Consider the following 56,775-nt stretch of genomic DNA (forward strand, 5'->3'; position numbering starts at 1 on the left):
GCGGCCAGGATCAGCGTGCCCACGCAACCGGCGAAGAAGGAGCCCAGGCCGGCCGCGGCCAGCGCGGGCCCCGCCCTGCCGCGCCGCGCCATCTGGTAGCCGTCGATGACGGTCACGACCGACGACGATTCGCCAGGCAGGTTGACCAGGATGGCGGTGGTGGAGCCGCCGTACTGGGCGCCGTAGTAGATGCCCGCGAGCATGATGAGCGCGGCCACCGGCGGCAGCGCATAGGTGGCCGGCAGCAGCATCGCGATGGTCGCGACCGGGCCGATGCCGGGGAGCACGCCGATCAGCGTGCCCAGCAGGCAGCCGACGAAGGCGTAGACGAGGTTCTGCGCGGTGAAGGCGACGCCGAAGCCGATGGAAAGGTTGGTGATCAGGTCCATGACGTCGGTCTCAGCCCGCGATGAAGGTGGGCCACACAGGGAACTGCAGCTTGAGTGCGACCACGAAGGCCAGGTAGCTGCCCACCGCCAGGATGGTGGCGAGGATGCCGACCGCTTTGGCGTTGAAGTTGTCGCCGGCCAGGCTGGCGACGAAGGTGAGCACGTAGATGGCGACGATCAGCCCCATGGGCGGCAGGCCGATCGAAGGCAGCCCGCCGAGCAGGATGCCGAAGACGATATTGGCACCGATGATGAAGACCAGCGGCTTCCACGCGATGCGGCCCACCGGCTCGCCGTCGTCGGTTTCGACCGTGAGCGACTTGAAGGTGATCAGCGCGCCCATCAGCGCGATCAGCACGCCGACGATCAACGGGAAATAGCCCGGCCCCATGCGGGCGCCGGTGCCGACGGTGTAGTTGGTGGCGCCCCATGCGAAGGCGACGCCGAAGGCGCTGAAGATGGCGCCGGAAAAGAAGTCCCTCTGACTTTTGATTCTCACCCTGTGTGTCTCCTCGTGATGAAGACCGCGCAAACCGCGGCTCGCCCGGGCGCGGCGCATCCGCGACCGGGACGCCGATCGTAGGAAGGGTGGACGCGCTCGTGGATGACGAAGACATTGCCGAATGGCAATGTTCGAGGCGCAGCGAAGAAGAGCGGAAAGATTCCCTGGACGTGCCGCGGCTCAGCAGGAGGCGAAGCGCGTGCCCGCTGGCAGGCCAGGCGCACCGGCTGCCACATGCAACGCACCGTCGCGCCACGTGAGGCCAGGCCGCAACGGACCACCCACGGGCGGCGGCAACGCTGCCCCGCGCACGCGGCCCGACCATTGGTAGCGCTGGCCGCCACCTTCGAACTGCGCGCGGTAGGACTGGAACCGCTGCGTCATCTCCAGCGTGAGCGCGCCAGCGCACCAGCGGCCCTGCACCGGGGCCGGCACGTGCCACAGATGCAGGCGGCTCAGTTTCTCGCGGCCGACGGCCTTGTCGGGCACCGGCAGCGTGATCGTGCGGTCGGGTTCCCAGTCGCCCATGTCCCAGTCGTGCGACACGATGCGCGTGCCCGGCGCGAGCGCGAGCAAGCTCGGCCGCAGGCGGAGGTTGAACTCAGGCAGCAGGTACATCGTGATCACGCTCGCGGTCGAGAGGTCGGCCTCGAAGATGTCCTGCACGCGGAAACGTGCGCGGTCGGCGACGCCGGCGCGTTGCGCATTCGCGTCGCTCTGCGCCACCAGGTCGGGCACGATCTCCAAGCCGAGGCCGCTGGCGCCGAAACGCTTCGCGGCAGTGATGACGATGCGTCCATCGCCCGAGCCGAGGTCGAGGACATGGTCCTGTGCGCCGACACCGGCCAACTCCAACATCGCCAGCGTGACGTGATCGGGCGTGGTGATGAAGGGCACTTCCTCCACCAATGTGGAAGCCGTGGCTGGCGCCGACGTGGCTGCGGCCAGCAGTGCGAGCGCGGAAAGGAGGATCGAACGACGCGACATGCGCTGGTGTACCACGGGCTTGGGTCAGGAACGGTACAGCCCGGTTGCGAGGGACGTACTGGCGTAGGCCGACGCCGACACCGTGCCGACATGGAGGCAACAAAAGGTTATCGCATTGAACCAACCAAGACCCGGCGCGTCCATCGGGGTAAGCCAACTTTTCGATACAAGCCATGCGCTCCTCCCCTGCCACGACGCCTGCTTCCGCTCGACCCGCCCCGTCCGCGCAGAGTGGGAGTTGGCCGAGGCCCGACTCCACCACGCGCTACGGCAGCCTGAGCCGCACGCTGCACTGGACGATGGCGGCCTGCTTCGCAGTCGTGTTCTCCGCGGCGCTCGCGCACTACTTTCTGCCGGACACGCCCGTCGAGGCCTTTCTTTGGCCCGTGCACAAGCCGGTGGGTGCCTTGCTGATGCTGCTCGTCGTGCTGCGCCTGGCGTGGACGCTCGCGAATGCGCGGCGCCGTCCACCATCCGTCAGCGCCGCGTCGCGCTGGGGGCATCGAGCGCTCTACTTCTTGATGATCGCAGTGCCGACCATCGGCCTGCTGCGGCAATACGGTTCGGCCCGCGCCTTCTCGCCCTTCGGCGTTCCGTTGATGGACGAGCGCCCCGGCGAGCGCATCGACTGGATGACCCAGCTCGGCGGCCTGCTGCACGGTGAGCTCGGCTGGGCTTTGCTCGCGCTGGTCGCAGGGCACATCACGATGGCGCTGTGGCACCGCCGGCGTGGGCCGCAAGACGTGCTGTCGCGCATGACCGACTGATCACGGCGCTTACCGATGCGCTAGTCGAACACCGGCAGTTCGAGTTCGACGCGCAATCCCGGCGCCGCATCCTCGAAACGCACGCGCCCCCCATGCAGTGCGGCGACCGCCCGCACGCTCGCCAGCCCCAGGCCATGCCCCGGCTGGCTGCGATCGAGCCGGTGGAAGCGCGTGCCGATGCGCTGATGCTCATCGAACGGGATGCCAGGCCCGTCGTCCTGCACGCACAGCAGCACGTGCGACCCGACGCGCCGGGTGCCGACGCGCACCTCTGCACCGGCGCCCGCGTACTTGAGCGCGTTCTCGATCAGGTTGGCGATGACGCCTGCGAGCAGGTCGCGGTCGCCCGGCACGTGCGCCGGGTCGGGCGGGTCGTGCCGCAGCGTCGCGCCGTGCGCTTCGGCCACCGGCTCGTAGAGCTCGACCATGTCGCCCGCGACCTCGTCGGGTGCCACCGCCTCGAACTGGCGGCGACGCGCACCGGCCTCGGCTTCGGCGATCTGGAGCAGCTTTTCGAACACCACGGTCAGGCCTTCCAGCTCGCGGATGGCGGCGCCGATGGCTTCTTCTTTCGCCTGGGCCGGCGCGCCGGCACGCTGCGCATCGCGCAAGCCGAGCAGGATGCGCGTGAGCGGCGTGCGCAAGTTGTGGGCGATGGTGTCGGAGACGTGCCGCACACCATCCATCAGCAATTGGATGCGATCGAGCATCGCGTTGACCTCGTGGTGGAGGTGCGCGAATTCGTCGGCCTCTGCCGTGAGCGCGACGCGCTCCTGCATCTCGCCGGCCGCGATGCGCTGAACGGTGCGGCGCACGGCGCCCACGCTGCGCTCCAGCTCCTGGCGGAACACGAAGATGCCACCGATGAGCAGCAGCACCGCGACCATGCCCGCCGCCGCGCTGGCGCTCGCGACCAGCGACTCGATGGTTTCCTGGTCGCGCAGGTCGTGGCCGACCACGATGAACCCGCCGTCCGACAGCACATGGCTCACCAGGTAGGCCGACACCGGCCGCCCCGCGCGCAGCACGCGCTGCTGAGTGCCGGTGCCGGGTGCCATCTCGGGCACCGCGTCGAGGTTGCCGGCGACGATGCGGCCCATGCGGTCGACCAGCAGGTAGATTTCGTTGGCCGCGTCGTGCTCGTCGGCGAGCGCGCGCATCACGTCGACGGCCACCGCATCGGCGCCCCCCACCTCGAAGCGCGTGGCGAGTTGCTGCGCGAGCACGGTCACCTGCCGCGCGGTGCGCTGGTGCATCACGCCGACGGTCTGCATGTAGATGACGGCCAGCGCCACCAGCATGGTGATGGCGACCAGCAGCCCGTAGTTGAAGGCGAGCCGGAAACCGACCGAGCGCCACAGAAGGCGCAACGCGGCGATCATCCGGCCGCGTCGATGCCGGCCTCGGCGGCCATGCGGTAGCCGACGCCGCGCACGGTGTGGATCAGCGTCGCGCCGCCCTGTGCATCGAGCTTGGCGCGCAACCGGCTCACCTGCACGTCGACCACGTTGGTCTGCGGGTCGAACTGGTAGTCCCACACGGCTTCGAGCAGCATGGTCCGCGTCACCACCTGGCCCGGATGCATCATCAAGTAGGCCAGCAGCCTGAATTCGCGCGGCTGCAGCGCGATGGGCCGGCCGCCGCGCTCGGCCTGCCGGCGCACCAGGTCGACACGCAAGTCGGCCATCGTCAGCTCGCGGATCTCGGGGCCGGCGCGGGACCGTCGAACGAGCGCCTCGGCGCGCGCGGACAGTTCGGAGAAGGCGAAGGGCTTGGTCAGGTAGTCGTCGCCGCCGGCCTTGAGGCCGCGCACGCGCTCGTCGAGCGCGCTCAGCGCACTGAGCACGAGCACGGGCGTGCGCTTGCCGAGCGCGCGCAGCGTGGACAGGATCGACAGCCCGTCGACCTCGTTGGGCAGCATGCGGTCGAGGATGATCAGGTCCCAGGCCTCGCCGGTCGAGCGGGCCAGTGCATCGGCGCCGTCGCGGCAGACCACCGCCACGTGGCCGAGCGTACGGAAGCCCTCGGCGACGTAGCGCGCCATGTCGGCGTCGTCTTCGACGACCAGGCAGCGCCAGATGGCCGTGCCGCTCATCGGCGCCCGAGCATCACGCGCACCGCCTCCGGCAAGGAGTTGACCTGCGGCATGAAACGGTCGAGCGCCGCGCCCAGCAACACCGCGCAGAGCAAGGCCCCCAGCAAGGGCTTCCAGGTCAACCGCACTGCGGCGGTGAGCCAGCCCTCGCGCACCACGCGCACCGCGGCGGTGGCGGTCACGTAGGAAAAGGCCAGCTCGATCGCCACGGCCAGCAGCGCTTCGGAGCCGAAGTACAGCAGCACCAGCGCACCCGCGCCGAAGACGATGGCGACACAGACGAGGAAGATCGCGAGCACCGGCACCACGATGACCGCGCCTTCGTCGGCGCCGGCCGCGACGTCGAGCGCACCGCCGGCCAGGTCGCCGACGCCGTGGCCCGCAGACACGTCGGCCGCGCCGGTGCCGTGGCCACTGCTGCTGGTGACGCTTGCGCTGCTGCGCGCCGAGGGAAATTCGCCGAGGCCCAGGTCGGGCACGTCGGGGTTGAACTGCGTGTTGCGGCGGATCAGCATCAGCGCCCACCAGCGCAGGATCCACAGGTATACGAGGTAGCCGGTGCCCAGCGTCACGAAGTAGCGCAGGGCCAGCGACTCGACGCCGAAATGCATCTGCAGCCAGGACACCAGCCACATCAGCAGCATCGTGGTGGTGCCGATCAAGAGGCCATGGGTGCGCATGTCGTGCCTGCGGTGCAGGTCGCGCTCGACCTCGGTTTCCCAGAGGCGCACCGAGCGCCAGTTCGACAGGATCTTCAAGCGGCTGTGCCCTTCGTCAGTCGGTGGCCACGGGCACGCGCGGCGCCACGGCACACATGAGCTCGTAGCCGATGGTGCCCGCGGACCGCGCCACCTCATCGATGGGCAGCACGGTGCCGTTGGCGGCCCGGCCCCACAGCGTGACTTCGCTGCCGAACCTGGCCTGCGGCACCGGCGTGAGGTCGACCGTGATCATGTCCATGCTGACGCGGCCGACCATGCGCGTGCGCACCCCGTCGACCAGCACCGGCGTGCCGGTGTCGCAGTGGCGCGGGTAGCCGTCGGCATAGCCGACCGCGGCCACGCCGATGGTCATGGGGCCTTCGGCGGTGAAGCGCGAGCCGTAGCCGATGGTGTCGCCGGCCTTCAGCGTCTGCACCGTCAGCAGTCGGGTCGACAGCGTCATCGCCGGCTGCAGTTGCCAGTGCTCGGCATCGTGCTCGGGAAAGTCGGGCGCACTGCCGTACAGCAGGATGCCGGGGCGCACCCAGTCGGCACGCGTGGCGGCCGCATGGCGCAGGGTGGCGGCGCTGTTGGCGATCGAGCGCTCGCCCGGCAGGTCGCGCGTGACGCGCTCGAAGGCCTCGAGCTGATGGGCCACGCCGCGCGGGCCGTCGGCGTCGCTGAAATGGGTCATGAGCGAAATCTCGTCCACCTGCGGCAGTGCATCGAGACGGGTCCAGGCCGAGCGGAAGCGCTCGGGCGCGAAGCCCAGGCGGTTCATGCCGGTGTTCATCTTGAGGAACACGCGCTGCGGCACCTGCGTCTTGTGGGCGGCCAGCATGTCGATCTGCTCGTCGCAGTGCACGGTGTGCCACAGGTCGAGCCGCGAGCACAGCTCCAGGTCGCGCGGCTCGAAGACGCCCTCGAGCAGCAGCACCGGCCCGCGCCAACCCAGGGCGCGCACGCGCTCGGCCTCGGCCAGGTCGAGCATCGCGAAGCCGTCGGCGGCACGAAAGGGGTCGAACACGCGCTCGATGCCGTGCCCGTAGGCATTGGCCTTGACGACGGCCCAGACGCGCGAATCGACCGCGGCGCGGCGCGCGCGTTCGAGGTTGTGGGCCAGGGCAGCGGTGTGGATGGTGGCGAGGATCGGACGCGGCACGATGAAACCGGTTCAGTACATGAGGAAAAACACCCGTACGGTGTGGGCTTGTCGCGCCATTTTGACATTGCACCCCCATGCTATAACCGCGCATTCCGCCAGTACCGCGGCCAAATTCCACTATTGCCAGCAGCCCTCTCTGGCCAGCCAGCCCATCGATGAAGCGCGGTTTCTACACGATCATGTCGGCCCAGTTCTTCTCGTCGCTGGCCGACAACGCGCTTTTCGTGGCGGCGGTGGAACTGATGCGAACCGGTGGCGCACCCGAGTGGCAGCGCGCCGCGCTGGTGCCGATCTTCACCATTTTCTACGTGGCGCTGGCGCCGCTGGTGGGCGCCTTCGCCGACTCCTTGCCCAAGGGCAAGGTGATGTTCATCAGCAATGCCATCAAGGTCATCGGCTGCTTGATGATGCTGTTCGGCACGCATCCGCTGCTGGCCTACGCGGTGGTGGGCCTGGGCGCCGCGGCCTACTCGCCGGCCAAGTACGGCATCCTCACCGAACTGCTGCCGGCCTCGCAACTGGTCAAGGCCAACGGCTGGATCGAGGGCCTGACCATCGCGTCGATCATCCTGGGCATCGTGCTGGGTGGCCAGTTGGTGGGGCATGCGTTGTCGAGCCGCATGCTGGCGCTGGACTTCCCCGTCATCGACACCGGCATCGACACGCCGCCCGAAGCGGCCATCGCGGCGCTGATCTTCGTCTACGCGATCGCGGCCTGGTTCAACACCCGCATTCCCGACACCGGCGTCGAGATGCGGCCGCTGCGCTCCAATCCGCAGCACGGCATGGTGCGCAACCTGCTCGCGCTGCTGCCCGACTTCTGGCATTGCAACTCGCGCCTGTGGCGCGACAAGCTGGGCCAGATCTCGCTGGCCACCACCACGCTGTTCTGGGGCGCCGGCGGCAACCTCAAGTACATCGTGCTGGCCTGGGCTTCGCTGGCGCTGGGCTACAGCACGGCGCAGGCTTCGTCGCTGACCGGAGTGGTCGCCATCGGCACCGCGGTGGGCGCGGTGGTCGCTTCGATGAAGATGCGGCTGGACATGGCCACGCGCGTGATTCCGCTGGGCATCGGCATGGGCATCGTGGTGATCGGGATGAACTTCATCGACAACATCTGGATCGCGGTGCCCTTCCTGATCATGCTGGGTGGCCTGGGCGGCTTCCTGGTGGTGCCGATGAATGCGCTGCTGCAGCACCGCGGCCACAACCTGATGGGCGCGGGGCGGTCGATCGCGGTGCAGAACTTCAACGAGCAGGCCTGCATCCTGGTGCTGGGCGCGTTCTACAGCGCCTGCACGGGGCTCGGCCTGTCGGCCTATGCGGCGATCACCGCCTTCGGCGTGGTGGTGGCGGGCTTCATGTACGTGATCAAGCGTTGGCACGAAAACAACCTGAAGCGCTATCCCGAAGAGGTCGAGCACCTGCTCGCCATCGCCCGCAGCGATAAACATCATTGACCTCCCCCAGGCTCCCCCACTTCGTGTGGTCCGCCAACCCCCTCGCCGGGGGCGACACCAGCGGCCCGGCAAAGCAGGTTCCGCGGTGTCTCCCGAATTGGCGCGGCTTCGCCGGCCATAGGCCCCGATGCAACGCAGCCTGACGAACCATTCTTCATTTGTCCGCCATCGCGCTCGTCTTCAACGCCTTCGTATGGGGCGTTTCCTGGATTCCCTTCCGCCACATCGAGGCCCACGGGCTGCATCCGGTCTGGGCGACGGGATTGATCTACGTCGTGATCGTGCTGGGCACGACCTTGCTGCGGCGCCATGCGTGGCGTGCGTTCGCGACCTGGCCCGGGCTGGCGCTGCTGGCGCTTTTCGCGGGCCTGACCAACCTGGGGTTCAACTGGGCCGTGACCCAGGGCGACGTGGTGCGGGTGGTGCTGCTGTTCTACCTGATGCCGCTGTGGAGCGTGCTGCTGGCCTGGCTTCTGCTGGGCGAGCGGCCCACGCCCTCCGCACTGGCACGCATGGCGCTGGCGCTGGCCGGTGTCGCCGTGGTGCTGAAGACGCCCGATACCGACTGGCCGGTGCCGGCGAGCGTGCCCGACTGGCTGGGACTGGCAGCCGGCTTCAGCTTCGCGCTGACCAACATCCTGCTGCGGCGGCTGCGCGAGGCGCCCGGCGAATCGCGCGCACTCGCGATGTTCTGCGGCTGCGCAGGTGTCGCCATGGCGACGGCGTTGATCGGCACCGCCCTCGGTGCCATCACGCCGCCACCGCCGGTCGAGGCGCTTGCCGGCTGGGCCCCGTGGGCCGCGCTGCTCGGCACGGGCTTCGTGCTCGCCAACATCGCGCTTCAGTACGGCGCGGCACGGCTGGCGGCCAGCGTGACCGCGGTGATCATGTTGTCGGAAGTGCTGTTCGCGAGCGTCTCGTCGGTGGCGCTGGGCGCGGCCACGATGGACGCGCGCATCTGGGCCGGCGGCGCGCTGATCGTGCTCGCGGCGGCGTGGTCGGCGTTTGCGCGAACGCGCGGGCGCGACGATGATCGGCCTTCCCGCATCCTGGAGGACAAAGCATCATGACCAGCGTCTACGACTTCGAAGCCCGGCAGATCGACGGCACGGACGTCCCGCTGTCGCAGTTCAAGGGCCAGGTGCTCCTGATCGTCAACACGGCCAGCAAGTGCGGCTTTACACCGCAGTTCGAAGGGCTGGAAGCGCTCTACAAGAAGTACGCAGGCAAGGGCCTTGCGGTGCTCGGCTTTCCGTCCAACCAGTTCGGCAACCAGGACCCGGGCACGAACGACGAGATCGGCGCGTTCTGCGTGCAGAACTACGGCGTGAGCTTTCCGATGATGGAGAAGATCGAGGTCAACGGCTCCGGCGCCACGCCGCTGTACAAGTGGCTCACGAAGGAAGCGCCGGGCCTGCTGGGCAGCACCGCGATCAAGTGGAACTTCACCAAGTTCCTGGTGGGCAAGGACGGCAAGGTCATCAAGCGCTATGCGCCGCTGGACACGCCGGCCTCGATGACGCGGGACATCGAGGCCGCACTGGCGGCCGCCTGATGCGCGAACTCACTCACGAACCTAGGTCGCGAGCTCAGAAGCGGAAATCGGCCGTCTGCGAACCGCGGCCCACCGTGACGTTGTGGGTCTTGGTCATGCCTTCGGTGGTGGCCTCGACGGTGTAGCGGCCAGCTGGCAGATCGACCAGGCACACGGGGCCCGACGCGCGCATCGCGAGCGCGGTGTCGCCGTTGGCGCCCTTGATCCGCACGTCGACGTTGGCAAGGTATTCGCCGCCGGCGCGTGCGAACAGCAGCGCGAGCGGATGGTCCTTCATCGCAGCGCGCATGGCGGTGGATTCGTCCGAGCCGATGCCTCCGCAGGCATAGCGTGCAGCGCCTTCCACCTTCATGGCGGGCATCGCGCCGGTGCCGGGTTGCATGGTCTGGGCCTGGGTCAGCCACGGCGCGGCGGCCAGGGCACAGCCGAGGGCGAAGGATCGAAAAGAGGGCTTGCGCATGGTTTGTCTCCCGAAGTTGCGGTACTCGATGGTCGGCGGACTGGCGCCGACATCGGGTCGGACCAGCGCCTTTTCGCGTGTGCGATCAGGCCGGCGCCAGCGCCTCGTCCAGCAGCTCGACCCAATGCCGCACCGGCTGCGCGCTGCCGCTTTGCAGATGGGTGATGCAGCCGATGTTGGCCGAGACGATGATGGTGGGCCCGAGCCGGTCGAGGTGGCCCAGCTTGCGGTCGCGCAGCGCATAGGCCAGTTCGGGCTGAAGCACGGAGTAAGTGCCGGCGGAGCCGCAGCACAGGTGTGATTCGACGCGCGCGACCTGCATGTCGAAGCCGAGCGCGCGCAGATGCGTCTCGACGCCGCCGCGCAGCTTCTGCCCATGCTGCAACGTGCAGGGCGGGTGGTAGGCGACGACACCTGCAGGCGCCTTCACGCGGGGTTGCAGCAGCGGCACGAGTTCGGGCAGCAGCTCGCTCAGGTCGCGCGTGAGTGCGCTGATGCGTGCGGCCTTCTGCGCATAAGCCGGCTCGTCGCGCAGCAGGTGCCCGTACTCGCGCACGGTGACGCCGCAGCCGGAAGCGTTCATGACGATGGCCTCGACGGCGCCGGCCTCGACTTGCGGCCACCAGGCATCGACGTTGGCGCGCATCTCGGCCTTGCCGCCGTCCTGGTCGTTCAGGTGGAACTTCACCGCACCGCAGCAACCCGCGCTGGGTGCCACCACGGCTTCGATGCCGGCCGCATCGAGCACCCGAGCGGTGGCACTGTTGATGTTGGGCGCCATGGCGGGCTGCACGCAGCCGGCCAGCATCAGCATCTTGCGGGCGTGCCTGCGCTTCGGCCAGGCGCCGGCGGGCCGCGCCGCGGGAACCTTGGCTTTCAGCTTTGCGGGCAGCAAGCCGCGCACCGACTGGCCCAGCTTCATGGCGGGGCCGAAGAGCGGCGAAGGCAACGCTTCCTTGAGTGTCCAACGCAGGGCGCCTTCGAGCGCGGGGCGCGGCACCTTCTGGTCGACAATCTTCCGGCCGATGTCGACGAGGTGGCCGTATTGCACGCCGGAGGGACAGGTGCTTTCGCAATTGCGGCAGGTGAGGCAGCGGTCCAGGTGCAGCTGCGTGCTGCGCGTGGGTTGCTTGCCTTCCAGCACCTGCTTGATGAGGTAGATGCGACCGCGCGGGCCGTCGAGCTCGTCGCCCAGCAGCTGGTAGGTGGGGCAGGTGGCGGTGCAGAAGCCGCAATGCACGCACTTGCGCAGGATGGCCTCGGCCTCCTGGCCTTCGAGCGTCGTCTTGAATTCGGGGGCGAGTTCGGTTTGCATGGGTCAGGGGCTCACGCTTTGAAGGAGCCGGCCGCGGTCGAACACGGCGTCGGGGTCGAATTCGCGCATCAATGCCTCGTTGATGCGCCGCAGCGGGGTCGGCAGCGCATCGAAACGTGGCACCGACGCATCGATGTCCGCGGCCGGTGCGAAGAGCGTGGCATGGCCGCCGACGGTGCGGGCTGCAGCGCGCAAACGCTCGCCGTCGCCCGCGCCGGCGAAGTACCAGCGCTGGCCACCGTGCCATTCGACCAACGGCGCGCCGTCGAACGGCAACACCGGCGCGGTCTGCGGCACCGACACGCGCCACAGCGACCGACCTGGTTTTGCATCGAACCACGGCAGACGCATGTCGCGCAACGAGTCCCAGTCGTCGCGGGCCTCGAACTCGTCCTGCCGCTCGCCGCCAAGGCGCTTGCAGGCCGCGTCCACTGCAGCGGCGGCACCGCGCAGGCGGAGCCACAGCCGGCCAACGCCCCGCTCCTGGCACCATCGGCTGGCATTGAGCGGCAGCGGTTGGCCGCCCCACGAATTGAGCAGGCGCAGCGCATCGGCCTGGTCGCAATCGAACACGAGCGTGGCCTCCGCCGGCGCCGTCGGCAGCACCTTGAGGCTGACCTCGGTGATCACGCCCAGTGTGCCCATCGAGCCGGCCATCAGGCGCGAGACGTCGTAGCCGGCCACGTTCTTCATGACCGTGCCCCCGAACTGGAGCAGTTCGCCGCGGCCGTTGATGATCTGGACGCCCAGCACGTAGTCGCGCAGCGCGCCGACACTGGCACGCGCCGGGCCACTGAGGCCGGCAGCCACCATGCCGCCCACCGTGCTGCCGAAGCGGAGGCGCGGCGGCTCGAAGGCCAGGGTCTGGTTGACGGTCGCCATCAGGACATCGAGCTCCGTCATCTCGGTGCCGCCGCGTACGGTCACGACGAGTTCGCTGGGTTCGTAGCTGACGATGCCCTGCCAGGCCTTGGTGCTGAGTTCCTCGCCCTGCGGCGGCTGGCCGTAGAAATCCTTGGTGCCTCCGCCGCGAATGCGGAGCAAGGTACGGTCGGCGGCAGCGGCGCGAATACGTTCGCTGATCTGGCGAAGGGCTGGATCCATGCGGGCGATCGTACAGCCCGCCAGGGGCATCAATCCTTCCAGAATCTGACGGGCAGCCCTGACGTTTTGGTGGGCATCGACAAGACCTGGCCCGAGCCCGGCAGACGCTCGAGCTCGTCGGCCAGCCGCCCGCGCCGCGCCGTGGTGACGAACAGCGTGCGCAGGTCGTCACCCCCGAAGCAGGGCATGGTGGGGCACTGCGCCGGCACGGGCACGGCCTCCACCTGCTCGCCCGCCGGCGAGAAGCGCAGCAGCTGGGCGCCTTCGAACATCGCGACCCAGTAGTGGCCGTCGGCGTCGACTGTCGCGCCGTCGGGTCGGCCCTGGTACTGCGCGCCGGGCACCTTGGACTCGAACTGGGCAAACACGCGCCGGTGCGACAGGCGGTTGGTCTGCGCCTCCCAATCCCAAGCGCTCACGCGGTGCGCGGGCGTGTCGGCCCAGTAGACGGTAGCGGCATCGGGCGCGAAGGCGAGACCGTTCGCGGTGGTTACGCCATCGGCCATGCGCGTGAGCCGCGGCGTGCCGTCGCGCGCGTCGAGGCAGTACAGCGCGGCGCTGGCGCCGTCTTTGGCCTCGTTGATGGTGCCGGCCCAGAAGCGGCCGAGCGGATCGCACTTGCCGTCGTTGAAGCGCATGGTCCGCACGTCGTGGTCCACGCGGGCCAGCAGCGTCAGCGCCCCACCCCATTCAGGCGCGCGGTAGACGCCGTCGCGCAGCGCGATCACCAGGCCGCCGCCCGCCGCGGGCGCCATGCAGCCGGGCTCGGTCTGCAGTTGCCAGCGCTCCACCGCGGCATGGGCGATGTCGCCGCGGGTGCGCAGCACGGCGCGGCCCGGGATGTCGAGCCAATAGAGAGCGCGTTCCTGCGGGTGCCAGAACGGGGATTCGCCGAGCTCGCAGCCGCTGTCGTTCAAGGGGGTCCACATGGGCGCATTGTGCATAAGCGTCCGCTGCAAAGCTGCTCGAAGGAAGGCTGGCGTGCACCAAAAAAAGTGGCCCGCTGGCGCCATTGCGCTTGCGGGCCGAACATCCAAAGGAGACTTGCCTTGATGAAACTGAATCGGTTCGTTCGTTCGTTCGAAGTCGTTGGTTCGAAGTCGTTGGTTCGAAGTCGTTCGTCGTTCGCTGCGGTGCGGGCCGCGCCTGGCGACCCGCGCCGTGTTCAGCGGTTGTAGGCGGTTTCGCCGTGGGCCGAGATGTCCAGGCCCTCGCGCTCTTCTTCTTCGGTGACCCGCAGGCCGATCGTCAGGTCGACGATCTTGTACGCGATGAAGGAGACCACGCCCGACCAGACGATGGTCAGCAGCACGCCCTTGAGCTGGATCCACACTTGCGCGCCGATGCCGTTGGAGGTGACCGTGGCCGTGACCCAGTCGCCCACCAGGCCGGGGCCGCCCAGCGCCTGCGTGTTGAACACGCCGGTGAGCAGTGCACCCACGATGCCGCCCACGCCGTGCACGCCGAACACGTCGAGCGAGTCGTCCGCGCCGAGCATCTTCTTGAGGCCGTTGACGCCCCAGAGGCAGGCGAAGCCGGCGACGAAGCCGATCACGATCGCGCCCATCAGGCCGACGTTGCCGGCGGCCGGGGTGATGGCGACCAGGCCGGCGACGGCACCGGATGCCGCACCCAGCATGGAGGCCTTGCCGCGCATCAGCGCTTCACCGATGGACCAGGCCAGCACCGCGGCGGCGGTGGCCGACAGCGTGTTCATGAAGGCCAGCACGGCGCTGGTGCCGGCTTCGAGCGCGGAGCCCGCGTTGAAGCCGAACCAGCCCACCCACAGCAGCGAGGCACCGACCATCGTCAGCGTCAGCGAATGCGGCGTGAAGGCTTCCTTGCCGTAGCCGATGCGCTTGCCTACCAGGAAGGCACCGACCAGGCCCGCGACGGCGGCGTTGATGTGCACCACGGTGCCGCCGGCGAAGTCGAGCGCGCCCCATTGCCAGATCAGGCCGGCCTTGGCGTTCATCGCATCGACCACGTCCTTGCTGGCGTAGGCGTCCGGGCCCATCCAGAACCAGACCATGTGCGCGAGCGGTGCATAGCTGAAGGTGAACCACAGAACCATGAACAGCAGCACGGCCGAGAACTTGATGCGCTCGGCGAAGGCGCCCACGATCAGGCAGCAGGTGATGCCGGCGAAGGTGGCCTGGAAGGTCGCGAACAGCAGCTCGGGGATGTAGACGCCCTTGCTGAAGGTCGCGCCCGGCGCGAAGGTGCCGGCGGCGGAGTCGAACACGCCCTTCATGAACAGGCGGTCGAAGCCACCGATGAAGGCGTTGCCCTCGGTGAAGGCGAGGCTGTAGCCGTAGATGAGCCACAGCACCACGATCATCGAGAAGGTGACCATGACCTGCATCAGCACCGACAGCATGTTCTTGCTGCGCACCAGGCCGCCGTAGAACAGGGCCAGACCGGGCACGACCATCATGATGACCAGCAGCGTCGACAGCAGCATCCAGGCGGTGTCGCCCTTGTTGAACGAGGGCGCGGCAGCGGGTGCGGCGTCGGCAGCGGTGGCTGCCGCAGCAGGTGCGGCCGGTGCGGCCGCTGCGGGTGCCGCAGGCGCGGCGGCAGCGGGGGCCGAGGCGGCCGGTGCTTCGGCCGGCGCCGCGGTCTGGGCGAAGCCGGCGTTGCCGGCCATGAGCGCGCTCAGGCCGATGGCCAGAGAGACAAGCAGTTTTTTCATTGGATTTTTTCTTTCGTGCCTCTGAATCAAAGCGCCTCGCGGCCGGTTTCGCCGGTGCGGATACGCACGACCTGCTCGAGGTCGTAGACGAAGATCTTGCCGTCGCCGATCTTGCCGGTGCGCGCGGCGGCCTCGACCGCCTCGATCACGCGCTCGACCAGGTCGTCGGCCACGGCGGCCTCGATCTTGACCTTGGGCAGGAAGTCGACCACGTACTCCGCGCCGCGGTACAGCTCGGTGTGGCCCTTCTGCCGGCCGAAGCCCTTGACCTCGGTCACGGTGATGCCCTGCACGCCGATGGCGGAAAGCGCCTCGCGCACTTCGTCGAGCTTGAATGGTTTGATGATGGCCGTGACCAGTTTCATGATGGTTCCCCCGTCGATCTCATGTGTTGCTCCTCAAGGATGGATATCTGTTGGCGCTGCGTTCGAAGGCTCAGAGCGTCTTGGTCAGCGTGACAATGAAGCGGGCCTTGTTGGGCGACCAGGTGCGCGCGCCGATGGGCCCGAAGCCCAGGTCGATGCCGGGGTCGGTGACCACCGTGTAGGAGCTCTTGCGGTTGGCGCCCTGCACCGCGCCGGCCAGCGACAGGCCGTTGCCGAAGTCGTACGAGGCACCCACGTTGTAGTCCACGTAGCTCTTGTAGCCCAGGTCGCGGATGTCGCTGCTCATGTGCGTGTAGCCCACGGCGGCCTTCAGGGTGACCTTCGGCACGATTTCCTTGCTGTAGCTCAGGTTCAGATAGCCGGTGTTGCGACCCTTCAGGCCCGAGCCGTCCTTGTTGCCCGCGTAGTTGAAGTAGTCCTTCGACACGGTGTGCGAGTACTTCACGGTGAACGAGCCCACGGCCTCGTCGGCCCAGGTGGCCGCGCCGTACAGCTCGGTGGTGTTGCCGCGGGTGTTGCCCGGGTAGATGTAGGTCAGCGCGCCCACGTCCAGGTCGAAGGGGCCGGCCTTGAACTTGTAGCCGCCGTAGATGTCGCTCTCGATGCTGTTGCCGTTGAGCCAGTTGACGCTGGAGTTCCAGTTGCCGATGTAGAAGCCCGATTCGCCGAAGGCATAGTCGAAGCCGCCCTGGATGGCGGGCTTGAAGGCCTTGGTCTTGACGGTGCCGTTGTTGCCGATCACGTCCTGGTCCTGGCCGCGGAACTTGTAGTTGCTGGTCAGCGCCACGTTGCCGGTGAGCTGCGCGCTGGCGAGCATGGGCATGGCGGCCAGGGTGGCCACGGCAGCGGCGGCCAGGGCGGAGACGGTGGGGCGGTGCATCATCGAGAGACTCCTCGTCGGGTTTTGAAATGGTTGGATACCCTTTCAAAGCAGGGAGCGTGCCAAATGGTTTAATCCTCCAGCGCCGGAGCCTGAGACAGGTGCATGGCGGTGTCATGAACAAGAGATGGACGCACCATCTTGGTGAAACGGGAGCGAAATGAGTTTGTCTTTGGTGCAAAGCCGTGCGCTGATCGGCTTGGAGGCGGCCGATGTCACGGTCGAGGTGCATCTGGCCAACGGCCTGCCCAGCTTCACGCTGGTCGGGTTGGCCGATGTGGAAGTCAAGGAAGCGCGCGAACGGGTGCGCTCGGCCCTCCAGAACGCCGGCCTCGAATTCCCCAGCAACAAGCGCATCACGGTCAACCTGGCGCCGGCCGACCTGCCCAAGGATTCCGGCCGCTTCGACCTGCCGATCGCGCTGGGCATCCTGGCGGCCAGCGGCCAGATCGAGGCGGCGCGGCTCGCTGGCCACGAATTCGCGGGCGAGCTCTCGCTTTCGGGGCATCTGCGGCCCGTGCGTGGTGCACTGGCGATGGCGCTGGCCCTGCATGGCCGCGGCGTCGCCACGCGGCTGGTGCTGCCGGCCGAGAGCGCACAGGAAGCCGCGCTGGTGCCTGGCGCCGAAATCTACGGCGCAGCGCACCTGCTCGACGTGGTGCGCCAGTTCGTGCCGGGCGGCCCCGCGCCGGCCGGGGCCGACGATGGCTGGCACCGGGCCGTGCAGGCCGTCGCCGCCGAGCCGTCCGAAGCGCTGGCCGACCTGGCCGACGTCAAGGGCCATGCCGGCGCACGGCGCGTGCTCGAGATCGCCGCCGCCGGCCAGCACAGCCTGCTGATGGTCGGGCCGCCGGGCGCCGGCAAGTCGATGCTGGCCCAGCGCTTCGCCGGCCTGCTGCCGCAGATGAGCGTGGACGAAGCGTTGGAAGCCGCGGCGGTGGCCAGCCTGCAAGGCCGGTTCGCCGTCGGCCGATGGCGCCAGCGGCCGACCTGCAGCCCGCACCACAGCGCGAGCGCGGTCGCGCTGGTGGGTGGCGGCAGTCCGCCGCGGCCCGGCGAGATCTCGCTGGCGCACAACGGCGTGCTGTTCCTCGACGAGTTTCCCGAGTTCCAGCGCTCGGCCCTCGAGGCCCTGCGCGAGCCCCTGGAGACCGGCAGCATCACCATCGCGCGGGCTGCCCGGCGCGCCGAATTTCCGGCGCGTTTCCAGCTGATCGCGGCGATGAACCCCTGCCCTTGCGGCTACCTGGGCTCGACGCTCAAGGCCTGCCGCTGCTCGCCCGACCAGGTCACCCGATATCAAGGAAAGCTCAGCGGCCCGCTGCTGGACCGCATCGACCTGCAGATCGAGGTGCCGGCCGTGCCCACCACTGAGCTGCTCGACGTGCCGGCCGGCGAAGCCAGCGCCACGGTGCGCGAGCGCGTGGCCGAGGCGCGCGGCCGGGCCCTGGAGCGCCAGGGCAAGGCCAACCAGGCCTTGCAGGGCGCAGAGATCGACCGCCACGCCCGGCCCGAAGCGGCTGCCTTGCAGCTGCTGCACGGCGCCGCAGCGCGGCTGGGCTGGTCGGCGCGCGGCATCCACCGGGCGCTGAAGGTCGCGCGAACCATTGCGGACCTGGCCGCCACCGACACGGTGCAGGCGGCGCACGTGGCGGAGGCGGTGCAGTACCGCCGGGCACTGCGCGCAGCAGCCTGACCGCGACGCGCGGATGCGGCCTCAGCGGGCCGGCGCCACCGCGCTGCGTCGATCGATCTTGCGGCTCAACACCATCGACGTATGCGTCTGGTGGATGCCATCGATCTGACCCAACCGGTCCAGCAGCGCATCGAGCTGCTCGGGGGTGTCGCAGCGCAAGAGCGCCATGTAGTCGAACTGGCCGCTCACGGCCCAGACCTCTTCGACTTCCGGCAGTCGCTCCAAGGCCTTGATCACGGCCGCCGCACGCTTGGCATCGACGCCGAGGCCGCAGAAGGCGCGCACGCCCGCGTGCTCCAGCCGGTTGCCGAGACGCACGCCGTAGCCCGACACGACGCCCTCGCGTTCGAGGCGCGCGATGCGCGCCACCACCGTGGTCCGCGCGATGCCGAGCTTGCGCGCCAGGTTGGCCACCGACTCGCGCGCATCGGCTTGCAGAAGGGTCAGCAGATGGCGATCGAGGTCGTCGAGTCGGAAGTCCATGAACGGCAGGCGCAGCAGGTGGAAGGCCATTGTGGCCCGTCATGCCTGCGCCGCGGTCAGAGGAAGCTGATGCCCTGCGCCAGCGGCAGCTCGGTCGAGAAGTTGATGGTGTTGGTCGTCCTGCGCATGTACTGCTTCCACGCGTTCGAGCCGCTCTCCCGGTCGCCGCCGGTTTCCTTCTCGCCACCGAAGGCTCCACCGATCTCCGCCCCGCTGGGACCGATGTTGACGTTGGCCATGCCGCAATCGGAGCCGGCGGCCGAGATGAAGGTTTCGACCTCGCGCATGTCGTTCGAGAAGATGGAAGACGACAGGCCTTGCGGCACGTCGTTGTGAAGCGCGATGGCCTGCTGGAAATCGTCGTAGTCCAACACATAAAGCAAGGGCGCGAAAGTCTCGCGGCGCACCACCGCGCTTTGCTGAGGCATGTCGACGATCGCGGGCTCGACGTAGAAGGCTTCCGGGAACTCCTTCTCCAACACCCGCCCGCCACCGGCCAGCAGACGACCGCCCTGGTTCCTGGCTTCGGCGATCGCTTCCTGCATCGCGCCGAAGGCCTGCGCGTCGATCAACGGGCCGACCAGCGTGCCGGGCACGCGGGAATCGCCGATACGCAGCCCTTCATAGGCCTTGACCAGCTTCTGCAGCAATGCATCTTTGACCGCGCGGTGAACGATCAGGCGACGCAGCGTGGTGCAGCGCTGGCCTGCCGTGCCGACCGCGCTGAACACGATCGCGCGCAGGGCCATCTCCAGGTCGGCGGCCGGCGTCACGATCATCGCGTTGTTGCCGCCCAGTTCGAGGATGCGCTTGCCGAAGCGGCTCGCCACCCGGGGGCCGACGGCGCGGCCCATGCGCGTGGAGCCCGTGGCCGACACCAGCGCGATCGCCGGATGATCCACCAGCGCCTCGGCCAGCGGCGTCTTTCCGATGACGATCTGGGCCAGGCCCGCCGGCGCCCGGTCGCCGAAGCGCACGATGGCGCGTTCCAGGGCGCGAAAGGTGGCCAGGCCCGACAGCGGCGCCTTCTCGGAAGGCTTGAAGATCACCGGGTCGCCGCAGACCAGCGCCAGCGCGGCGTTCCACGCGAACACCGCGCTCGGGAAGTTGAAGGCCGTGATCACCGCCACCGGCCCGAGCGGGTGGTACTGCTCCATGATGCGATGGCCCGGCCGCTCCGACACGATGGTCCTGCCGCACAGCTGGCGCGACAGGCCCAGGGCGAACTCGCAGATGTCGACGGCCTCTTGCACCTCACCCAGGCCTTCTTCGACGATCTTGCCGACCTCGACCGACACGACGTGGCCGATGTCGCGCTTCGCCTGACGCAGCTCTTCGCCCCACAGGCGAACCAGCTCGCCGCGCGCCGGGGCGGGGACCATGCGCCATCGCAGGAAGGCTGCATGCGATGTCTCGATGCGCTCGGCCATCGCGGATGCCGGTGTCTCGTGCAGGTGCGCGATCTCGGCGCCGTCGATCGGCGATCGCACCGCGAGCGAGCCACCTCGCACCTCGGCCGGTGCGATGCCGCAGCGCTCGAAACAGGACAGCAGGTCGCTCATGTCGTCTCCTTCGACGGTCACAGGATGGCGCAATCTTCCATGGCCGGCGCCGACGCGGGTTCGCACGCATCGCCCTGCACGGCAGGCGCGATGCCGAGCTTGCCGTAGTAGTGGCCGACCCGGGTCGCCAGAAAGCGCTGCAGCGGCACCTGCTCCTGCCCGACGAAGCCGGCCTGCGGCAAGCGGCCTGCCTGCAGCAGTTCGAAGACGCCGACCACGCCGGCCGCCGTCGTCAGCTCGATGGCCGTGCGCTGCCGGCCGCGCAAGGTGCCGCCGAAGATCCGGGCCACGCGTGTCTCCTGTTCGAAGCGGCCGCCACGCAAGCCGGAGGCGGACGCGAACAGGATCACCACGTCTTCACGGCTGTGCGGCACCGCATGTTCGAGCACCTGGCGCAGCAGGTCGCGCCGCTCGATGAGCCGCAAGTCGTGCAGCAGGAAGTCCATGGCGTCGCGATGGCCCGGGTAGCGGATGGTCTTGTAGTCGAGGTTGCGGACCCGGCCCTGCAGCGTTTCGCACAGCGTGCCCAACCCGCCCGAGGTGTTGAAAGCCTCGAAGGCCTCGGCGTCGAGCGTGAAGGTCTCGTGCCCTTCGAGAGGCTGCACCGGCACCCGCAGCCCGTTGACGATCGCCTCGCAAGGATTGCAGTACTCGTTGATGACCCCGTCGATGCTCCACGTGAAGTTGTAGCGCAGGCTGTTGGTCGCGTTGCGGGTCAGCGCACCGACACGCAGGCGCAGGTCGTACAGCTCGTCGAATCGTCCGGCCAGGTGTCCGCCGAGCATGCCGATCACGCCCGGGGCCAGGCCGCACTGCGGCATCAGCACCGCCGCCGCGCCGATGGCCCGCTCGCGAATCGCGCGGGTCGCGGCTACGTCTTCGGTCAAGTCGCAGTAGTGCACGCCAAGCTGCGCGGCCTGGGCGGCGACGCGCTGCGCCAGGTAGAAAGGCAAGGCATTGATCACGACCGGATGCGCGGCCAGCGCGGCGCCAAGATCGGTGTCGCTGTCGACGTTCAGTGCGACCCTGCGCACCAGACCATCACCCTCGTCGCCTCGACCCGGCTTCATGTCGGCCAGCGTGACCGGCAGGCCATGAAACTCCGCCAGCATGTCGGCCACGGTACTGCCGACCTTGCCGGCACCCAGGACCAAGACCTTGTCGAACTGCAGCTTGGGCATGACGTTCTCCTTCGGGCTGGGCCCTCGAAGGAAATGTAGGCTTGCGCTGCGACGGAATCCAGAGAGCAATTCGTCGATGGCGGGAAGAGATTCGACGAAACGACGCCCGGCTTCGCCGGACCGCATCAACGCTTGAACCGCCCCCCGCTGATGATCGACAGGTCCACGTAGTCGATGCCCGTGTGATCCTGCGACGAATAGCTCACCTCCAGCCCGCCGCCGGTGTCGTAGCGGAAGTCGTTGAGCACCGCCAGCAGCCTTGCGCGCGTGGGCTTGGGCCCCGTACGGCGCAGGGCCTCGACCAGCACCTTGGTGGCGACGAAGCCTTCGAGCAAGGCTGGCGACAGCTCGATGTCTCCCTTGCTCCGGGCCGCCATGTCCGACGCCTCCTTGATGAGCGGATGCGCCATGGCGCGCTCCGACGGCAGCACTTGCGTGACGATCACGCCGCCGCTGGCCTGACCCAGTTCCTTGATGAAGCCCGAGGCCGCGTTGTTCGACAGCGTGATGACCTGCGCCGCCGAGCCCGCCGCGCGCAGCGCCTTGATGCCCTCGGTGACAGCAGTGCCCGAGCCGATCCACAGCACGGCTTGCGCGTTGGACGCCGTGATCTTGGGAACGATGCTCGCATAGTCGGGCTTGCTGCGATCGGCCAGCGCGAGCGCGGCCGGCTTCTGCCCCGCCTTGTCGAAGGCCTTCATCGCGCCTTCCATCACGTCCTTGCCGAACGAATCGTCGGCCTGGACCACCGCGATGCGCTGCATGCCCACGGTGTAGAGATGCTGGATGGCCTTTTCGGCCTCCCGCTGGTAGGTGGAGCGCACGTTGAACACGTGCTTCTGCACTGGCCTGTGCAGCGACATCGCACCGGTGGACGGCGCGATCAACGGCGTGCCGCTCTTGTCGAGCAGCGGGATCACGGCGAGCGCATTGGGCGTGCCGCGGTTGAGCAGCAGCGCCAGCACCTTCCGGTCCTCGATCAGGACACGCGAGTTCTCGGCCGAGCGCTTGGGGTCGAGCCCGTCGTCGAGACGGATGACCTCGATCTTCTCGCCGTGGATGCCGCCCTGCGCATTGACGTGGTCGATGAGCAGCTGCGAGCCGGCGATGGTTTCCTTGACGCTGGCCGCCACCGGGCCCGACATGTCGGCCGACTGGCCGATCAGGATCTGCGCGGCCGCGCTTCCCATGCCCAGCACGAGCACGGCGGCGCAGCAAAGAATTCGCACGGTCTTCATCGGGTCGCTCCTCCAGAAGGCCGCGCCTGGATGCGTCGCGCCATTTGTGTGGAATTGTTTCCGAACGAAGCTTTTGGTCCGCGAGAACAAACCCTTGAGGAAATCGTTCTAGTTTTCGGCCGCCCGCTGAAGGCCGCAAACGCTACTGCGCCTCGATGCCGAAGGCGCGGATTCGCTGCGTGATGACCTCGAATTCACGCCGGTAGCCGGAAGCGAACTCCTCGGGCGTAGTGTTCATCAGCTCGAAGCCACGGTCCACCAGCACCGTACGCACGTCTTCCGCCGCGACGATGGCACGGATCTCCTCGGCCAGCCGCTGCACCGTCGCTGGCGGCGTGCGCGCCGGGGCCAGCACACCCAGCCAGACATTGGTGTCGTAGAGCGGATCGGTGAAGCCCAGCTCGCGCAGCGTGGGCACCTGCGGCAGCGCGGTCGAGCGCTCGCGGCCCATCACCGCCAGCGGCACCAGCTTGCCGGCCTGCACGTGCTGCTTCGCGCTCGCGACGGACGACAGGCCGATGCTGACCGTCTTCGACAGCAGGTCGGTGACCACCGGCCCCTCGCCCTTCTGCGGCACGTGCACCATGCCGGCCTTGAGTTCGCGGTTGAGCGACTCGCCGGCCAGGTGACCGAGGCCGCCCACGCCCCAGGACGCATAGCTGAGGCTGGCAGGCTTCTGCGCGGCAAGTCGGCGCAGCTCGTCGATGCTCTTCGCCGGCAGGTCGACATTGGCGGAGATGATGGCGGGGCTGCGCACGATCTGGGTGACGAAGGCGAAGTCCTTCTGCGGGTCGTAGGGCAAGGTCTTGAACAGCGCCGTGTTGTTTATCTGCGAGTCGGTGATGGTCAGCAGCAGCACGCTGCCGTCGGCCGGAGCGCGCGCCACGTCGGCCGCGCCCAAGGCACCGGCAGCGCCGGGCTTGTTGTCGACCAGCACCGGCTGGCCCAGGCGCTTCGCAAGCCGCTCGCCGATCAGGCGGGCCACGAAATCGGTCGCGCCGCCGGCGGGATAGGGAACGACCAGGCGCACTTGCTTGGCGGGCGCAACGGGCATGACGGGTGAAGCCGTCTGCGCGAAGGCGCACAGCGGCAGGGCGGCCAGGCAGCAGGCCGCCATCCAGGTCTTGAACATCGTGTTGTCTCCGGTGGTGGGTGGGGTGCGGCGCCTCAGGCGCGCGAGCTGCGCTCGGCCTCGACGGCCTGCGCCAGCAAACGGCGGAACTGGACCAGCGCCGCGTCCATGGCCAGCGGCAGCATCGGCGCCTCGGGCCCGAGCTCGATGTTGCGGGCCTGCGCGGTGATCATGTCGCGGTCTTCCTCGAAGGCGACGAGCAGGCCGTCGTGGATCATCTGCGTGAGCCACTCGCCACCCAGCGATGCGCGGTGCGACTGCTGGAAGAAGTAATGCGTGCTGCCCTCGGTCTCCGGCGTCAGCGTCTGGCAGCTGTGCAGTTCGACCGCGCGGCGCATGTCGCCTTCGGCGTCGCCCGCGGGCCGTCCGCCCGAATGCATGAGCAGCGTGCCGGGCAGCAGGAAGTCGTAGATGAACCACCGGTCCACCAGGCCGCCGCCGAAATCGCGCGCACGCGCCCAGTACGCCGGCGGCGGCACGTTGCGCACCCTGCGCGTGACGCGCAGGCCGTGCGGCACCTTCTCGATCTCGGGCCGCACCTGCGCGATGGCGGTGGAGTTGCCGAGCGTCTTCTCGTGCACGTAGCTCAGGTGCGAGAAGTCCAGCAGGTTGTCGCAGATCAGCAGCTGCGGCGTGTCGTAGTGCAGGTAGCCGGGGATGTTGCGCCAGTCCGGGTGCTCGCAGGAGAAGTTGTCGGGCAAGAGCGCGGTGTCGGCGCGCGACGGATCGCCCATCCACACGAAGACCCACTTGTGATGAAGCGCCACCGGGTAGCTGCGAACGCGCGCCTTGGGCGGCACGTTTTCCAGGCCCGGCACCTCGACGCAGCTGCCATCGGCGTCGAACTTGAGACCGTGGTAGCCGCAGCGCACGCAGTCGCCTTCCTTGCGGCCTTTGGACAGCGGCGCGAGGCGGTGGCAGCAACGGTCTTCCAGCGCCGCGATGCGGCCATCGGCGCGCCGGAACAGCAGCAGCGGCTCACCGAGCACGGTGCGGTTGAACAGGCCGTCGGCCGGAATCTCGTGGTCCCACGCGACCACGTACCAGCAATTGCGCAGGAACATGCGCTTGTCTCCATCGGTTGGGGTGCTCCGATGGTGATGCGGGGTGGGCTGCCGCTGCGTCCCCCGCGCAGGGGACGGCCTCCGGGTCCGCGCTCAGGCCGCGAGGCGCACCAGTTCCGCGCGGTCGTGAACGCCCAGCTTGAGGTAGGCGCGCTTGCGCAGCGTGAGCACGGTGGATGCGGCGACGCCGAGGTCCGCCGCGATGCCGTCGGCCGTCATGCTGCAGGCGATGCGCGCGCAGACGTCGAGCTCGCGCGCGCTGAGTGCAGCCTCGCGCCTGTCGAGCCGCGCACGGGCCAGCGCGACGCGGCTCGCCATCTGCCGCGCGGTGGCGCCCGTGCCGACGGCATTGCGATGGACTTGGCGCAACAGCGGCGCCACGGCCAGCACGCGCTCGATCTCTTGCTCGCCGAAGGGGCCGCTGGCCTCGCTGCGGTAGAGGTTGATCGAGTACGCGGTGCCGGGCGCCGGCGTGAACAGCAGCGTGAGCCGGTCCGACAGGTGCTCGCGCTCGTAGATGCGGTGGCGCCAGGTCGAATCGGGGATCTCGCCGGCGCGCACGCGCAGCGCCGTCACCTCCGCGTTCTCGACGTGCTGCGCGCGCATCCGGCCGGCGATGCGAATGGCGTCGTCGAACACGTAGAAATGGCGGCGGTACTTTTCGAAGCACTGGCTGGTGACGTTGCGCAGCGAGGTGCCGTGGGCATGCCCTTCGAGCAGCGCCGGCGGGTCTTCCATGTGCGAGACCAGGCTGATGTATTCCACCGGCAGCAGCGCATTGAGAAAGTGCAGCACGGCCCGCGTCGGCTCGGCCTCGCGCGGCGCATCGAGCAGCAGCGACACCGCGCGCAGATCGAGCGTGTGCTGCTGGGCAACGGCGGGGACGCTCCAGGTGGCGGGCATGCGGGCATTGTCCCGCCGCCCGGTCGCCGCATGAAGCCGCCACGGCTCGGGACAAACCCGCGCCGCGGCCCGTGCATCAGAGCAGGCCGCGCCCCGCCAGGTTGCGCATCAGCGCGCCGATGCCGAACGACCAGCGAGCCGCCTGGTCGGAATGCACGACGCGGTTTTCGAGCGCCCCGAACTCAGGCGCCGACACCGTGACGCGGTCGCCCACCACGTGCGTGAAGCCCTGGCCGGGGCCGTGGCGGTCCTGCGTGGGCGCGAACATGGTGCCGAGGAAGAGCATCAGCCCGTCGGGGTAGGCGTGGTGCGGGCCGATGGCCTGGCTCACCAGGTCCAGCGGGTCGCGGCTGATCTTCGACAGCGAGCTCGAGCCTTCGAGCACGAATCCCTCCGGCCCGGTTACGCGCAGCGCGACCGTGGTCTGGCGCACCTGCTCGATGCCGAAGTGATCGTCGAACAGGCGTATGAAGGGGCCGATGGCGCACGAAGCGTTGTTGTCCTTGGCCTTGCCCAGCAGCAGCGCGCTGCGGCCTTCGAAGTCGCGCAGGTTCACGTCGTTGCCCAGGGCCGCGCCGAGCGTGCGGCCGCGGCTGTCGACCGCCAGCACCACTTCGGGCTCGGGGTTGTTCCAGACCGAGTTCGCGTGGATGCCCACGTCGGCCCCGGTGCCCACGGCCGCCAGCACCGGGGCCTTGGTGAAGATCTCGGCGTCGGGGCCGATGCCGACCTCGAGGTACTGCGACCACGCACCCTGCGCGAGCAGCACTTCCTTGACCTGCGCGGCCTGGGCCGAGCCGGGCACGAGGCCCTTCAGGTTGTCGCCGATGACGCTGCCCAGTGCACGCCGGATCGACTCGGCCTTGGAGGCGTCGCCGCGGGCCTGCTCTTCGATGACGCGCTCCAGAAGGCTTTCGACGAAGGTCACGCCGCTGGCCTTGACCGCCTGCAGGTCGCAAGGCGCAAGCAGCCAGGGGCGCGCGGCATCGCGCTTGGCCTCGTCGCTGTTGGCCAGCGCCACGTCCAGCGCGGCGATGCGCGCCGCGTCGCTGCGCAGGGCTTGGCGCACGGCGCCCACCGGGTCGTCGAGCTCCAGCAGTTGGCTGATGGTCGGGACGATGCGCGAGAGGTCGTGCAGCCCGCCGTCATGTACCGCCACTGGCGTAGGCCCGACGTCGGGCTGCCAGAGGCGGCCGACCAGCGTGGCACGCGCCGCGTCACGCGGGAGGCTGGTGGAAGACGAAAGCGTGGTGGGCATGGGGGCTCCTGGGATTGCGGCGGCCGATGGTTAGCTGCGAAATGACGCATCGTAGCGGTGACGATCGTCGTCATGCACGCTGCAGTTCGTGCGCAGGCAACGACAGCGTGCGCCAGGGTTGTTCAGACGCTATGGCGCGACAGATCGCACGCGCGCCACCGCTTGCGGCAAATCCCGCCAAGCCTCTTCCTGTGGCGCGAAGCGCGCACGCATGTAGCCCGCCAACTCGGCGATCTGCGCATCGCTCAGCGCGTCGCGGAAGGCTGGCATGAAGCCAATGTCGCGTGTGGCCGGGTCGCGCACGCCGTCGAGGATGGTGCGCAGCAGGTTGTCGGGGCGCGTGCTCGTGAGGTTGCTGTTGAGCGCGAGCGGCACGTTGGCGCCCAGCAGCGTGGGGCCGTTGCCGTCGTGGTGGCATGCGGCGCAGGCGCTGTCGAACATGCGCTGGGCCGGGCCCAGAAGGCGCGGTTGGGATGCGGCCGCCGTGGCAACCACGCGCAGTGCCTGGGCTTTTGCTTCGGGCTCGGCGGACGGGGCGTTGAACGAAGCGAGGTAGGTCGCCATGGCGCGGATGTCGTCGTCAGGCACGGCGGCGAGCTCGCGCACCACCTCTGCCATGGGGCCGCCAGCGGTGCCGTGCAGCGGGCTCACGCCATGGCGCAGGTAGCGGTAGAGCGCATCGGCATTCCACGGCACGGCCGACTTCGATGCCAGCGCAGTGAGCGCGGGCGCCTCCCAGCCGTCGACCAGCGCGCCCGATAGAAACGCGTTGCCGCCGCGCTCCGCACCGAGCGCGTTGCGCGGCGTGTGGCAGGCGCCGCAATGGCCGAGGCCGTTGACGAGGTAGGCGCCTCGGTTCCATTCGACGCTTTGCGAAGGCTGCGGCTGCATCGGCGACGGATCGTGGAAGAGTGCGTTCCAGCCGGCCATCAGCGGACGGATGCCGAACGGGAACTTCAGGTCCGCTGGCGGGGTGGGCGCATGCACGGCGGGCAGCGACATGAAGTACGCGTAGAGCGCCTGCAGGTCGTCGTCGCTGGTCTTCGCGAAGGCGGTGTACGGGAAGGCCGGGTAGAGGTGATGTCCGTCGCGCGAGATGCCTTCGCGCATGGCGCGCTGGAAGGCGCTGAACGACCACCGGCCCAGGCCCGATTCGGGGTCGGGCGTAAGGTTGGTCGTGTGGATGGTGCCAAAGGGTGTCTCCATCGCACGGCCGCCCGCGTTGGGCGTGCCGCCCGTGGCGGTGTGGCAGACGGCGCAGTCGCCGATGGCGGCGAGGGTGCGGCCGCGGTCTATGGTGGCCTGGCTGTAGACCGGGGCGCTGAGCGCGACGGGGGCGATGGTGGAGCGCCAGCCGAAGAGGCCGGCGATGACGGCGAGGCTGCCGATGACGAGGGAGGTGGCGGTGGCCCAGACCGTGCGCGATTTCGGCCACGGCGTATCGGACTTGCTCCTTCCCCCGCTGGGGGAAGGTGGGGATGGGGGCACGACGGCTTGTCCATCGCGACGGTGCGCGCCCCCACCCCCGCCTTCCCCCAGCAAGGGAGGGAGCAAGCCCGGGTTCAACGCGGCCCTCACCACCTCCGGCGTGAACGGCGGGTTGCGAAAGCGCACCCCCGTCGCATCGAAGATCGCATTCGCGATCGCCGCGGTTCCCGGCACCGACGACGACTCGCCGGCGCCCAGCGGCGGCTCGCCCGGCCGCTGCATGTGCACGATCTCGATCATCGGCACTTCGCGGAAGCTCAGGATGGGGTAGCTGCCCCACTCGCGGCTGGCGACCACGCCGGTGGGCAGCACGCCCGGCAGCGTCTCGCCCGTGCTCGACGGCGCCAGCGGCGCGAAGGCCACCCGCTCCTTGAGTGCGCGGCTGGTGGTCTGGATGACGTTGCCGTTGATCTGGTGCTCGACGCCAGCCGGGTTGACCATCAGGCCCGCGTCGTGCCCCACCACGACGCGGCGGACGTGCACCTCGCCAGTGGTCTTGTGGACCTCCACGTCCGCGACCCAGGCCGACCATGCGGCGCCGAAGCCCGGCCACTTGCTGTGCACGTAACGGGCATAGGCGAAGCCCTGGCCGAACAGCACGTCGCCGCCCGCGCCCAACCCGCCGTCCGCGTTCTCCTGCGGCCCGGTGCGCATGCGCCAGCCGGCCTTCTGGGCGGTCTCGCGCACCAGCTCGGCCGCGCGCGGGTCGTGCAGGTGGCGCAGGCGAAACGCGACCGGGTCGACGCCGGCCGCGGTCGCCAGCTCGTCCACGTAGGACTCGTGCGCGAAGGAACTGGGCAAGGCCGAGACGCCGCGCAGCCACGACGCGCGAACGATCGGCGCCATGTCGTTGACCTTGACCCGCAGGTTCTCGTAGGCGTAGGGCGGCCGCGCGGTGCGATCGCCCATCTCGAAGGCCTGGGCCACCGGCTCGACCGTGCGCGTGAGCAGCAGGGCTAGCGTAGGGGCACCGTTGGATGGGTAGGAGGTCTCGAAGTCGTAGGCCGCCACGCCACCCTGGGCGTCGAGGCCGCCGTTCACCTGCATGAGCTGCGCGGCGCCCTTGGGCTCCCACGCGTGCTCCTGTTCGCGCGTGAGCTGCACCCGCACCGGCGCACCGGCTGCGCGCGCCAGCAGGGCCGCATCGGCCGCCACGTCGTCGGCGCCGTTGCGGCCGTAGCAGCCGGCGGCCTCCATGCGCACGACGTCGACGGCGATGTCGTCGAGGCCCATCAGCTTGGCGAGGTCGGCGCGCAGCACGTGCGGGTTCTGCGAACCGGCCCAGACGCGCAAGCGAACGCCGCGCCCATCGTCGGGCTCCCAATGCGCCAATGCGCACGAAGGCCCGATGGACGCATGCAACTGGTACGGCCAGACGTAGGTGCGCGGCATCGGCTGCGCCGCGCCGGCGATCGCCTCGTCGACGCGGCCCTCGTCGACCAGCAATCGCTGCGTGGCGGGGTTGGCCCGCAACGCGCCTTCCAGGTCGTCGAGGGCGGGCAGGCCGGGCCACGCTTTCCAGCGCACGCGCAGCTCGCGCAGTGCCTGCTCCGCATGCTCCTCGCGCTCGGCCACGATGCCGACGAAGTCGCGGATCACCACCACGGCGCGGATGCCGGAAATGTGTGCGATCGACGATTCGTCCACCGACTCCAGCGTGTTGCCGATGAAATCGCCGTGGTCCGCGCCCGCATAGGGCGGGCGCACGACGCGGCCGTGCAGCATGCCCGGCACACGCATGTCATGCACGAACACCAGTTCGCCCGCGAGCTTGGCCGGGATGTCGACGCGTGGCACCGCGGTGCCGACGATGCGGTAGTCCTTCGGGTCCTTGAGCAGTGCACCGGTGTCGAGCTGCAGCACGGCACGCTCGCCGGCCAGCAGATCGCCGAAGGGCACGCGGAAGGCCTGGTCTTCGCCCGCGACGATGCAGCCGTCGCGCACGTCCAGCAATGCGGGCTGCACGCCGAACCGCTCCGAAGCCTGCGCGAGCAGCCACGCGCGCGCCTGCGCCGCGGCCAGGCGCAGCGGTGCGGCATGAATCTGCAGCGAGGCGCTGGCGATGGTCGCGCCCTGGTTGGGCGCGCGCGCCGTGTCGCCCAGCACCATGTGGACCTGGGCCAGCGGCAGGTCCAGCTCCTCGGCCACGACCTGGGCCAGCGCGGTGCGGATGCCGGTGCCCAGATCGACGTGGCCGTTGAGCGCGGTGACGCTGCCGTCGTCCCACAACGCGAGCAGGATCTCGGGGCCCTCGGCGGGATTGCCTGCGACCGCCGCAGGCTGGCCGACGACGGCAGGTGGCGCGGGCGGCGTCTCGCGCACGACGACGAGTGCGCCCTCGGCCTTCAGGAAGTCGCTTCGGCTGCGCGGCTGCTCGGCACGCCGGATCACGACGCCGAGCCCTTCGCCATCGATGCGGCGGCGCGCCGCACGGCGTCGAGGATCTCGACGTGCGTGCCGCAACGGCACAGGTTGCCGGACAGTTCAGCGCGGATGCGGCCCTCGTCGGCGTGCGGATCGCGCGCCAGCAGGGCCGCAGCCTGCATCACCATGCCGTTGAGGCAATAGCCGCACTGCGCAGCCTGCGCGTCTTCGAAGGCCTGCTGCACCGGATGCCAATGGTCGCGCGAGCCGAGCCCTTCCAGGGTCGTGATGCTGCGCCCCGCCACGCCGTGCGCCGGGATCACGCAAGAACGCGCAGCCACCCCGTCGACCCACACGGTGCAGGCGCCGCACTGGCCCAGCCCGCAGCCATACTTGGGGCCGTTGAGACCCAGGTCGTTGCGCAGAACGTGCAGCAGCGTCGCCGCCTCTGGAATGGGCAGGGCGACGTCGCGCCCGTTGACCCTCAACGCGAGCTCGGGCATCGGGTGCGCGAACTCCTCAGGCACCAGCGTCGATGTCGCCGGACTGGATGCGCTTGACGCCCTTCGCCTGCATCTGCTTCCAGGCCTTGGCGAGCGAGCCGTCGAGGTCGATCGCGCGCGTCGCGTCTTCGATCACGTAGGCCTCGAAGCCGTGCTTGCGCGCGTCCATGGCCGTCCAGGCCACGCAGAAGTCGGTGGCCAGGCCGGTGACGTACACGGTCTTGATGCCGCGCTGCTTGAGGTAGCCGGCCAGGCCCGTCGGCGTCTTGCGGTCGGCCTCTTCGAAGGCCGAGTAGCTGTCGACGTCCTTGTGGTGGCCCTTGCGGATGATGAGCTGCGCGCTGGGCAGCTTCAGGTCCTTGTGCAGCGCCGCGTCGTCGGTGCCCTGCACGCAGTGGTCGGGCCACAGCACCTGGCTGCCGTACGACAGCTTGACGCTGCTGAAGGGCTTCTGGCCCGAGTGCGTGCTCGCGAAGGACGCATGGCCCTGGGTGTGCCAGTCCTGCGTGACGACGATGTTCTCGAAGGCGGTGGAAAGCTTGTTGATCACCGGCACCACCTCGGCACCGCCCTTGACGGGCAGCGTGCCGCCGTCGATGAAGCAGTTCTGCACGTCGACCACGATCAGCGCCGCCTTGCTGCCCGGCTTGATCTTCGCGGCAGCAAAGAGCGGCCCGGACAGCCCGGCCAGGCCCAGCGCGGCGGCGGACTGGAGAAAGGCTCTGCGATGCGTGATGTTGTGCATGGTGTTCGCTCCTCGCGTGGTTGAAAAAACCGAAGTCAAACTGAAAGGTAGGCGCGCCGGACTTCCTCGTTGGTGGCCAGGTCGGCCATCGAAGCCTGGTAGCGGATCTGCCCCTTCTCGAGCACGTAGGCGCGATCGGACACCAGCTCGGCGAAGTGCATGTTCTGCTCCGACAGCAGGATGCTCACGCCCTGGGCCTTGAGCTCGAGGATCATGTTGGCCATCTGCTCGACGATCACGGGCGCCACGCCTTCGGAGGGTTCGTCGAGCAGCACCAGGTAGGGGTTGCCCATGAGCGTGCGGGCCACCGTCAGCATCTGCTGTTCGCCGCCGCTCATGCGGCCGCCGGGGCGCTGCGGCATCTCGCCGAGATTGGGGAAGAGCTTGAACAGGCGCTCGGGCGTCCACAGCGGCGCATCGGTGCCGTCGCTCCAGCGGCGCGCGGCCTGGCGTCCGACCTCGAGGTTTTCCATCACGGTGAGGTCGGTGAACACGCGCCGGTCTTCAGGCACGAAGCCCAGGCCCAGCTTGGCCGCGTGGTGCGGCTCGCACTTCGAGATGTCGTGGCCCAGAAAACGCACCGCGCCGCGGCGCTTGCTCAGCATGCCGATCAGCGCCTTGAGCGTGGTGGACTTGCCGGCACCATTGCGGCCCATCAGCGCCACCACCTCGCCGCGGCGGACTTCGAGGTCCACGTCGTAGAGGATCTGGGCGGCGCCGTACCACGCGCAGAGACTCTTGGCTTCGAGCAGTGTTTCGTGCGAACTCATGCTTCTGCTCCCACCGCAGCGTTGACCGCCGCGGCCTTCTCGGCAATCTTCTCGAAGGTCTTGCCGCTGCCGAAATAGACCTCCTGCACCTTGGGATGGTCGCGGATCTCCAGCGGCTTGCCCTGCGCGATCAGGCGCCCGCGGGCCAGCACGATCATGCGGTCGGCATAGGCGAACACCACGTCCATGCTGTGCTCGGTGAAGAGCACGGCCATGCCGCGGTCGATGACCAGCTGCTTGGTCAGCGCCATCAGTGAGTTGCGCTCCTTCGGCGCCATGCCGGCGGTGGGCTCGTCCATCAGCAGCAGCTTGGGCGAGTTGGCCATCGCGATCGCGAGCTCGACGCGCTTGACGTCGCCGTAGGCCAGCACGCTGCAGGGGCGGTCGGCCTGGGCCTTCATGCCGACCTGGTCGAGCAAGGCCAGTGCCTCGTCGCGCTTGTGGTCGGCGGCGCGGCGAAAGGTCGAAAAGAGCTTGTGGTCGTGCGAGAGCAGCGCCATCTGCACGTTCTCGACCACGGTCAGCGAAGCGAAGGTCTCGGCGATCTGGAAGGTGCGGCCGACGCCCTTGCGCCAGATCTCGCGCGGCTTGCGGCCCACCAGTTCGTCGCCGTCGAGCAAGATGGACCCGCGATCGGCCTTGAGCTGGCCGTTGACCATGTTGAAGGTGGTCGACTTGCCCGCGCCGTTGGGGCCGATCAATGCCAGCAGCTCGCCGGGGGCGAGATCGAAGCTGATGCCGTCGACGGCCTTGACGCCTCCGAAGGACTTGCCGAGTTCGGTGACCTTGAGCAGGCTCATGCCTTGACCTCTTCCAGTGCGCCGGCGTTCCTGTCCCCACGCCGTCTGTCGAACAACTGCTTGCAGAAACCGGCGATCCCCTGCGGGAACAGCAGCACCAGCAGCAGGATGATGCCGCCCAGCATGGCGCGCCAGTAGTCGGTGTTGCGCGCCACGGTGTCGTGCAGCCAGGTGAAGGTGACGGCCCCGACCACCGGGCCCGCCAGCGTCTGGATGCCGCCGAGCAGCACCATCACCAGCCCGTCGACCGACTTGCCAACGCTCAACGACTCGGGCGAGATGCTGCCCTTGGAGAACGCGAACAACGCGCCCGCCAGGCCGGCAGCCAGGCCTGCGATGACGAAGGCGGCCCACTGCATGCGCTTGACGTCGATGCCGATCGCATCCGCACGCAGCACCGAATCGCGCCCGGCCCGCAGCGCATAGCCGAAGGGCGAGAACAGCACGCGGCGCAGCCACAGCACGCCCAGCGCCACGAGCGCCAGCGTGAGCCAGTAGTACACGCGCTTGTCCGACAGCCATTCGGCCGGCCACACGCCGGTGAGCCCGTTGCTGCCGCCGGTGAAGCTGTCCCACTGGTAGGTGATGGCCCAGGTGATCTGCGCGAAGGCCAGCGTGAGCATGGCGAGGTACACACCCGACAGGCGCACCGCGAACCAGCCGTAGACGAAGGCGCCCAGCGCCGCGACCAGCGGCGCGAGGATGAGCGCCAGCTCCATCGGCATGCCGGCAGCGCGTACCAACAGCGCCGCACCGTAGGCACCGAGCCCGAAGTACGCCGCGTGCCCGAAGGAATGCATGCCGGCCGGCCCCATGATGAAGTGCAGGCTGGTGGCGAACAGCGCGGCGATCATCAGGTCGATCATCAGCACCGAGGTGTAGGGCGAGTCGGCCGTGAAGAAGGGCACGGCCGCCAGCACCAGGCCGAAGAGCGCCGCCGCGATCAGGTAGGCACGGCTGGGCCGGCGCAAGGGCTCTTCCTGCATGCCCACGTAACGGCTCGGCGCCTGTGGCCGGCCGAACAGGCCCCAGGGCCGCCACACGAGCACCACGGCCATCACGAGGAAGTCGACCACCAGCGTGAGCTTGGAGAAGGACACGCTGATGCCGAAGACGTCGACCACGCCGAGCCAGATGCAGATGGCCTTGATCTCGGCGATGAGCAGCGCAGCCGCGTAGGCACCGGGAATGGAGCCCATGCCGCCCACCACCACCACCACGAAGGCCGCGCCGATGGTGTTGAGGTCCATCTCGAGCGTGGCCGGCTCGCGCGGCAATTGCAGCGCGCCTCCGAGGCCCGCCAGCATGGCACCGAGGGCGAACACGGCTGTGAACAGCCAGGCCTGGTTGACGCCGAGTGCGCTGACCATCTCGCGGTCTTGCGTGGCCGCGCGCACCAGGGTGCCGAAGCGGGTGCGCGTGAGCAGCATCCACACGAGGCCCAGCACCACCGGGCCGACCACGATCAGGAACAGGTCGTACGAAGGAAACTGGCGCCCAAGAATGGTGACGGAGCCCGAGAGCCCCGGCGCGCGCGGGCCGAGCAGTTCGTCCGGGCCCCAGAGCCACAGCACCGCGTCCTTGATGACCAGCACCAGCGCGAAGGTGGCGAGCAGCTGGAACAGCTCGGGCGCCTTGTAGATGCGGCGCAGCAGCACGACTTCGATCAGCGCGCCCAGCACGCCCACCGCGAGTGCCGACAGCACCAGCGCGGGCCAGAAGCCAAGGCCGGTGCCCAGCTTCTCGACCAGCGTGTAGGCAATGTAGATGCCCACCATGAAGAAGGAGCCATGCGCGAAATTCACGATCCGCGTAACGCCGAAGATCAGCGACAGGCCAGCCGCCACCAGGAACAGCGAGGACGCGCTCGCCAATCCGTTGAGCAGCTGGACGATGAAACCGGAAAAACTCATGACTCGTCCGTCCCTGTGCTCAGTCGGCGCTGCGCGACTTCTTCAGCTCGTCGGCGGTCGGCTGGTACTTCGCATCCGCACCGTCGAGGTAGGTGTAGTTGACCATCACACCCTTGCCGCCCTCGTTCTTGGTGCGGCCGACAAAGGCGCCCATGGTCGACTGGTGGTCCTGCGCGCGGTAGGTGATCTTGCCGAAGGGCGTGTCCACCTGGAGGCCCTTGAAGGCCGCGACCAGCTTGTCGGTCTCGGTGCTCTTGGCCTTGTCGACGCCGGCGGCCGCCGACTTGATCATGCTGTAGCCCACCACCGAGCCCAGGCGCGGGTAGTCCTTGAACTTGGCCTGGTAGGCCTGCTCGAACTTCTTGTGCTCGGGCGTGGTGATGCCGTACCAGGGGTAGCCGGTCACGATCCAGCCGTTGGGCGCTTCGTCCTTCAGCGGGTCCATGTACTCGGGCTCGCCGGTCAGCACGCTGACCACCTCGCGGTCCTTGAACAGGCCGCGCGTGTTGCCTTCACGGACGAACTTGGAAAGGTCGGCGCCGAAGAGCACGTTGAAGATGGCGTCGGGCTTGGAGTCGGCCAGCGCCTGCACCACGCTGCCGGCATCGACCTTGCCGAGCGGCGTGGCCTGCTCGGTGACGAACTCCACGTCGGGCTGCGCGGCCTTCAGCAAGGCCTTGAAGGCCGCCACTGCCGACTGGCCGTATTCGTAGTTGGGGTACACCAGGGCCCAGCGCTTCTTCTTGAGCTTGGCCGCTTCGGGCACGAGCATCGCGGCCTGCATGTAGGTGCCGGGGCGCAGGCGGAAGGTGTACTGGTTGCCGCCCTGCCAGGTGATCTTGTCGGTGAGCGGCTCGCCGGCCAGGAAGAAGAACTTCTTCTGCTTGGCGAAGTCGGTGACGGCCAGGCCGGTGTTCGACAGGAAGGTGCCCGCGAGGATGTCGACCTTCTCGCGCGACACCAGCTCTTCGGCCACGCGCACCGCGTCGCCGGGATTGGCGTTGTCGTCGCGCGTGATCAGCTCGATCTTGCGGCCGTTGACGCCGCCGGCCGCGTTGATCTCGTCGACCGCGAGTTCCATGCCCTTCTTGTAGGGCTCGAGGAAGGCGGGCTGCGCCTTGTAGCTGTTGATCTCGCCGATCTTGATCACGCCCTGGGCGTGCGCGGCGGGGATCAGTGCGAGAGTAAGGGCGGCGATCGACACCGCGCTGAACGCGAAACGCATGCTCATGGAAAACTCCTCGTTGAAATGGTTGACCGAATGGGGGACGGCAGGACGGCGCATCACCTGAGGCCGTCTTCGCCTTTGATTTCCGACACTTGCAGGCCACCGATGCGCGGCAGCGGGCGGCCGCTGTCGGTCACGGCAACGGCGACCACGATTTCGTCGGCGCGCGGTGCATCGGACACGCGGGCTTCGACGGCATCGAAATGGCTGCGCACGAAGGCCGCGTCCTTGTGGCCCAGCGGCACGTCGATGGCGGTGCCCAGCGTGCCACGCTTCTTGGCCGAGGGCACCAGCGCGGCGCCCTTCTCCACGGCCACGCGCAGCGGCGCACCGAGCTTGGGATGCAGGATGGCGGCCGCGTGCTCCAGTTCGCCGGATTCGCCGACGATGGCCGCCTTGCCGTAGCTCTGGGCCTGGCCGGGCTCGATGCCCAACGCCTTCACGGCCTTCTGGCCCAGCAGCGCGCCGAGTTCTTCGCCGATGGCGATCAGCTCGTCGAGCGATTCGCTGTACTTGCCGGCATACGGGTTCTCGATCACCGCGATGGCGACCGCGCGACGGGTCGGCGGATCGATGGTCTTCCCCATTTCCTTGCGGGTTTCGTCGATCTGCACGACGAGTTTGCGGATGTTGGCGCTCATGCTTGTTCTCTTTCCTGGTTGTCTCTGGATGAACGGCGTTGCGCTCAGCGCAGGCCGTCCCACTTGGCGATGTTTTCGGCGCGCAGGCCACCGACGCGGTCATGGACGCGGTAGCCCGTGCTCATCGCGAGGATGAAGACGATCTCGTCGGCGGCAGGAGAGCCCGGCACGCGCACCTCGATGGCATCGAACTGGCCGCGCACGTAGCTGGCGTTGATGTTGGTCAGCGGTACGTCGAGCGTCGCACCGGGTGGGCCGACCTTCTTGGTCGATGGCACGATCGACAAGGCGTTGCCCGGCTGGCCGGTCTTCTTCTCGTCCACCGTGCCGGCGACGTAAGCGGCGCGATCGCCCTTCCAGCCCAGCAGTTCGCGCATGGCATAGCCGCCAGGCACGTGCCACAGCGCACCATGCTCCAGCTCACCGGCGGCGCCGACGATGGCGCCCTTGCCATAGGTGGAGATGCGGTCGAGCGGGATGTCCATCGCGGCATGCAGGCGGTGCGCCATGTCGACGCCGACGGGGTCGAGCAGGCTCATCATCGGAAGGATGTCGGGCTCGTAGCGGCCCGCGAAGGGATTGGTCAGCACCGCGGCGATGGCACCACGCACCAGCGGCGTCGCGGCGCGCGGCCCGAACTCGTGGTGGATGGTCTCGACCTGGGTGAAAACACGGCGAATATCGATCATTGAAAGGTCCTGCTTTTCGTTAAGCAAATACTGAACCAACTGCAGCGGCCTGCGGCTGCACGGCGATGGCGGAAATGCCGGACGAGAGCGAGCTTAAGGGCTCCACAAGCCGCCATTGCCCCTGGCAAACCAGCATGGCGGAATCGATGAGGCCGGCATGCTGCAGCGCTCGTGCGCGGGCCGCGCCCGCGTCCAGTGCGCGATCCACCTGCGCAGGCGCGAGCGGATCGACGCCGACAGTGACCGGGATGCTGCCGAGGTCACTGTCGTCCTTGCATTCGCTGGCCGGGCGGCGGTGGATACCGGGGTCCTGCACGTCGACGGCATTGGCGATCACGGTGGCAGCGGCGTCGGCCTGCGACGCGGTAGCTGAGAGCACGGTGACGCTGTCGGCGATGCCCAGCGAGAAGCTGCGTCCGCGCCAACCGCTGGTCGCGACGCCGCGCACCGGCATGTCGGCACGCAGCTCGAACTGGCCGTCGGTGCTGAGCGGTCCGCTGTCGCGCAGGTCGAAGCGAGCGAGGTCGGCGAACAAACCCGCGCGTGCCGTTTGGCCGGGTGCAAGGTGCAGCGCGATGTCGCCACCGTTGTTGATCCAGGCACGCTCGATGCCGGCGCGCTGGTAGCAGGCGATGAGCTCCTGCGCGACCGCGCCGGCCACCGCGGCCATCGGCGTGATGAAGCCCGCCCGGAATGGCGCGCAGGCCTGCCACATGCGGCGCGCAATGGGGCCTTGCAGCAGGCAGGCATCACCCACGGGTTGGCGCAGCAGGGGAAGTTCGGCGACCAGCTCGTCGAGCACCGTGCCGAACCGGCGCCAGGCGAGTTCATGCGCGACGGCGACTTCGACCTCGTCGCCGTGCGCCTCGGCCACGATGTCGATCGGGCCGTGGTTGAAGTGCCAGCGGCCTCCGTCGAGGGCGCTGCGTTGCGCAGTCACGATTGCAAGCTCCGTCAGTTGAAGGTGCGGCCGCCGCCGGGCCGCCCCAAGGCGAGCCGCGCCTCCCCCTCGGGGGGTGGAGTTACACGAGCAAAGCTCGTGAAAAGCCGGGGGGCCGTCATTTCAGCCGAGCATGGGGGCGTGGCCGAGGGGCCAGGGGTTCGCGGCGTCCATGCGCAGCCATTGGCGCGCGAGCGGCGCACCATCGTTCTGCCAAGCGCCTCGCGCCAGCGCTTGTTCGAGCGAGAACACATGTTCCATGTGCCCGCCGAGCGCCTCGTAGTCGTCACGCCGCATGCTGAACTCGATCGGCGCGACGATCGCAGGCGTGGGCACGGTGCCGAAGCTGTTGTCGGGCATGCGCAGCACGTCGGCCATGACGGTGATGCCGCCGCCGGGCCACACGTAAGCCGGCGCACCACCGCAGGTCACGTTGACCAATGCACGCTTGATGGCACGGGTGAGGCGCACCGGGTTCTCAGTGACGCCGGCACGCAGGCTGCCGCCGGCACCGCCGAGAAAGAGCACGCTGCACAGCGAAGGCTCGCAGTTCTCGCCGATGCGTTCGACGACACTGCGCACCTGCGCAGGCATGTCCTGCTCCACCGGGCGCAGCTGCTCGTCGAGCACGTACCACTGCGCATGCTCGCCGGTGGTGGATGTCATCAGCAAGCGCAAGCCGGGGCGAGCCACGCCCTCTTCCCAACCTTCGATGATGGACAGCGGATCGTCGATGTCGGTGCCGCCCCAGCCGTTGCCCGGGTTGGCCACCTGGAAGTAGCGCCCCGGGGTGGACTTGCGCCCGCGCATCTGAATGCCCGAGGCCGGCATGTCGAGGCAGCGGCCGGCCTGGTGCTCGGTGAGCACGCCGGTGATGTGGTCGTCGACCACGACCACTTCGTCGGCCTGTCCGAAGAGCTGGCGCGCGAAGATGCCGATGGCGGCCGAGCCGCAGCCCACGCGCATGCGCTGCTCTTCCACGCCGTTGACGATGGGTGCGCGGCCCGCCTGGATGACCATGCCGGCGCCACCGTCGATCACGCATTCGACGGCCTTCTTGTTGCCGAGCAGCTGCATCAGCTCGGCGGTGAGCCGGCCTTCCTTCTTGCTGCCGCCCGTGAGGTGATGCACGCCACCGAGCGACAGCATCTGCGAGCCGTATTCGGCGGTGGTGACGTGGCCCACCACCTCGCCCTTGTAGCGTACGTTGGCCTGCTCGGCGCCGAGGAAGCGGTCGGTGTCGATCTTCACCTTGAAGCTGCAGTAGCTGAAGATGCCCTCGGTGACCACGGTGACCATGTCGACGCCGCGGGCCTGCGACGACACGATGAAGGGCGCGGGCTTGTAGTCGGGGTAGGTGGTGGAAGAGCCCACGCCGGTGACGAAGACCTCGTCGGCATGGAGCAGATCGCCGCTCCAGTCGGGCTCGGCGCCTTCTGCAGCAGGCTCGGCCGCGGGGCGAGCGAAGGGCACCAGTGCGGGCGATTCGCTGTTCAGCTCTCGGCGCAGCAGCAGCACCGGATCGACCCGCACCAGCACGCCCTCGCGGTTGGCATAGCGGTCGCAGGCGCCGGTGCGGCCATCGGAAATCTGGCACAGCACGGGGCACGCATTGCATTCGACCTTGCTGGTGCTCATGCGATCGTTGCGCAAGGGCGCACGGCCCGACACCTCGGGCGCAAGCGGCACGTCCATGCCTGGCAATCCGTCGGTCTTGGTGTGTTCGGTCATCGCGGGGCTTCTCTTGAATGTCGTGGGGGCGGGTCCGGGGCCTGTGCAACAAATGTGCCGGGAACCCGCTTGTGCCGGGGCCGGCGTTTGTGTAGCATTCCCTACAATTTCATGTGGCAATCACTACATGAAATGGCAATGTAGCAAACAGGTCCGGTGCTTGCAATGGTGTTTTCACAGCTTTCCAGCGGTCGCCGACAATCGCGGGGTTGCGGCAGACTGATGAACGTTCGGCTCCGCGCACCGGCGCAGCCCGTGCGCCCTTTCGTCACTAACCATCCCTGATTCCTATGAGTGCATTCAGCGAAGAACGTGTATTGACCGTCCATCACTGGACCGATCGCCTGTTCACCTTCACCACCACGCGCGACCCGGCGTTGCGCTTCTCGAACGGTCACTTCACCATGATCGGGCTGAAGGTCAACAACAAGCCGCTGCTGCGGGCCTACAGCATCGTGAGCCCCAATTACGAAGAGCACCTGGAGTTCCTCAGCATCAAGGTGGAGGAAGGCCCCCTCACCTCGCGGCTGCAGCACATCCAGGTGGGCGACACCATCATCGTGGGCCGCAAGCCCACCGGCACGCTGCTGATCGACTACACGCTGCCCGGCAAGCGCCTGTACCTGTTCGGCACCGGCACCGGGCTCGCACCGTTCATGAGCGTGATCCGCGACCCGGAGACCTACGAGAAGTACGAGAAGGTCATCCTGGTGCACGGCGTGCGCCAGGTCGACGAGCTGGCATACCACGACCTCGTGAGCGACCACCTGCCCAAGCATGAAATCCTGGGCGAGATGATCGAGAAGCAGTTGCTCTACTACCCCACCGTGACGCGCGAAGAATTCCGCAACATGGGCCGCATCACCGACCTGATCGACAGCAACAAGCTCACCGACGACCTGGGCCTGCCGCCGATCAACGCCGCGGAAGACCGCGTGATGCTGTGCGGCAGCCCCGGGCTCCTGGTGGACCTGAAGCACATCCTCGAAGGCCGAGGCTTCAAAGAGGGCAACACGACAACGCCCGGCGACTACGTCGTCGAACGCGCCTTCGCAGAGAAATGACTGCCCCCCGGCTTCTCACGAGCTGCGCTCGTGTAACTCCACCCCCCGGGGGGGCGGCGCCGCTCGCCTTGGGGCGGCCCGGCGGCGGCCGCAACTGAACATGACGGGCCGAAAGGCGATACCCAAGCCGGCCACGCGCCGCACCGGCGTGCGCGAGGCGGCCGCGCAGGCCACGCGCGACAGCATCCTGCGCGCGGCGACCAAGGTGTTCGCCAAGTACGGCTACGACGGCGGCAGCGTCGAGAAGATCTCGAAGGCCGCGAAGTCGTACGACCGGATGATCTACTACTACTTCGGCAGCAAGGAAGGCCTCTTCATCGCGGTGCTCGAAGGCATCTACCGCCGCATGGACGATGCCGAGGCCGCGCTGCATCTCGATGCGAGCCGGCCGGTCGAGTCGCTGGCCGCGGTCATCCGCTTCGTGCTGGGCTACTACCGCAAGAACCCCGACTTCGTCACGCTGCTCAACACCGAGAACCTGCACAAGGGCCGGCACATCGCGAAGTCGCTGCGGGCGCGCGAGTATTCGTCGAAGGCGATCGCGATCATTCGAGAGCTGCTGGAAAACGGCGTGCAGCAGGGGCTCTTTCGCGCGGACGTGGCGGCGCGCGATCTCTATCTGTTGATCGCCTCCACGGGCTATTTCTATACTTCCAACCGCCACACGCTGACCGCATTTCTCGGCGAGCCGCTGGAGACGCCCGAGGCCGTCACGCACTGGGAAGATTTCGTGATCGAGACGGTGCTGCGCACGGTCGATGCACGCGCCTCCGAAGAAGACACAAGCACAGCAACCACCCACGAGGAACAGTCATGGCAGAAGCCGCCACCACCGCAAAGTCGGGCAAGGTCGTCATCCGGAACATAGGTCTCCTGCTCTCGGGCGACATCGACAAGCCCATCCTGGACGCCGACACCATCGTCGTGAACGACGGGCTGATCGTCGCGGTCGGCAAGGAGAAGGACTGCGACACCGAAGGCGCGCAGACCGTCATCGACGCCAGGAAGACCTGCGTCGCACCCGGCCTGATCGACAGCCACGTGCACCCCGTGGCCGGCGACTGGACGCCGCGCCAGAGCCAGCTCAACTGGATCGAGTCGAGCCTCAACGGCGGCGTGACCACGATGATTTCCGCAGGCGAGGTGCACTACCCCGGCCGGCCGAAAGACATCGTGGGCTTGAAGGCACTGGCGATCACCGCCCAGCGCGCCTTCGACAACTTCCGCCCCGCGGGCGTGAAGGTGCTGGCCGGCGCCCCGGTCATCGAGAAGGGCATGGTCGAGAGCGACTTCAAGGAACTGGCAGAAGCCGGCGTGGGCCTGCTCGGCGAAGTGGGCCTGGGCACGGTGAAGGCCGGCTACGAAGCCAAGGAGATGGTGGCGTGGGCCCGCAAGTACGGCATCCAGAGCACCATCCACACCGGCGGGCCATCGGTGCCGGGCTCGGGCTACATCGACAAGGACACGGTGCTCGAGGCCGATGCCGACGTCATCGGGCACATCAACGGCGGCCACACCTCGTTGTCCGAAGCGCACGTGTGCGAGCTTTGCGAGAAGTCATCACGCGCCATCGAGATCGTGCACAACGGCAACGAGCGCACCGCGATCGCCGCGGCCAAGGCGGCGATGGACCTCAAGTGCCCGCACCGCGTGATCCTGGGCACCGACGGGCCCGCGGGCTCGGGCGTGCAGCCGCTGGGCATCCTGCGCATGATCTCGCTGCTCTCCGGGCTGGCCAACATTCCGGCCGAGTTGGTGTTCTGCTTCGCGACCGGCAACACGGCGCGCATCCGCAAGCTGAACTGCGGGCTGATCGAGCCGGGCCGCGCGGCCGACTTCGTGTTCATGGACCGGGCACAGCACACGTCCGGCAAGACGCTGCTCGAAAGCGTCCAGATGGGCGACGTGCCCGGTGTCGGCATGGTGATGATCGACGGCATCGTGCGCTGCGGCCGCAGCCGCAACACACCGCCGGCGACCGAGATCGCCGTGGTGGTGTCGGGCGCCCACTGAGGCGCCCAGGGCGGGTGACGACGGCGGGCCGTCGAGGCTAGAAGTTGCGCGCGCGCAGGACCACCGGTTCCTGCGCCTGCTGCTGGTACTTGCAGGTGGCCGCGACGTGGATGGCCAGCGTGTTGGCCTCGTAGACGTCGACGGCACGGTCGTAGCCGCCGTCCCCGATGGCATAGACGCCGAAGTGCAGCGCCAAGGCGTCGTAGGTGATCAGCGCGGAGATCTCGCGGCCGCGCATCGGCAGCGTGAAGGCGATGCCTTCGGCCACCGGCTGACCCCTGCTGCGGGGCCGCGCGGGCGCCGCGCGGCGGGCGGGCTCCTCCTTCGGTGCGAGCGAGATCAGGTCGGTGGCCATCGCGTCGTCGAGCGCCGACGCCATCCGCGTGGGCGCGATTTCCGCTTCGGGGTCGTCCTGGCGGCAATACATCAGCTCCATGTCGGCCAGCCGAAGACGGTCGCCGTCGAGCAGGGGCGAGGTGTCGATGCGCTGGCCGTTGACGAAGCAGCCGTTGGTGCTGCGCATGTCGTGCACGGTCACGAAGTCGCCGTGGCACTTCAGCACCGCATGCACCTTGCTGACCAATTGACTGGGGAGCACGATCTCGTTGCCGGACCAGCGGCCGAGCCGGACCTCGCCGTCGCTGAGGCGAATCCTTCGGGCGTAGCGGGCCCCGCGCATCAAGAGCAAAGTCGGCATGGTTCCTCCGTGGATGGACCTCCGCCATCCCTTCAAACCATAGTACTTTCAACTACATATCGAAACAATGGCTTCGCCCCTGGCCATTTGGCGTATTGGCATGCGGCATTCGGTCAGTGTCCGCGCCGCGCGCGAAACACGAGGTAGCGCGCCGACAGGAAGTTGATGACCAGGCCCGCGATGCTCCCCAGCGCAACGCCGAGGGCCGGCACCCAAGGGCCGCGCCACGTGTGAAGCGTGAGTACGTACACACCGTAGTTGACGACGGCCCCGCCCAGCATGGTCAACAGGTAGCCGAGGTATTCGCGAGCGAGCGAACCGCCCGAGTGGCGCGCGGCGAAGGCATAGCGCCGGTTCAGCGCCCAGGTGGCACTGGCCGCCGCCACGAAGGACAGCACGCGCGCCGCATACCAGCCCAGCCAGGGCGCCGCGAGGTAGAGCACCGTCACGTCGACGCCGAAGCCGACCACGCCGGCCAGCGCGAACAGCAGGAACTCGCGGCCGATCCGCATCAGCGCTGCGGCGTGGGGGGCCGCAAGTGACGCACGCCCGGTATCGCCAGGTAGCGCAACCGCTTCGCCTCCTGGCGGCCGATGGTCACCGTGTGCAGCACGATGCCGCAGACGAAGGCGAGCATCGCACTGAGCATGGTGCCGGTCAGCAGCACGGCGGTGGGCAGGCGCGGAACCAGGCCGGTCTCGAGGTAGGTCACGCCCAGCGGCACGGCACCGACGATCGAGCCCAGCGTGAGCACGGCCGCGATGGCCGAGAAGAACAGCAAGGGCCGTTCGCTCACGAAGAGCTTGCAGATCGTCTTGAGGATGCGCCAGCCGTCACGGTAGGTCGACAGCTTGCTGTGCGAGCCCTCGGGTCGCGCGCGGTAGCGCACCGGCAACTCGGCGAAGGGCATGCGCAGCTCCAGCGCGTGGACGGTGAGTTCGGTCTCGATCTCGAAACCCTTGGACACGGCCGGAAAGGACTTGGCATAGCGCCGCGAGAACACCCGCAGGCCCGACAGCATGTCGGTGAGCCGGCCGCCGAACAGCGCCGCCACCGCGCCGGTCAGGAGCCGGTTGCCGAAGCGATGGCCTGCGCGGTAGGTCTGCGTGTCGTGCCCGTCGTCCTGCCGCGAGCCGACCACCATGTCGAGGTTGCCGTCGATCAGCGTGTCGACCAGCCGCCGCAGGTCGCCGAGGTCGTAGGTGGCGTCGCCGTCGACCATGACGTAGATGTCGGCCTCCACGTCCGCGAACATGCGGCGCGCGACGTTGCCCTTGCCAGCGAGCGCCACGTAGGTGACCTGCGCGCCACACGCGCGGGCAATGGCCGCGGTGTCGTCGGTGGAGGCGTTGTCGAAGACGTGGATCTCGGCCTCGGGCAGTGCCGCGCGGAATTCCGCCACCACCTGCGCGATCGCGAGCGCCTCGTTGTAGCAGGGGATCACCGCGGCGATGCGTAATGCGGGCGGGGCCGGCCGTGCGGGCGATGCCGGCATTGCCTGCGGCGCTGTGCGCGGGGCGTTGTAAGAAGCGTCGTTCATGGTGCGTCGGGCAGGATACGGTAAGCCCGGGCGCCGTCCTGTTCGATCATGGGCACGAAATGCCGGCGGAAGCCCGCGTCGGCCGACAGCGCCTTGGCCACCGCGTCGGGCATGACCACTGCCTCGAAGCCCAGCCCCGCGAAGCGGCGCGCCGCCTCGGCCGCTGGCAACAGTGGGAAGTCGGGGTAGCGCCAGGGACCCAGGGTGTCGCCGTAGATCGGGTTGGGGCCGTAGTAGATCGCCTCGCTCAGCGCGATCTGGTAGACGCGGCCCGTCGCATGCTCGCGCAGGTGGTTCATCACCGCATAGCCGGGTACATTGGCCCGCAGAAAGGTCTCCCGCTCCGACGGCGTGGTCGCGATGTTCGCGATCTCGCGCGTGGTGTGCCGCCACGACACGACCACCAGGACGGCGAGCAGCAGCCCGGCTGCCACCGCCCCCGCGCGCGCCGGCCAGTGCGCCCGCCTCAACGCGGGCAGCACCTTGCGCAGGCCCGCGGCGATCCACCCCAGCAGCACCTGCCAGCCCAGCACCGCCACCAACGCCAGCAGCGGGAAGGCGGCCGTCATGTAGCGCGGATAGCGCGAAGTCGCCGCCCACACGATCAGCGAATAGGCGCAGAAGACGATCGCCGCATGCACCGCCGGCACGCGGCGCCAGGCACGGCTGAAGGGTGCCAGCACCACGGGCCAGATCAGGAAGTTGGGCAGCGCGGCATGGGCGCGCACGTCGTCGAGCTGGTTCTTGTAGTCGGCCAGGTTCCAGTTGGTGAAGCCGAAGACCTTGGCGCCGATGGGATTGAAGGGGTCGCCGGTCGTGATCGCATTGCGCGCGAACCAGTAGATGCAGGGCAGCAGGAAGCACAGCATCGCCACGCCCCAGACGGCCGGCCGCCGCTCGCGGCGCACCACGAACCAGGCCACCAGCGGCAGGAAGGTGAGCGCCTGGTATTTCGACCCGGCCGCGAGGCCGAGGAAGAAGGCCGACAGCGCCAGCCAGCGCACGCCGTGTGCGCGATGCTGCTCGTGCGCCTCATTCCACCACCACAGCGCGATCCACGCGGACAGCACGAACAGCGCGACCCCCATGTCGATGAGCGCACTGGCATAGTCGCCGATGCCCAGCCACACGGCCGCGGCCGCGCAAGCCAGCACGCGATTGAGATAGGCGAGGCCCAGGCGATAGACCATCCACATCGCCAGCCAGCCGGCCAGCGCGCTCAGGAAGTGCGGCAGCACGTCGTCGCCCACCAGCAGCGCGGCGGCGTAGAGCAGGTTGTAGTTGTAAGGGAACCAGGGGTAGCGCAGCCACTCGTGGATGCCGAGCGAACCGCTCTGTGCCACCAGCCGTGCGTAGGGCAGGTGGTACATCAGCTCGTCGAAGGCCGCCGGCGGTGCCAGCGGCTCGAACAGCGTGGGCAACGCCACCAAAGCCAGCGCTGCCAGCGCCACCTTCTCGAGCCACGACAGGCGCGGCCCGGGCACCAGCGCTCGGGCCTGCCGCACCCAGCCGGGCAACTGGATGCAGGCCGCCGCGAAGCCCACCGCCACCACCATCAGCACCGCCGGCATGTTGAGCAGCTTCGCGATGCCCAGCACCTGGAACACGCAGATGAAGATGCCGATGCCGAGCGCCGTCGCCATGGCCGTCTCGAGCCAGAAGTCGCCGCGCACCGGCGAGCCCAGGCGCAGGAACAGCGCCCGCCCGAAGCCCCAGCAGGCGGCGGCGAAGATGGCCAACGCCGCGTAGTGCGCGGCTGCGAAGATCGATGTCTGAATATGCGTTCCCCGGTGTACCCGCGCCTTCTGCGGCGGCGGGCCGCGGTGTCAGAGATTGGGTGCCAGCAAACGTTCGAGCTCCGCCTCGTTCGCATGCCGGCGCTCGGCCTGGTCCTGCAACTGGTCGTGCCCGATCTTGCCCACGTTGAAATAGGTCGCCTCGGGATGGCCCAGGTAGAAGCCGCTCACACTGGCCGCCGGCATCATGGCGAGGCTTTCCGTCAGGGTCATGCCGATGTCCGCGCATTGCAGAAGGTCGAACATCGGGCCCTTCACGCTGTGGTCGGGGCAGGCCGGGTAGCCCGGCGCCGGGCGGATGCCGCGGTACTTTTCGCCGATCAGCTCTTCGCTGCTGAGCGCCTCGCCCGCGGCGTAGCCCCACAGGTCGGTGCGCACGCGGTGGTGCAGCGCCTCGGCGAAGGCCTCGGCCAACCGGTCGGCCAGGGCCTTGAGCATGATGGCCGAGTAGTCGTCGAGGTCGTCGAGGAAGAACTTCTCCTTCTTGTCGACGCCGATGCCCGCGGTCACCGCGAACATGCCCACGTAGTCCTTGATGCCGCTCGCGCGCGGCGCCACGAAGTCGGCCAGGCAGCGGCTGGGCCGCATCACGCCCTCGATGGCATGCTTCTCTGTCTGCTGGCGCAGGCCCCACCAGGTGAGCGCGGCTTCGGAGCGCGACTCGTCCGTGTAGAGCACGATGTCGTCGTCGTTCTCGGTGTTGGCCGGCCAGAAGCCCACCACGCCGTTGGCGCTGAGCCAGCGGCCCTCGATCAGCCGCTTGAGCATGCGCTGGCCATCGCCGAAGACGCGCACCGCTTCGCTGCCCACCACCTCGTCCTTGAGGATCGCCGGAAAGGGCCCGGCCAGGTCCCAGGTCTGGAAGAAGGGACCCCAGTCGATGTACTTCGCGAGCTCGGTCAGGTCGAAGTTGCGGAACACACGGCGGCCGGTGAACTTGGGCACCGTGGGCGCGAAGCCCTGCCAGTCGATCGGCGTCTTGTTGGCCCGCGCTTTCGCGAGCGGCCACAGCGGCACCTGCTTTTTGTTGGCGTGCAGCTCGCGCACCTTGACGTAGTCGGCGTTGATCTCGTCGATGTATGCCGACGCCTGCTCCGACAGCAGCGACTGCGCCACGCTCACGCTTCGCGAGGCGTCGGGCACGTACACCACCGGGCCTTCGTAGTGAGGCGCGATCTTCACCGCCGTGTGCACGCGGCTGGTGGTGGCGCCGCCGATCAGGAGCGGGATCTTGCGGATGCGGAAATGCTCGTCCTTCTGCATCTCGCCCGCCACGTACTGCATCTCTTCCAGGCTCGGCGTGATGAGGCCCGAGAGCCCGACGATGTCGGCGCCCTCGACCTTGGCGCGCGCCAGGATCTCGTGGCACGGGACCATCACGCCCATGTTGACCACCTCGAAGTTGTTGCACTGGAGCACGACGGTCACGATGTTCTTGCCGATGTCGTGCACGTCCCCCTTGACGGTGGCGATGATGATCTTGCCCTTGCTGCGCACGTCGCGGCCGGCGGCCTCGTCCTGGCGCTTCTCTTCCTCGATGTAGGGGATCAGGTGGGCCACCGCCTGCTTCATCACGCGCGCGGACTTCACCACCTGCGGCAGGAACATCTTGCCGGCGCCGAACAGGTCGCCGACGACGTTCATGCCGTCCATCAGCGGACCTTCGATCACATGCAGGGGCCGGCCGCCGCCGGCCACGATGGCTTGGTAGGCCTCCTCGGTGTCGTCGACGATGAAGTCCGTGATGCCGTGCACCAACGCATGTGACAGGCGCTGGTTCACCGTCACCGGGTTCTCCGGCGTGCCGCGCCACTCGAGCTTCTTGCTGTCGTCCTTGGCGCCGCTCTTGGCGGTCTCGGCCACTTCGACCAGGCGCTCGCCCGCGTCGGGGCGGCGGTTGAGCACCACGTCTTCCACGCGTTCGCGCAAGGCGGCATCGAGGTCGTCGTACACGCCGACCATGCCGGCGTTGACGATGCCCATGTCCATGCCGGCCTGGATCGCGTGGTACAGGAACACCGTGTGGATGGCCTCGCGCACCGGGTCGTTGCCGCGGAAGCTGAAGCTCACGTTCGACACGCCGCCGCTCACCTTCGCACCCGGCAGGTTCTTCTTGATCCAGCGCACCGACTCGATGAAGTCGACCGCGTAGTTGTTGTGCTCCTCGATGCCGGTGGCGATCGCGAAGATGTTGGGGTCGAAGATGATGTCTTCGGGCGGGAAGCCGACTTCGTCGACCAGGATGCGGTAGGCGCGCTCGCAGATCTCGATCTTGCGTTCGTAGGTGTCGGCCTGGCCCTTCTCGTCGAAGGCCATCACCACGGCGGCTGCGCCGTAGCGACGGACCAGGCGGGCCTCGTGCTTGAACTTGTCGACGCCCTCCTTCATGGAGATCGAGTTGACGATGCCCTTGCCCTGGATGCAGCGCAGTCCGGCTTCGATGACGTCCCACTTGGAGCTGTCGACCATGATCGGCACGCGCGCGATGTCGGGCTCGCTCGCGATCAGGTTCAGGAAGCGCACCATCGCGGCCTGGCTGTCGAGCATGGCCTCGTCCATGTTCACGTCGATCACCTGCGCGCCGTTTTCCACCTGCTGCCGCGCCACGGCCAGCGCTTCCTCGAACTGCCCGTTGAGGATCATGCGAGCGAAGGCTTTGGAGCCGGTGACGTTGGTGCGCTCGCCGATGTTGACGAACAGCGTGCCCTCGCCGATGCGCACCGGCTCCAGGCCGGACAGCTTCATGGGAGGAACGAGAACGGAAGAGGAGTCGGTAGACGAATCGGTAGACATGGGCTCACCTGCTGGCGGGAATCAGGCGAGCGTCGTTGCAATCCAGTGGGTTGGAAGCCCAAGCCTGACGCGGCGCCCTCTGCCTGAGAGGGAAAGCCGCGCTGCAACGCTCCTTGGGAGCCGGCGATTTTACGCCGGCTGCGCCGCGCCGGCCGCGGAGGCCGGCAGCCCGAACACCGTGTCGAAGGCCCAGTTGAAGGCTAAGGTGTAGACCAGGAAGAACACCACCAGGCCCAAGTCCATCACCAGCGCCTGCCAGAGGCTCACGTCGAGCCACCAGGCGAAGACCGGCACCAGGAAGGCGACCAACCCGCCTTCGAAGCCGATCGCGTGGGCGATGCGCCGGCGCAAGCTGCGGCCGCGCACCTTCTGGCGGGACTCCCAGCGCTCGAACATGGCGTTGAAGCTTAGGTTCCACAGCACGGCGATGACCGAAGCCATGACGGCCGCCACACCCGAATGGCCGGCGCTCTGCCCCGTCATCAGCGCCAGCCCGGCGCTGGCCACGACGATGGCGATGCCCTCGTAGAGGCTGATGTAGACGACGCGGCGCTTGAGCCCTTGCATGAATGTTCCCGGTAGCGAATGACGATGGGTGGACTTTATGTGTCGTGCGCTGATATAAAAAGTCATCTTCTTTCAGTTTGATTGATAGATCGATGAATTTCAGCAGCGACAACGTACAGGTCTTCCTCGCGGTGCTCGACCACGGATCGTTCTCGGCGGCTGCGCGCGCGCTGCGCCGGGTGCCTTCGGCGGTCAGCATGGCCATCGCCAACCTCGAGGCCGAACTCGCCCTCCCCTTGTTCGACCGCAGCGGCCGCGAGCCCCAGCCGACGGCTGCGGCACGTTCGCTCGAACCGCAGGCCCGGCTGCTGGCGGCGCAGTTGCAGGCGCTGCAGGTCCAGGCCCTCGCTCTCACGCAGGGACTGGAGAGCCGGCTCACGCTGGCGATCGCGCCCGAGTTGCTGGCCGCGCCGTGGAGCGGGCCGCTGGCCACGCTTGCCGCCGAGTATCCGCAACTCGAAGTCGAGGTGCTGGCGGCGCCGCAAGCCGACGCGCTGGCGCTGCTGCACAGCGGCCGGGCGCACCTGGCACTGGTCTTCGAGCGGCCCAGCATGGACGGCCGCGAGGCTTTTCAGGAAGTCGCCAACGAGATGATGGTGGCGGTGGTGGCGCCCAGCCACCCCGTGCTGGCGGCCGCCGGCGGACGACTGCGCGAGGACCACCTGCGCAGCACCCGCCAGATCGTCGTGGCCGGCCGCGACCTGGCCACCAGCGACCCTCGATTCGTCTTCGCCCGGCACGTCTGGCGCACCGACAACGCACTGGCGGCGCTGAGCCTGATCACGGCAGGTCTGGGCTGGGGTTGGCTGCCCCGCAACTTCGCGCGGCCGCACGTGGCGGCGGGCGCGCTGGTGGAAATTCCGTTCGAGAACCTCACAAATGGGTTGGACCTATGGGTCGATGTGGTGTGGTCGCGAGAGCGCCCGCTGGGGTTGGGGGCGCAGCGCTTCGTGGCGCTGATCGGTCGCAAGAAGGGCTAGCGGCACAAGGGGCTTCACTATGCTGATGCCGTATCCACGCGAGCCGCTGAACTGCCCATTCTCAATAAAAGAAGTGGCGGAACGAATGATCCATAGAAGCGACCAAGTGGTTCGGACCAGAGCAATTGCTCTGATTCCGATGCGTGCGCATCTACATGTCGCACATCGTCGTCAACGCCAAAGGTTTCATCATGTTCTCTACTTCCAAATCGACGCGCCCCCCAATCAAAGACCGATCTTTCACAATTGGCCAAACCAGGACAATAAAAGACAAAAAAGATGAAAATAATCAAACGACGCCTCAGCCTTTTACGAAAATAGTGCCCAAGAATTTAAACCAACGAAAAACCCCAATACTTAGACGGGAGAAGACTCCACCTAAGGCAGAAATTGAAGTAGCAAATAAGCCAGGCGATAACCCAGATTCCAAATGGGAAACCATGATCGAATCGTTTTGGAAACAGTTCCCCACGGTCGGGTACACCAAAGCATTCGGCTGTGCGTCACCCGGTCAAAACGAACACCTCAGCGACGAAAATCAACTTGAGCTCGGCTTTAGAAAAGCAATTGTCCAGGCCGCGCTAGTAAATATCAAGACATCTTTACAAATCGACAATAATGCACTTTTCGCGATAACGGCAAAATTGGCGTCGACCTTCGACGATATCAAGGACGGCAAAATGTCAGAGGCCGATCTCCTCTCCGAGTTGAAGAGCCACATCAAAAATCTTGAGCATCGGCTGCACGGCGTGCTTCATCCCGAACATTCGCTTGTGGATCGCGAAGCTCAAATGGAAATTGTAGATCAAAATTCAAAATTGACTTATAGCCTGTTGATCAGGTACGCAACGCTGTTTCCAGAGTGCGACGAAGTCTATGCATTTCACGAGGCGATTCCTGCAATCAATAATAAAGAACTGACGCATCCAGATCACATCGAATTTGCATTCAGAAAAGCCGTCGTCGAGTGGGCGCTTCAAAACCTAGAGCCATCGAGGGTGCTAGTGGACGGCAGCCAAGTTGGCAATCTTGTGCAAAACTTGGCATCAGCATTCGAAGCGGTGAAGACCGCAAAATTGACTTCGCAAGGCTTCTATATGGAAGTTGCAAAGGCTGCAGAAGACATGAAATTGCAATTTCGCGAAAAAATTTCCATCTTATGATTTTTTTGCGTAATTCGGGTTGCGCTGAAAGCAAGTCGTCGTTCCGACGGCTTCACCGGTCCGGTTGCGCTTCTGCACTTCACGAAATGCGTTTGGCTGCTCTAACGAGTCAGCCCGCCGCGCCGCCGCGCGAGGGATTCGGAAAGAATCCTCCAAAACACAAACTTCGGTCGCAGAAACTGAAGCGTGCGCGTCGCTATGGTCGATCCACCGACGGCGGTTGCGGGGTTTATACGGTCCAGTTGCCGCTGCCGCATATCGGCAGCGGCAGCCGCCCGCGGCACGGAGCCCCGTGGGAAGGCTTGTCAGCACGCCTTGGTGCGGAACAGCGTTAATCGGCGGCTCCCAACTCAAGTTCCATGGCTTCGTCGAAAGTGACGGAGCCCGGCCAAATTAATTGAGGTGACCATCGCGGCAGGAGAAGTGCCGGAACGGTTTGCCGATGGAAGCGACTAAGCCGTTCGGAACGGAGCAATGGCCGGCCCTGGATTTAACAACGTGCGACTTGTTTGTCGCACACCGTCACCAATCTCAAAGGATTTTTATGTATCCGACGCGCAGCAATATTAGAACCAACCCATCCATTAACATTGGGCAATCCAGAACGACTAAAAATTCAAATCAAATCGGCATCACAACGCCGCAGCCCTTGACGGAAGTAGTGCCCAAGAAAGCTACGACGTCAGACAACCCAGTCCTTGGTCGCAAAAAAAGTGAACCCCAGACAAAGACCGAACCCAAAAACAATCGAGCAGTTAAATTAGAAAGCGACTGGGTTGCCAAAACAGAAGAGTTTTCGCAATATTTCCCAAAGATGGCAGCTACCAGACAATTCGCAGTTTTGACACAGCCAGGCCAGCACCCATCGACGCCAGATGAGCTTGAGTTCGATTTCAGAAAAGCAACTATCCAAGTTGCATTGCAAGGCATCAAGACGTCTTTGCGAATCGAGGATCGAGAGCGTTCCGGATTGACAGTGAAATTTGCATCGACTTTCGACGCAATCGCAGCCGGTACGATGGGCGAAGAAGATCTCATATCAGGGCTCATCAATCACATCAAGAACATCGAGATTCAGAACGACGGATTGCTTAAACGCGAGTCGTCCGTCGTCGATCGCGAAACTCAAATGAAGATCGCACAGAAAAACTCGGCGTTGAAATCCGAGCTGCTGGTCCAGTATGCGGTTTGCTTCCCAGCTTACCGCGATGCCATTGCACTTCACGAAGCCGTGCCTACCGTCAGCAATACAGAATTAGCCGACCCGGTTCAAGTCGAATTTGTGTACCGAACGGCCATCGTCGAATTGGCACTCCGGAAATTGCTTCCATCAAAAACGCCGACAGAAATCGATCGAATCGCCAACTTGACGCGAAATCTTGCCCCGGCGTTTGAAGCCGTCAAACACAAAACGCTGACCCCCGAGGGTTTTGATGTTGAATTCTCAAAGATATTGGAAGACATGAAGTTGCAGTTCCGCGAGATCAAATCCGTCTTGTGACCATCGCGCCCCATGAGTCTGATTCAGGCCGAGACCGACGTCCTGCATGCGGAAGCGAACATTTAGCAAAAGCGGCTTTTTGATAAAAGTCGTCACTGGCGCTCGCGTACCCGACATCCTGCGACGCCGTGTGGTCGCAAGGAAGAACTATGGTCGATCCGCCGACGGCGATTGCGGCGGGTTGATACGGTCCAGTTGCCGCTGCCGCATATCGGCAGCGGCCCGCGGCACGGAGCCCGGCGGGAAGGCTGCGGGCGGCTGCCCCGGCTGCATCTGCGGCGGCCGCATGCCCGGCGGCACAACCGGCTGGCCGAACTGGGGTGGGCGGCTGCCCTGATCGAGCCGCGGCGGCCGGAAGTCAGGCCCCGGTTGCGGCGGACGAAAGTCGCGATCGGGCCTCGGCTGCCGGTAGCCGTAGTCCTGAGGCGGGCGCGGGCCCTGAGGCGGCGGCGGCTGCCAGCCCGGCCGCGGCCTGTAGCCAGGGTCTGGATGGGGGCGATACCCGGGATCGCGGTCATGCCAGGGATTCGGCTGCCAGTTCGGACGCGGCGGCGGGGCCGGGCGCCAGCCCGCCATCGGCGGTGGCGGCGGGGGAGCACCTCGCCAGTAACGCTGCTCGCGATACCAGGGACGGTCGCGGTAATGATCGGACCAGTAATTGCCGATCGCGAAGCCGACGATCGGCACGCCGATCGTGGCGCCGTAGCTGGCCAGCGGCACACGCTGCCGTTCGTAGGCGTAGTCGATGCTGGGAGCGTAGACCCAGCCGCGCAATCCGTCGGGCAGCACCACGTCGCACCATGCATAACCCCGTGTGCACCCAAGAACGTCGAATGGCTGGCCGGGGCCCAGGCGCGCCACCAGCGGGTAGTCACCGGACGGGCCGGCCCGGAGGTTGACCGCGCCCCGTGCAAAAGCCTGCTGCGCCGTGGCGGCCAACGGCAGTGCCAGCGCCACGGTCCCGGCGCCGATCCAGCGCCAGAGATGCTTGTGTTTCATGCGACTTCCTTTGCGATGCAGGGTAGGCGGGGCGCTGAAGGGCTGTCAATCGGCCGCCGCCTACCTTGCCCAACGCGTCGTCGCAGCGGCCGTGGACTCAACTAACCCTTGGAGACTTTCTTCACGCGACCTTTGCAATGCGCGTGAGCGCGTTCATGCCTTGACGCCAGGCACTGGGGCGGCCTTGGAAGAACGGTCCGCACGTGGCGGCAGGAGAAAGAGCGGAACGAATTACCGAGGGCTAGCGACTAAACCTTTGGAATAGGGCAAGTGCTCTGGTCCCGCACCGTGCGATTACATGTCGCACATCGTCATCAATCGCAAGAGAATTCATTATGTTTCCCATCCCGCAAAAAATGCGTACCCCAATCACCCAATCCCGATCTGTTGAAATTTCTCAAACGACTCAGACGAAGAAACCAGAAAAAGAAAACAGCGGCACAACAATTCAGCCCTTTGCCAAGGTAATCCCCAAGACCAAAAACGTGTCGAACAGGGTAACTCTGGGGCGCATAAGAACCCACGACAAGTCGAACGCCAAATCACCTCGCATATCAGAGACGAACACCCCGGAACCATCATTTCTCTTTGAAAAAACCGAACAGATTAAAAACAGCTATAAACCGAATTTCAAAGTCACTGAGACCCTGGAGTATTTTCAAGCTACATTTCAGCTCGATCCCAAAGCCGAAAACTTCGACGCACTGCTTCACTTCGAAGTACGGGCATTCATTATCAAGGCGTCGATCTCCAAAATAACATTGCCCGAGCCCTTGCCGACGCATTCGGGGTTCTATTATCAATTAACGATGGAACTGAATTCGATGTTCAAAGATGTTTTATCAGACGTCAAAGACGAAAATGAATTTGAC

52 protein-coding genes and 1 riboswitch (1 of these 53 only partly in view) are annotated in these 56,775 nt (G+C 67.3%); of the genes, 12 read left to right on the forward strand and 40 right to left on the reverse strand.

What is annotated here, in order from left to right; all coding sequences use genetic code 11:
* From B0W80_RS16415 to B0W80_RS16425, 3 genes are all read right to left on the reverse strand, one after another.
* Positions 1–389 (reverse strand): tripartite tricarboxylate transporter permease (locus tag B0W80_RS16415; protein ID WP_179106945.1); only part of this gene is annotated, 389 nt, incomplete at its 3' end.
* Positions 390–399: 10 nt separating this feature from the next.
* Positions 400–888 (reverse strand): tripartite tricarboxylate transporter TctB family protein, encoded by a 489-nt coding sequence (locus tag B0W80_RS16420; protein WP_077000236.1) that lies wholly within the window; start codon positions 886–888, stop codon positions 400–402.
* Between the two features lie 183 nt (positions 889–1,071).
* On the reverse strand, positions 1,072–1,878 hold the full coding sequence (locus B0W80_RS16425; RefSeq protein WP_077000294.1) for a methyltransferase domain-containing protein: 807 nt from the start codon (positions 1,876–1,878) through the stop codon (positions 1,072–1,074).
* 173 nt (positions 1,879–2,051) lie between these two features.
* On the opposite strand from B0W80_RS16425, the gene B0W80_RS16430 reads away from it, so the two are divergent.
* On the forward strand, positions 2,052–2,645 hold the full coding sequence (locus B0W80_RS16430) for a cytochrome b (protein ID WP_083745445.1): 594 nt from the start codon (positions 2,052–2,054) through the stop codon (positions 2,643–2,645).
* Between the two features lie 20 nt (positions 2,646–2,665).
* On the opposite strand, the gene B0W80_RS16435 is transcribed toward B0W80_RS16430, so the two are convergent.
* The 4 genes from B0W80_RS16435 to alr are packed head-to-tail and all read right to left on the reverse strand — an operon-like array spanning position 2,666 to position 6,603.
* A complete protein-coding gene (locus B0W80_RS16435) occupies positions 2,666–4,027 on the reverse strand; it encodes a HAMP domain-containing sensor histidine kinase (RefSeq protein ID WP_077000237.1) in 1,362 nt (453 codons plus the stop codon).
* A complete protein-coding gene (locus B0W80_RS16440) occupies positions 4,024–4,725 on the reverse strand; it encodes a response regulator transcription factor (RefSeq protein ID WP_077000296.1) in 702 nt (233 codons plus the stop codon). Before B0W80_RS16440 ends, B0W80_RS16435 begins: the two co-directional genes overlap by 4 nt.
* Positions 4,726–4,736: 11 nt before the next feature.
* Positions 4,737–5,498: a hypothetical protein gene (locus tag B0W80_RS16445; RefSeq protein WP_077000238.1), complete on the reverse strand. Its 762-nt coding sequence runs from the start codon at positions 5,496–5,498 to the stop codon at positions 4,737–4,739.
* Positions 5,499–5,514: 16 nt separating this feature from the next.
* A complete protein-coding gene (gene alr / locus B0W80_RS16450) occupies positions 5,515–6,603 on the reverse strand; it encodes an alanine racemase (protein ID WP_077000239.1) in 1,089 nt (362 codons plus the stop codon).
* A gap of 158 nt (positions 6,604–6,761) precedes the next feature.
* Between alr and lplT the strand changes: the two genes are divergently transcribed.
* From lplT to B0W80_RS16465, 3 genes are all read left to right on the forward strand, one after another.
* Positions 6,762–8,066: a lysophospholipid transporter LplT gene (gene lplT / locus B0W80_RS16455; protein ID WP_077000240.1), complete on the forward strand. Its 1,305-nt coding sequence runs from the start codon at positions 6,762–6,764 to the stop codon at positions 8,064–8,066.
* 158 nt (positions 8,067–8,224) lie between these two features.
* A complete protein-coding gene (locus tag B0W80_RS16460; RefSeq protein ID WP_077000241.1) occupies positions 8,225–9,136 on the forward strand; it encodes a DMT family transporter in 912 nt (303 codons plus the stop codon).
* Positions 9,133–9,621, forward strand: coding sequence for a glutathione peroxidase (locus B0W80_RS16465; RefSeq protein WP_077000242.1), 489 nt, complete (start codon positions 9,133–9,135; stop codon positions 9,619–9,621). The genes B0W80_RS16460 and B0W80_RS16465 overlap by 4 nt, the downstream gene beginning before the upstream one ends.
* A 34-nt stretch (positions 9,622–9,655) precedes the next feature.
* Here the strand turns inward: B0W80_RS16465 and B0W80_RS16470 are convergent, their stop codons facing one another.
* The 7 genes from B0W80_RS16470 to B0W80_RS16500 form a co-directional block, all read right to left on the reverse strand.
* Positions 9,656–10,081 (reverse strand): hypothetical protein, encoded by a 426-nt coding sequence (locus B0W80_RS16470; protein WP_077000243.1) that lies wholly within the window; start codon positions 10,079–10,081, stop codon positions 9,656–9,658.
* Between the two features lie 85 nt (positions 10,082–10,166).
* A complete protein-coding gene (glcF, locus tag B0W80_RS16475) occupies positions 10,167–11,396 on the reverse strand; it encodes a glycolate oxidase subunit GlcF (RefSeq protein ID WP_077000244.1) in 1,230 nt (409 codons plus the stop codon).
* 3 nt (positions 11,397–11,399) lie between these two features.
* Positions 11,400–12,500 (reverse strand): glycolate oxidase subunit GlcE, encoded by a 1,101-nt coding sequence (glcE, locus tag B0W80_RS16480; protein ID WP_077000297.1) that lies wholly within the window; start codon positions 12,498–12,500, stop codon positions 11,400–11,402.
* Between the two features lie 29 nt (positions 12,501–12,529).
* The gene (locus B0W80_RS16485; protein ID WP_077000298.1) at positions 12,530–13,429 is read right to left on the reverse strand and encodes an SMP-30/gluconolactonase/LRE family protein; all 900 of its coding nucleotides are present in this window, start codon (positions 13,427–13,429) and stop codon (positions 12,530–12,532) included.
* Positions 13,430–13,665: 236 nt separating this feature from the next.
* On the reverse strand, positions 13,666–15,195 hold the full coding sequence (locus B0W80_RS16490) for an ammonium transporter (RefSeq protein WP_077000245.1): 1,530 nt from the start codon (positions 15,193–15,195) through the stop codon (positions 13,666–13,668).
* Between the two features lie 26 nt (positions 15,196–15,221).
* Positions 15,222–15,560 (reverse strand): P-II family nitrogen regulator, encoded by a 339-nt coding sequence (glnK, locus tag B0W80_RS16495; RefSeq protein ID WP_077000246.1) that lies wholly within the window; start codon positions 15,558–15,560, stop codon positions 15,222–15,224.
* 70 nt (positions 15,561–15,630) lie between these two features.
* Positions 15,631–16,464: a TorF family putative porin gene (locus tag B0W80_RS16500; protein ID WP_077000247.1), complete on the reverse strand. Its 834-nt coding sequence runs from the start codon at positions 16,462–16,464 to the stop codon at positions 15,631–15,633.
* A gap of 157 nt (positions 16,465–16,621) precedes the next feature.
* Here B0W80_RS16500 and B0W80_RS16505 point away from each other — a divergent pair, with 157 nt between their 5' ends.
* Positions 16,622–18,157, forward strand: coding sequence for a YifB family Mg chelatase-like AAA ATPase (locus B0W80_RS16505; RefSeq protein WP_077000248.1), 1,536 nt, complete (start codon positions 16,622–16,624; stop codon positions 18,155–18,157).
* A 21-nt stretch (positions 18,158–18,178) separates the two neighbouring features.
* On the opposite strand, the gene B0W80_RS16510 is transcribed toward B0W80_RS16505, so the two are convergent.
* The 19 genes from B0W80_RS16510 to B0W80_RS16600 form a co-directional block, all read right to left on the reverse strand.
* Entirely contained in the window at positions 18,179–18,640 is a 462-nt protein-coding gene (locus B0W80_RS16510) for an Lrp/AsnC family transcriptional regulator (RefSeq protein WP_077000299.1), read from the reverse strand.
* A gap of 56 nt (positions 18,641–18,696) precedes the next feature.
* On the reverse strand, positions 18,697–20,202 hold the full coding sequence (locus B0W80_RS16515) for an aldehyde dehydrogenase family protein (protein ID WP_077000249.1): 1,506 nt from the start codon (positions 20,200–20,202) through the stop codon (positions 18,697–18,699).
* Positions 20,203–20,219: 17 nt separating this feature from the next.
* Positions 20,220–21,383, reverse strand: coding sequence for a saccharopine dehydrogenase family protein (locus tag B0W80_RS16520; RefSeq protein ID WP_077000250.1), 1,164 nt, complete (start codon positions 21,381–21,383; stop codon positions 20,220–20,222).
* A gap of 125 nt (positions 21,384–21,508) precedes the next feature.
* Positions 21,509–22,621 (reverse strand): ABC transporter substrate-binding protein, encoded by a 1,113-nt coding sequence (locus B0W80_RS16525; RefSeq protein WP_077000251.1) that lies wholly within the window; start codon positions 22,619–22,621, stop codon positions 21,509–21,511.
* 142 nt (positions 22,622–22,763) lie between these two features.
* Complete coding sequence (locus B0W80_RS16530) at positions 22,764–23,753, reverse strand: tripartite tricarboxylate transporter substrate binding protein (protein ID WP_077000252.1); 990 nt, start codon at positions 23,751–23,753, stop codon at positions 22,764–22,766.
* Positions 23,754–23,788: 35 nt separating this feature from the next.
* A complete protein-coding gene (locus B0W80_RS16535) occupies positions 23,789–24,817 on the reverse strand; it encodes an aromatic ring-hydroxylating dioxygenase subunit alpha (protein WP_077000253.1) in 1,029 nt (342 codons plus the stop codon).
* Between the two features lie 93 nt (positions 24,818–24,910).
* The gene (locus B0W80_RS16540; protein ID WP_077000254.1) at positions 24,911–25,720 is read right to left on the reverse strand and encodes a helix-turn-helix transcriptional regulator; all 810 of its coding nucleotides are present in this window, start codon (positions 25,718–25,720) and stop codon (positions 24,911–24,913) included.
* A 76-nt stretch (positions 25,721–25,796) separates the two neighbouring features.
* Positions 25,797–26,978: a fumarylacetoacetate hydrolase family protein gene (locus B0W80_RS16545; RefSeq protein WP_077000255.1), complete on the reverse strand. Its 1,182-nt coding sequence runs from the start codon at positions 26,976–26,978 to the stop codon at positions 25,797–25,799.
* A 129-nt stretch (positions 26,979–27,107) separates the two neighbouring features.
* On the reverse strand, positions 27,108–30,857 hold the full coding sequence (locus tag B0W80_RS16550; protein WP_077000256.1) for a molybdopterin cofactor-binding domain-containing protein: 3,750 nt from the start codon (positions 30,855–30,857) through the stop codon (positions 27,108–27,110).
* Positions 30,854–31,333 carry a (2Fe-2S)-binding protein gene (locus tag B0W80_RS16555; RefSeq protein WP_077000257.1) on the reverse strand — a complete coding sequence of 160 codons (480 nt, stop codon included), beginning with the start codon at positions 31,331–31,333 and terminating at the stop codon, positions 30,854–30,856. Before B0W80_RS16555 ends, B0W80_RS16550 begins: the two co-directional genes overlap by 4 nt.
* A gap of 16 nt (positions 31,334–31,349) precedes the next feature.
* On the reverse strand, positions 31,350–32,078 hold the full coding sequence (gene pncA / locus B0W80_RS16560; RefSeq protein ID WP_077000258.1) for a bifunctional nicotinamidase/pyrazinamidase: 729 nt from the start codon (positions 32,076–32,078) through the stop codon (positions 31,350–31,352).
* Between the two features lie 35 nt (positions 32,079–32,113).
* On the reverse strand, positions 32,114–32,848 hold the full coding sequence (locus B0W80_RS16565; RefSeq protein WP_077000259.1) for an ABC transporter ATP-binding protein: 735 nt from the start codon (positions 32,846–32,848) through the stop codon (positions 32,114–32,116).
* Positions 32,845–33,648, reverse strand: coding sequence for an ABC transporter ATP-binding protein (locus tag B0W80_RS16570; RefSeq protein ID WP_077000260.1), 804 nt, complete (start codon positions 33,646–33,648; stop codon positions 32,845–32,847). The genes B0W80_RS16565 and B0W80_RS16570 overlap by 4 nt, the downstream gene beginning before the upstream one ends.
* On the reverse strand, positions 33,645–35,561 hold the full coding sequence (locus tag B0W80_RS16575; protein WP_077000261.1) for an ABC transporter permease: 1,917 nt from the start codon (positions 35,559–35,561) through the stop codon (positions 33,645–33,647). Before B0W80_RS16575 ends, B0W80_RS16570 begins: the two co-directional genes overlap by 4 nt.
* Before the next feature lie 19 nt (positions 35,562–35,580).
* Positions 35,581–36,792: an ABC transporter substrate-binding protein gene (locus B0W80_RS16580; RefSeq protein WP_077000300.1), complete on the reverse strand. Its 1,212-nt coding sequence runs from the start codon at positions 36,790–36,792 to the stop codon at positions 35,581–35,583.
* A gap of 53 nt (positions 36,793–36,845) precedes the next feature.
* Positions 36,846–37,430, reverse strand: a complete 585-nt coding sequence (locus B0W80_RS16585) for an amino acid synthesis family protein (RefSeq protein ID WP_077000262.1) — start codon at positions 37,428–37,430, stop codon at positions 36,846–36,848.
* A 44-nt stretch (positions 37,431–37,474) separates the two neighbouring features.
* On the reverse strand, positions 37,475–38,119 hold the full coding sequence (locus B0W80_RS16590) for an amino acid synthesis family protein (RefSeq protein WP_077000263.1): 645 nt from the start codon (positions 38,117–38,119) through the stop codon (positions 37,475–37,477).
* A 19-nt stretch (positions 38,120–38,138) separates the two neighbouring features.
* On the reverse strand, positions 38,139–39,059 hold the full coding sequence (locus B0W80_RS16595) for a UPF0280 family protein (RefSeq protein ID WP_077000264.1): 921 nt from the start codon (positions 39,057–39,059) through the stop codon (positions 38,139–38,141).
* Positions 39,060–39,182: 123 nt separating this feature from the next.
* On the reverse strand, positions 39,183–40,790 hold the full coding sequence (locus tag B0W80_RS16600) for a 6-hydroxynicotinate reductase (protein ID WP_077000265.1): 1,608 nt from the start codon (positions 40,788–40,790) through the stop codon (positions 39,183–39,185).
* A 290-nt stretch (positions 40,791–41,080) separates the two neighbouring features.
* Between B0W80_RS16600 and B0W80_RS16605 the strand changes: the two genes are divergently transcribed.
* The 3 genes from B0W80_RS16605 (at position 41,081) to B0W80_RS16615 (ending at position 43,867) form a co-directional block, all read left to right on the forward strand.
* Positions 41,081–41,854, forward strand: a complete 774-nt coding sequence (locus tag B0W80_RS16605) for a ferredoxin--NADP reductase (RefSeq protein WP_077000266.1) — start codon at positions 41,081–41,083, stop codon at positions 41,852–41,854.
* Positions 41,855–41,954: 100 nt separating this feature from the next.
* Complete coding sequence (locus B0W80_RS16610) at positions 41,955–42,722, forward strand: TetR/AcrR family transcriptional regulator (RefSeq protein ID WP_077000267.1); 768 nt, start codon at positions 41,955–41,957, stop codon at positions 42,720–42,722.
* On the forward strand, positions 42,668–43,867 hold the full coding sequence (locus tag B0W80_RS16615; protein ID WP_077000268.1) for an amidohydrolase family protein: 1,200 nt from the start codon (positions 42,668–42,670) through the stop codon (positions 43,865–43,867). The genes B0W80_RS16610 and B0W80_RS16615 overlap by 55 nt, the downstream gene beginning before the upstream one ends.
* Before the next feature lie 37 nt (positions 43,868–43,904).
* Here B0W80_RS16615 and B0W80_RS16620 read toward each other — a convergent pair whose 3' ends face one another.
* From B0W80_RS16620 to B0W80_RS16645, 6 genes are all read right to left on the reverse strand, one after another.
* On the reverse strand, positions 43,905–44,564 hold the full coding sequence (locus B0W80_RS16620; RefSeq protein WP_077000269.1) for an FHA domain-containing protein: 660 nt from the start codon (positions 44,562–44,564) through the stop codon (positions 43,905–43,907).
* 113 nt (positions 44,565–44,677) lie between these two features.
* Positions 44,678–45,076, reverse strand: a complete 399-nt coding sequence (locus B0W80_RS16625; protein ID WP_077000270.1) for a GtrA family protein — start codon at positions 45,074–45,076, stop codon at positions 44,678–44,680.
* Complete coding sequence (locus tag B0W80_RS16630) at positions 45,076–46,059, reverse strand: glycosyltransferase family 2 protein (RefSeq protein ID WP_077000301.1); 984 nt, start codon at positions 46,057–46,059, stop codon at positions 45,076–45,078. Before B0W80_RS16630 ends, B0W80_RS16625 begins: the two co-directional genes overlap by 1 nt.
* Before the next feature lie 41 nt (positions 46,060–46,100).
* Positions 46,101–47,843 carry a glycosyltransferase family 39 protein gene (locus tag B0W80_RS16635; RefSeq protein ID WP_256856599.1) on the reverse strand — a complete coding sequence of 581 codons (1,743 nt, stop codon included), beginning with the start codon at positions 47,841–47,843 and terminating at the stop codon, positions 46,101–46,103.
* An 87-nt stretch (positions 47,844–47,930) separates the two neighbouring features.
* A complete protein-coding gene (gene metH, locus B0W80_RS16640) occupies positions 47,931–50,693 on the reverse strand; it encodes a methionine synthase (protein ID WP_077000272.1) in 2,763 nt (920 codons plus the stop codon).
* A 20-nt stretch (positions 50,694–50,713) separates the two neighbouring features.
* Positions 50,714–50,814: riboswitch (S-adenosyl-L-homocysteine riboswitch) on the reverse strand.
* A gap of 8 nt (positions 50,815–50,822) precedes the next feature.
* Positions 50,823–51,260, reverse strand: a complete 438-nt coding sequence (locus tag B0W80_RS16645; RefSeq protein WP_077000273.1) for a PACE efflux transporter — start codon at positions 51,258–51,260, stop codon at positions 50,823–50,825.
* 92 nt (positions 51,261–51,352) lie between these two features.
* Between B0W80_RS16645 and B0W80_RS16650 the strand changes: the two genes are divergently transcribed.
* From B0W80_RS16650 to B0W80_RS34965, 3 genes are all read left to right on the forward strand, one after another.
* On the forward strand, positions 51,353–52,240 hold the full coding sequence (locus B0W80_RS16650) for a LysR family transcriptional regulator (protein ID WP_077000274.1): 888 nt from the start codon (positions 51,353–51,355) through the stop codon (positions 52,238–52,240).
* Between the two features lie 143 nt (positions 52,241–52,383).
* Positions 52,384–53,403 (forward strand): hypothetical protein, encoded by a 1,020-nt coding sequence (locus B0W80_RS34960; protein ID WP_143684654.1) that lies wholly within the window; start codon positions 52,384–52,386, stop codon positions 53,401–53,403.
* Between the two features lie 442 nt (positions 53,404–53,845).
* Positions 53,846–54,904, forward strand: coding sequence for a hypothetical protein (locus B0W80_RS34965; protein ID WP_143684655.1), 1,059 nt, complete (start codon positions 53,846–53,848; stop codon positions 54,902–54,904).
* Positions 54,905–55,051: 147 nt separating this feature from the next.
* Here the strand turns inward: B0W80_RS34965 and B0W80_RS16660 are convergent, their stop codons facing one another.
* Positions 55,052–55,903, reverse strand: a complete 852-nt coding sequence (locus B0W80_RS16660) for an SH3 domain-containing protein (protein ID WP_083745448.1) — start codon at positions 55,901–55,903, stop codon at positions 55,052–55,054.
* Between the two features lie 335 nt (positions 55,904–56,238).
* On the opposite strand from B0W80_RS16660, the gene B0W80_RS34970 reads away from it, so the two are divergent.
* A protein-coding gene (locus B0W80_RS34970) for a hypothetical protein (protein WP_143684656.1) crosses the window boundary here: on the forward strand, positions 56,239–56,775 show its 5' portion. Its footprint extends 432 nt past the window's final position; 537 of the gene's 969 nt are visible here — the first part of the coding sequence; its start codon is at positions 56,239–56,241; the stop codon falls past the right edge of the window.

Origin of the sequence: Variovorax sp. KK3 (genome assembly GCF_001984055.1) — a bacterium.
Taxonomy (GTDB): Bacteria; Pseudomonadota; Gammaproteobacteria; order Burkholderiales; family Burkholderiaceae_C; genus Variovorax.

What these genes read in the sequence shown, in the direction of transcription:
- B0W80_RS34965 (WP_143684655.1), top strand. Translation starts at nt 53,846, where the DNA reads ATGGAAGCGACTAAGCCGTTCGGAACGGAGCAATGGCCGGCCCTGGAT.
- B0W80_RS16590 (WP_077000263.1), bottom strand. Translation starts at nt 38,119, where the DNA reads ATGATCGATATTCGCCGTGTTTTCACCCAGGTCGAGACCATCCACCAC.
- B0W80_RS16470 (WP_077000243.1), bottom strand. Translation starts at nt 10,081, where the DNA reads ATGCGCAAGCCCTCTTTTCGATCCTTCGCCCTCGGCTGTGCCCTGGCC.
- B0W80_RS16630 (WP_077000301.1), bottom strand. Translation starts at nt 46,059, where the DNA reads ATGCCGGCATCGCCCGCACGGCCGGCCCCGCCCGCATTACGCATCGCC.
- B0W80_RS16505 (WP_077000248.1), top strand. Translation starts at nt 16,622, where the DNA reads ATGAGTTTGTCTTTGGTGCAAAGCCGTGCGCTGATCGGCTTGGAGGCG.
- B0W80_RS16615 (WP_077000268.1), top strand. Translation starts at nt 42,668, where the DNA reads ATGGCAGAAGCCGCCACCACCGCAAAGTCGGGCAAGGTCGTCATCCGG.
- B0W80_RS16620 (WP_077000269.1), bottom strand. Translation starts at nt 44,564, where the DNA reads ATGCCGACTTTGCTCTTGATGCGCGGGGCCCGCTACGCCCGAAGGATT.
- B0W80_RS16555 (WP_077000257.1), bottom strand. Translation starts at nt 31,333, where the DNA reads ATGCCCGAGCTCGCGTTGAGGGTCAACGGGCGCGACGTCGCCCTGCCC.
- B0W80_RS16515 (WP_077000249.1), bottom strand. Translation starts at nt 20,202, where the DNA reads ATGAGCGACCTGCTGTCCTGTTTCGAGCGCTGCGGCATCGCACCGGCC.
- B0W80_RS16605 (WP_077000266.1), top strand. Translation starts at nt 41,081, where the DNA reads ATGAGTGCATTCAGCGAAGAACGTGTATTGACCGTCCATCACTGGACC.
- B0W80_RS16465 (WP_077000242.1), top strand. Translation starts at nt 9,133, where the DNA reads ATGACCAGCGTCTACGACTTCGAAGCCCGGCAGATCGACGGCACGGAC.
- B0W80_RS16435 (WP_077000237.1), bottom strand. Translation starts at nt 4,027, where the DNA reads ATGATCGCCGCGTTGCGCCTTCTGTGGCGCTCGGTCGGTTTCCGGCTC.
- B0W80_RS16650 (WP_077000274.1), top strand. Translation starts at nt 51,353, where the DNA reads ATGAATTTCAGCAGCGACAACGTACAGGTCTTCCTCGCGGTGCTCGAC.
- glcF (WP_077000244.1), bottom strand. Translation starts at nt 11,396, where the DNA reads ATGCAAACCGAACTCGCCCCCGAATTCAAGACGACGCTCGAAGGCCAG.
- B0W80_RS16525 (WP_077000251.1), bottom strand. Translation starts at nt 22,621, where the DNA reads ATGAAGACCGTGCGAATTCTTTGCTGCGCCGCCGTGCTCGTGCTGGGC.
- B0W80_RS16625 (WP_077000270.1), bottom strand. Translation starts at nt 45,076, where the DNA reads ATGCGGATCGGCCGCGAGTTCCTGCTGTTCGCGCTGGCCGGCGTGGTC.
- B0W80_RS16530 (WP_077000252.1), bottom strand. Translation starts at nt 23,753, where the DNA reads ATGTTCAAGACCTGGATGGCGGCCTGCTGCCTGGCCGCCCTGCCGCTG.
- B0W80_RS16490 (WP_077000245.1), bottom strand. Translation starts at nt 15,195, where the DNA reads ATGAAAAAACTGCTTGTCTCTCTGGCCATCGGCCTGAGCGCGCTCATG.
- B0W80_RS16570 (WP_077000260.1), bottom strand. Translation starts at nt 33,648, where the DNA reads ATGAGCCTGCTCAAGGTCACCGAACTCGGCAAGTCCTTCGGAGGCGTC.
- pncA (WP_077000258.1), bottom strand. Translation starts at nt 32,078, where the DNA reads ATGCACAACATCACGCATCGCAGAGCCTTTCTCCAGTCCGCCGCCGCG.
- B0W80_RS16425 (WP_077000294.1), bottom strand. Translation starts at nt 1,878, where the DNA reads ATGTCGCGTCGTTCGATCCTCCTTTCCGCGCTCGCACTGCTGGCCGCA.
- B0W80_RS16585 (WP_077000262.1), bottom strand. Translation starts at nt 37,430, where the DNA reads ATGAGCGCCAACATCCGCAAACTCGTCGTGCAGATCGACGAAACCCGC.
- B0W80_RS16660 (WP_083745448.1), bottom strand. Translation starts at nt 55,903, where the DNA reads ATGAAACACAAGCATCTCTGGCGCTGGATCGGCGCCGGGACCGTGGCG.
- B0W80_RS16575 (WP_077000261.1), bottom strand. Translation starts at nt 35,561, where the DNA reads ATGAGTTTTTCCGGTTTCATCGTCCAGCTGCTCAACGGATTGGCGAGC.
- B0W80_RS16600 (WP_077000265.1), bottom strand. Translation starts at nt 40,790, where the DNA reads ATGACCGAACACACCAAGACCGACGGATTGCCAGGCATGGACGTGCCG.
- B0W80_RS16545 (WP_077000255.1), bottom strand. Translation starts at nt 26,978, where the DNA reads ATGCCCACCACGCTTTCGTCTTCCACCAGCCTCCCGCGTGACGCGGCG.
- B0W80_RS16535 (WP_077000253.1), bottom strand. Translation starts at nt 24,817, where the DNA reads ATGTTCCTGCGCAATTGCTGGTACGTGGTCGCGTGGGACCACGAGATT.
- B0W80_RS16430 (WP_083745445.1), top strand. Translation starts at nt 2,052, where the DNA reads ATGCGCTCCTCCCCTGCCACGACGCCTGCTTCCGCTCGACCCGCCCCG.
- glnK (WP_077000246.1), bottom strand. Translation starts at nt 15,560, where the DNA reads ATGAAACTGGTCACGGCCATCATCAAACCATTCAAGCTCGACGAAGTG.
- B0W80_RS16520 (WP_077000250.1), bottom strand. Translation starts at nt 21,383, where the DNA reads ATGCCCAAGCTGCAGTTCGACAAGGTCTTGGTCCTGGGTGCCGGCAAG.
- B0W80_RS16565 (WP_077000259.1), bottom strand. Translation starts at nt 32,848, where the DNA reads ATGAGTTCGCACGAAACACTGCTCGAAGCCAAGAGTCTCTGCGCGTGG.
- B0W80_RS16610 (WP_077000267.1), top strand. Translation starts at nt 41,955, where the DNA reads ATGACGGGCCGAAAGGCGATACCCAAGCCGGCCACGCGCCGCACCGGC.
- B0W80_RS16485 (WP_077000298.1), bottom strand. Translation starts at nt 13,429, where the DNA reads ATGTGGACCCCCTTGAACGACAGCGGCTGCGAGCTCGGCGAATCCCCG.
- B0W80_RS16510 (WP_077000299.1), bottom strand. Translation starts at nt 18,640, where the DNA reads ATGGACTTCCGACTCGACGACCTCGATCGCCATCTGCTGACCCTTCTG.
- B0W80_RS16500 (WP_077000247.1), bottom strand. Translation starts at nt 16,464, where the DNA reads ATGATGCACCGCCCCACCGTCTCCGCCCTGGCCGCCGCTGCCGTGGCC.
- B0W80_RS16540 (WP_077000254.1), bottom strand. Translation starts at nt 25,720, where the DNA reads ATGCCCGCCACCTGGAGCGTCCCCGCCGTTGCCCAGCAGCACACGCTC.
- B0W80_RS16645 (WP_077000273.1), bottom strand. Translation starts at nt 51,260, where the DNA reads ATGCAAGGGCTCAAGCGCCGCGTCGTCTACATCAGCCTCTACGAGGGC.
- glcE (WP_077000297.1), bottom strand. Translation starts at nt 12,500, where the DNA reads ATGGATCCAGCCCTTCGCCAGATCAGCGAACGTATTCGCGCCGCTGCC.
- lplT (WP_077000240.1), top strand. Translation starts at nt 6,762, where the DNA reads ATGAAGCGCGGTTTCTACACGATCATGTCGGCCCAGTTCTTCTCGTCG.
- B0W80_RS16580 (WP_077000300.1), bottom strand. Translation starts at nt 36,792, where the DNA reads ATGAGCATGCGTTTCGCGTTCAGCGCGGTGTCGATCGCCGCCCTTACT.
- metH (WP_077000272.1), bottom strand. Translation starts at nt 50,693, where the DNA reads ATGTCTACCGATTCGTCTACCGACTCCTCTTCCGTTCTCGTTCCTCCC.